The organism is Streptomyces sp. ISL-1, assembly GCF_018614585.1.
GTDB lineage: Bacteria > Actinomycetota > Actinomycetes > Streptomycetales > Streptomycetaceae > Streptomyces > Streptomyces maoxianensis.
Window position 1 is genome coordinate 84852 of sequence record NZ_JAGGOI010000012.1, and the last position, 54579, is coordinate 139430.

A 54579-nucleotide genomic window follows, 5' to 3' on the forward strand; every position below is an offset into this window, starting at 1 on the left:
GTCGGCCCGGGCCGCGTCGGCCGAGGCGGGGTCTACACCTCGGGTCGGGAGCTCGGGGACGGGCGGTCCCCCTTGCACAGCGCCCAGATCACGAATACGCCGATCGCGATGTTGATGAGTGCCCAGAGCGGCAGGTACGGCAGCCAGAGGAAGTTGACGATGATGATGAGGCCCGCCATCGCCACACCCACTGGGCGGGCCCAGCCCGCGTTCTTGAGGATGCCCACGCCGGTGACGGCCGCGATCACGCCGATGATCAGGTGGATCCAGCCCCAGGCGGTCAGGTTCCACTCGAAGACGTATCTGCCGATGACCGCGTAGACGTCACCCGACGCTATGCCTCCGATGCCGTTGAGGATGCCGAGGATGCCGTCCACGAGTAGCAGGACTCCGGCGAACATGGTGCTGCCGGCCGCCCATGCGCTGCCGGCACCGGGAGCGGGTGCGGGGGACTGGGTGGTGCCGGAAGAGGTCGATGCCTGTGACATGAGAGCTCCTTGGTCGGGATCAATCCGAGCCTGGGCGGGGGCCCGCCGCACGACCACGCGGGCGCGTCCATTCGGGTGAATTCCTGATACTCGCGTGACGGGTCGGGTACAGAGGCAGTGCGAACGCGCCGGCGGCGTTGACCCCCGAGACGGCGAGCACCAGCAGCGCGGCCGCGATGGCGAGACTCATCAACAGGCCCATCGCGCCGGAGAGTCCGTCCGGTGTACGGGCGAGCGGCGCGACTCCGGCGCCGGCGATCGCACATGCGAGGAGAGCGCACAGCATGGGGTCGAGGCCGGTCAGCAGGCCCACAGCGATCCCCAGCAGAGCCACGTGCATCATCGCGAAGCGCACGGGCATGATGTCGAGCCCGACGATCACCACACCGATGACCGGAAGCCCGACGGCGGCCAGCAGCAGGGCGATGCCGGCTCGTTGCACGGGTAGGAGTTGCAGCAGTTCGCCGAGACCGGCGGCGAGGTCGGCGGCGAGAGTCATCCGGCCTCCCGCAGCCGCCCGGCGGCCATTTCGAGCACCCGCTCACAGCGTTCGGCCAGCGCCCGGTCGTGGGTCACCACGACGAGGGTGGCGGGCAGCGACAGCAGTACGTCGGCCGCCTCTTCCTGACCGGCGAAGTCGAGCGCGGCGGTGGGCTCGTCGGCCAGCAGCACACCGGCCCCGGCGGCGACCGATCCAACGGCCCGCGCCAGATACATACGCTGCAACTGCCCGCCGGACAGGGTGTGCAGCGGCCGCCGGACCAACTGTCCCACGCCCAGCTTCTCCGCGGCCTCCGCCGCCTCCACGGGAGCTCCGCTGCTCGCCAGCAACTCCCCCGCCTGCAGCGGGAACCGCCCCGCCGCGGGCTTCTGCGGAATCCACGCACACGCCCGCCGCCGCCAGGCCCACTCGGCGGCGGTACGCGCCTGCCGCCCGCCGACCAGGATCTCGCCGTCCGCCGTGCGGTGCAGGCCGAGCAGGGCCCGCAGCAGCGTGGTCTTGCCGGATCCATTGGTGCCGGTCAGCGCCACGCGCTCACCGGCAGCGACATCGAGATCGACGCCGAGTACGGCATCCACGCGGCCGTGCCGACAGCCGACACGGCGCATCCGGACGTCCAGCCCGCCCATTCCACCTCCCAGGTCACGGGAGAGGAGTCGGACGACGGGGCCGGTCGGTTCCCGCGCTTTGCCTCGCGTTCGCGGGCCGGGCCGCCCAGGTCGGCCTCGGCCTCGTTGCAGCCGGGCACATTGGCGGCGCCGACGAAGCCGGTGGCCGGCTTGTCCACGAAGACGCCCCGCGACCGGAGGCCGCCGGTGCACCAAGGCCAACGCGCGCCGGGTCATACCCCGGCCCGCGCCACCAGCGCCGCCGCCCGCACCGTACTGCTGTCCCCGAACCGGGGGCCGAACTCGGCCCGCTCGCGCAGCGCCCGGCTGCGGCGGGTCCTCGACGCGGTGCGGCCCCGGCGCCACCGGACCCATGGCACGTCCCACCGCGTACGAGGTGTCCATACCGTAAGGGGGTATGTACGCAAGGCGAACCCCGGAGACCCCCGACGCCGTTCGGAAGAACAGCGCCAGGGCGGGGAACCGCGAGCGCAGCGCTCCGACCACGTCCGGTCAGGTCCGGCAGGTCCGGCCCGGGGTCGGCCGGGGTCGGCCGGCGATCACTGGCGGCGTACCCGGGGCGGGGCGATCATCGGGACATGAGCCCCACAATGCATCTCGCCCAGCAACCCGAGGCCGACGACCTGCTCGGCCGCAGTCCGCTCGCCGCCATCGTCGGCATGCTGCTCGACCAGCAGGTCCCCATGGAGTGGGCGTTCACCGGCCCGTACACCATCGCCCAGCGCATGGGCACCGACGATCTCGACGCCGCCCAGATCGCCGCGTACGACCCCGACGCCTTCGCCGAGCTGCTGCGGCAGAAGCCCGCCGTCCACCGCTATCCGGGGAGCATGGCCAAACGGGTGCAGCAGCTGTGCCAGTACCTGGTCGACCACTACGACGGCGACGCGAGCGCCGTCTGGCGCGATGTGGAGACCGGGGAGGAACTGCTGGAACGGCTGAAGGCGCTGCCCGGATTCGGCGAGCAGAAGGCGAAGATCTTCCTGGCCCTTCTGGGCAAGCAGTTCGGGGTGCGACCCACGGGCTGGCGCGAGGCGGCCGGGGGGTACGGCGAGGACGGCGCGCACCGCTCGGTCGCGGACATCACCGGACCCGAGTCGCTGGCCGAGGTTCGCGCGTACAAGCAGCAGAAGAGGAGCGCCGCCAAGGCGGCCAAGGACTCCTGACGACCCGCGGCACTCGCTCGGCGTGTTGAAGTGGATGGATCACGTCCTGGTGTCAATGCGATGAAATGCGCCGTGAGTTGAGGCACAACTGTTCACAGAACCCGCAGAGATCGCTAACTTCCCCTCAACCTCGTACACACCGGGAAGGATCTCTGTGAAGGCAACCCATCGCAGAGCCGTGGCCACCATGGCCGCCGCCGCACTCGCGACCCCGCTCCTGCTGGCATCCGCCTCCCCATCCGCCGCGCACCGCCACAACCCTGGCGAGCAGGCGGCGAAGGACGCGTCGAAGCTGGCCAGGAAGCTGGTCGACAGGTCGTCCGCCACGGACGCCTACAAGCACCTGCAGAAGTTCCAGCAGATAGCCGACACGACGGACGGCCACCGGGCCGCCGGCACGCTCGGGCACGACGCCTCCGCCGCGTACGTCTACCAGCAGCTGAAGAAGTCCGGCTACGACGTCTCGTACCACCAGTTCGACTTCATCTACACCGAGACCCAGGCCGAGAAGCTCTCGGTGCTCACGCCCACGCCTCGGGACGTCGAGATCAGGGCGATGACGTACACCAAGTCCACGCCGGTGGGCGGCATCAAGGCTGATCTGGCCGCGGTGCCCGAGGACGCGACGACCGGCTGTGAGGCCGCCGACTACGCGTCGGGGACCTTCACCGGCAAGGTCGCGCTGATCAAGCGCGGCGGCTGCACCTTCGGCGAGAAGCAGGCAGCCGCGGCAGCGGCGGGCGCGGCCGGCGCGGTCATCTACAACAACACCGACGGCGCGCTCTCCGGCACCCTCGGCGACCCGGCCACCGGCAAGATCCCGACCGGCGGCATCACCAAGGCGGAGGGCGACAAGCTCGTCGCCGACCTCGCCACGGGCCCGGTGAACATCTCCTTCGAGATCCGCCAGCTGCAGCAGAAGCGCGTCACCAACAACGTCATCGCGGAGACCCGCGGCGGCAACGCGGCCAACACCGTGATGCTCGGCGCGCACCTCGACTCGGTGACCGCGGGCCCCGGCATCAACGACAACGGCTCTGGCTCGGCCGGACTCCTCGAAGTCGCCCAGGAACTCGCCAAGTCCAAGTCGAAGCCCGCCAACAAGGTCCGCTTCGCCTGGTGGTCGGCGGAGGAGAACGGCCTGCTCGGCTCGGAGGCGTACGTCGCGCAGCTGAGCTCGCTCGGCAAGAAGGAGATCAAGCTCTACCTGAACTTCGACATGATCGCCTCGCCGAACTACGGACTCTTCGTCTACGACGGCGACGACTCGGACAAGGTGGGGGCGGGCCCCGGCCCGGTCGGCTCGGCCCAACTCGAGCGCGACATCAATGAGTTCCTCGACAAGCAGGGCAAGCCGCACGAGGGCACGGACTTCACGGGCCGCTCCGACTACGGCCCGTTCATCGAGGTCGGCATCCCCTCCGGCGGCACCTTCACGGGCGCGGAGGGCATCAAGACGGCGAAGCAGGCGGAGAGGTTCGGCGGTACGGCGGGCGTGGCGTACGACTCCTGCTACCACGCCAAGTGCGACACGATCAGCAACATCGACATGACGGCGTTCGCAGTCAACATCGGCGTCATCGCCAATGCGGTGGGTACGTACGCCCATGACCTGAGCTCGCTGCGCAAGCCGGTGGTCACGGTCCCGACGGACGGCGACGCGGGCAGCGGCGGCGGCCTGCACGACGGCCACGACCACGATGTGACCGAGTAACCGGAGCTCCACCCCCCTCGCATCAGCGTCCCCCGGGCCTCGTCCGGGGGACCCCCGAGTGGCTGAAAGTCAGCCCATCCGGTGATTGAGGACACTCCCCCTACGCCCCTGCGGGCGTAGGGGGAGTGCGCGTTCAGCCGGACCGCAGGGTGCGAGTCTGTCCGTTTTCTGCGCGGTCAGAGCCTGCTCAGTGACGCTCATGACAGCCCTCGGTACCGGGTTTGCGGGATTTTGTTCAGCATTACACCGACGCCACGTGGCTGCGCCGGGAGCCGCTTGCCCGGTAGGCTTTCCGTGTGATCTTCAAGCGCATCGGTAACGGGCGGCCGTATCCCGACCACGGCCGGGAAAGCACCCGGCAGTGGGCGGATGTCGCGCCGCGCCCGGTCCGCCTCGATCAGCTCGTGACCACCAAGGGCCAGCTCGATCTCGAAACGCTGCTCGCCGAGGACTCCACGTTCTACGGCGACCTCTTCGCGCATGTCGTGAAGTGGCAGGGCGACCTCTATCTCGAGGACGGTCTGCACCGCGCCGTACGCGCCGCGCTGCAACAGCGTCAGGTGCTGCACGCCCGCGTTCTCGAGCTGGGCTGAGCCCGGCCGCCACGGTCGCCGACTGATCCTTTCGGGCCCTTTCGGAACCGTACGGACGCACTCGGTTGATCATTTAGTAGGCATCGGCACCAGGCCGCACTACGCTGCGCCCATGAGCATGCTCACTCCCCCCGGCATGGGCGGAAAGTACCGCATCACGGGCGACAAGTACCCCCGAATGCGACGCCCGCGCAACCGCGGCAGGATCGTTGTGGCAGCAATTGCCGCGGTGGTCGCCCTCAGCCTGGCCGGGTGGGGAACGCTGCAGCTCATCGACGTCTTCACCGGCGACGGCGAGAAGACGTCCGCGGCCGTGCGCAAGACGGACTGCAAGCCCTCACCGAAGCAGTCCGCCGCGTCCGTACTGCCCGTGGCCCTCAAGCCGGGCCAGATCACGGTGAACGTCTACAACGCGACCCCCCGCGGCGGCCTCGCCAAGGCGGCCGCCGACGAGCTGAAGAAGCGCGGCTTCACCATCGGCAAGGTGGGCAATGCCCCGGCGGAGTACGACAAGAAGATCCCCGGCTCCGGGATGCTGCTGGGCGCGCCGGCGGCCACCAACGGCCCCTTCTCGGTGCTCGGCACCCAGCTGAAGGGCGCCACGACCAAGATCGACGCCCGCACGACCGATGACGTCGACCTGCTCCTCGGCACGGCCTTCAAGGCCCTGGACACGAAGAAGGACGCCGACACGGCCCTGGCCACCCTGGCCAACCCCGCGCCCGCGCCCTCCAGGAAATGCTGAACTAGTCGGCCATGCCGTACATCCGGTCGCCCGCGTCGCCGAGCCCCGGCACGATGTAGCCCTGGTCGTTGAGCCGCTCGTCGACCGAGGCTGTGACGACCGTGACCGGGGCGCCCGCCAGCTCGCGCTCCATCACCTCGACGCCCTCCGGCGCCGTCAGCAGCACCACAGCGGTCACATCGTCCGCGCCGCGCTTGATCAGCTCCCGGATCGCCGCCACGAGCGTGCCGCCGGTGGCCAGCATCGGGTCCAGGACGTACACCTGGCGGCCCGAGAGGTCCTCCGGCATGCGGGTGGCGTACGTCGACGCCTCGAGGGTCTCCTCGTTGCGGATCATCCCGAGGAAGCCCACCTCGGCGGTCGGCAGCAGCCGCACCATGCCGTCGAGCATGCCCAGGCCCGCCCGCAGGATCGGCACGACCAGCGGGCGCGGGTGCGAGAGCTTCACGCCCGTGGTCCTGGTGACCGGGGTCTCGATGTCCACCTGCTCGGTGCGCACATCCCTGGTGGCCTCGTACGCGAGCAGGGTGACCAGCTCGTCGGCGAGCCGCCGGAAGGTCGGGGAGTCGGTGCGCTTGTCGCGCAGTGTGGTGAGTTTGTGCGCCACCAACGGGTGGTCGACGACATGGATCCGCATGGCGCCCACAGTAGCCGGGGTCGCATCAAGCGAGGGTCCGGAGGGAAGGTGGTGAGAGTACCCCCAGGCCGCAGGCCGAGGGGGAGTACGGAGCCAGCCGTGGGGTGGTGTGTGGCCGATGCGGGAGCCAGATCCTGAGCAGTACGACATGGAAACCGAGAGCGACGCGGAGCGCAGGCGGCGACGCGCCCAGTTCCTCCGCGAACTCGGCGAGGCCAAAGAACTGCGCGACCGCGTCCAGCCACGGCGGGCCCGAGCGGCCCGGATGCGCTGGCAGATGCGCATGCGGACCTTCCGCTGGTAACCGGTTCTGGTGAGAACTGATGGCCGACGCAACGACGGAAGACCTCTCGCATCGGCCTGGTTTCTGCCACGATTCCGAGTGGGCGGGGCACAGAGCATTTGCGCCGCCGGTCGTCACACCTCTGATCAGTGGGAGAGTCACGGTGTACTTCGCCGCACTGCTCGCGCGCACTCAAGACGGGTGGGAAGCGAGCGACACAGAGCTCGACGATGTGGAGACCCTGTCGGATCTGACCGACCTGGCCCGCGAGGCCTCGGTGGACGAGGACACGGTGCTCGTCTACATCGAGCAGGAAGACGCTTGGTTCGGGATCGTGCGGGTCGAGGGCGAGGAGGATCCTCGTATCTTCGTCTCGGACGCGGCCGCGGCCGCACGTTCCTCGTACGGAGAAATCCTCACCAATGAACTGCTCGGCGGGGAGGATGACGACCCGGCCGACGATCTCGACACGCTGGACCTCGACGGCACGGAGGACGGAGAGCCGGACGAGGACGACGAGGAGGGCGAGGCCGCCCCGGTCGGCGAGCTGGTGCCCGCCGGACCGGTCGGCGACCGCTACATCCTCACGGACCTGGGACTGTCGGAGAAGGAGCTGCTGGTGCTGGACACGGACGCCCTGGCGGAGATCGCTGACTCGCTGGGCGCGGCCGAGGTGCTGGAGACCGTCCGCTAGTGGCTCCGGCTCCCCCACCCCCTCCCGCAGGCGATCCGGTACGTGATCCGTGGGAGGCGCCGATGCGTCTCGCCCTGGCGGAGGCGGAGCGCGCGGGGCTGTCCGGCGATGTGCCGGTCGGCGCCGTCGTGCTGGCCAGGGACGGCACGCTGCTCGCCGCCGGGCACAACGAACGCGAGGCGACCGGCGATCCGACGGCGCACGCCGAGGTGCTGGCGATCCGCAGGGCCGCCGCCGCCCTCGGCGACTGGCGGCTGAGCGGCTGCACGCTCGTCGTGACGCTGGAGCCGTGCACGATGTGCGCGGGCGCGATCGTGCAGTCCCGGGTGGACCGGGTGGTCTACGGCGCACGCGACGAGAAGGCGGGCGCGGCCGGCTCGCTCTGGGACGTCATACGGGACCGCCGGCTGAACCACCGGCCCGAGGTGATCCTCGGCGTGCTGGAGCAGGAGTGCGCCATGCGACTGACGGACTTCTTCCGCGAGCGCTGACCGACGGGTCCCCGATACGGATTTCAGAGCACGGCCCACCTTGGGCTAAGCTCTCTCCCGGTAGCGTGTCCGAGCGGCCGAAGGAGCTCGCCTCGAAAGCGAGTGTGGCGCAAGTCACCGAGGGTTCAAATCCCTCCGCTACCGCTCTTGTCGAAGGGATCCCGGTGCATCGCACCGGGATCCCTTCGTCTTTGGCCCGTGCCGCCCGCCAGCCCGTGCCGCCCGCCAGCCCGTGCGGCCCGCCAGTAAGGGCCGCTGCCTCGCCCGTTAGACTCACGCGACGCGCGGCCAGGGGCTGCAGAGGCCACAGCGATCGCAGGGGAGGCAGGGGCTCATGGTGCAAACGAAGAAGATAGCTCTCTACGTCGTCGTCGTCTTCGTGCTGTACACGATCATCACCTCCCCGGCCAAGGCCGCCGACCTGGTCCAGATAGGGTTCGAGGGCATTTCGAGCGCCGCGCAGAGCGTCGGAGAGTTCATGACCGAGCTCGTCAACTAGGAGTCCCCTTGATCCGCCATCTGGTCCTCCTCAAGCTCAACGAGGGCGTCGAGCGCGACGAGCCGCGCGTCCTCGCCGGTGCGCAGGCCTTCCGGGACCTGGATGGCGTGGTACCCGAGCTGGAGTTCTGGGAGTGCGGGTGGAACATCACCGACCGGCCGATCGCCTATGACTTCGCCATCAACTCCGCCGTCGCCGACCGCGAAGCGCTGAACCGGTACATCGAGCATCCGGCCCATCAGGCGGCCGCCGGACGGTGGCGCGAGTTCGCCACGTGGGTGATCGCCGACTACGAGTTCTGAGCCCCTGTCTTTCCTGGCCCCTCGCCACTCTGGCGAGGGGTTCTTTGAGGTTTAAATCCCAACTTACCGTCAACACGGCGTTATCAGGTGCTTGCACACAGTGGACATGTCTTGTGATGCTATGACCGCTTTTGACCGATGAGTTGACCGTAGTTGACCGCAAAGGGGTCGCGTGACAGTGCCGGCCAGTACTGCGCCTCAGGTGCCACCCCAGAACGAGCGGCCCGACGACCCCCCGGCCACCGCCGGGAAGCCCCAGAGCAGGGGCGCGGACACCCGGGCGCTGACCCAGGTGCTCTTCGGCGAGCTCAAGGGACTCGAACCGGGCACCCCGGAGCACACCCGGGTCCGCGGGGCGCTGATCGAGGCGAACCTGCCGCTGGTGCGGTACGCCGCGGCCCGCTTCCGCAGCCGCAATGAGCCGATGGAGGACGTCGTCCAGGTCGGCACGATCGGGCTCATCAACGCCATCGACCGCTTCGACCCGGACCGCGGGGTGCAGTTCCCGACCTTCGCGATGCCCACCGTGGTCGGCGAGATCAAGCGGTACTTCCGCGACAACGTGCGGACCGTGCATGTGCCACGCCGGCTGCACGAGCTGTGGGTGCAGGTGAACGGCGCGACCGAGGATCTGACGACGGCTCACGGCCGTACACCCACGACCGCCGAGATCGCCGAGCGGCTGAAGATCGGCGAGGACGAGGTACTGGCCTGCATCGAGGCCGGGCGCTCGTACCACGCGACCTCGCTGGAGGCCGCCCAGGAGGGCGACGGGCTGCCCGGGCTGCTCGACCGGCTCGGCTACGAGGATCCCGCGCTGGCCGGCGTCGAGCACCGCGATCTCGTACGCCATCTCCTCGTACAACTGCCCGAGCGGGAGCAGCGGATCCTGATGCTGCGCTACTACAGCAATCTGACGCAGTCGCAGATCAGCCAGGAACTGGGCGTCTCCCAGATGCATGTGTCCAGACTGCTTGCCAGAAGCTTTGCCCGGCTGCGATCCGCAAACAGGATCGAGGCGTAGCTGAAACGGGTAGACCAGATCAAGACCCTGCTCGGACACCCAAAAGCCGCACACCCCACGTTTCCTGCACAGATTCACCCGCCAGTTGTCGACATGTCACTACAGCGTGTTGCCGACATGTGACATTCTGCCGGAAGCGCGTTTGCCGCAGCCTCGCCTCCGGTATTCAGGTGGAGGCTGCGTTCCTCCGATGGTCGTGGCCATCGCGACCGTCCGCGACCTCAAGGGGGTGGCATGTCCTCAGAACAGGGCAGCTCCAAGGTGCTCACGCTCACGAAGAGCGTTCCCGCACCCGTCGTGCCTGACAGCTCGGAAGCCATCGACACCCGCACCCTGTCCCGCTCCCTGTTCCTGCGGCTGCGCACGCTGGACGCCGAGAGCGCAGCGGGCGCGGACAGCACCCCGGAGCGCACCTATGTGCGCGACACCCTCATCGAGCTCAATCTCCCCCTCGTGCGGTACGCCGCGGCTCGCTTCCGCAGCCGCAACGAACCGATGGAGGACATCGTCCAGGTCGGCACCATCGGCCTGATCAAGGCGATCGACCGGTTCGACTGCGAACGGGGCGTGGAATTCCCTACGTTCGCGATGCCGACGGTCGTCGGCGAGATCAAGCGCTTCTTCCGCGACACCTCGTGGTCGGTGCGGGTGCCGCGCCGGCTCCAGGAGCTGCGGCTCGCGCTGACCAAGGCGAGCGACGAGCTGGCGCAGAAGCTGGACCGCTCCCCGACCGTTCCCGAACTGGCCGCGGTGCTCGGAGTGTCGGAGGAGGACGTGGTCGACGGCCTCGCCGTCGGCAACGCGTACACCGCCTCCTCGCTGGACTCGCCCTCGCCCGAGGACGACGGCGGCGAAGGCTCGCTGGCGGACCGGCTCGGGTACGAGGACTCGGCGCTCGAGGGCGTGGAGTACCGCGAGTCGCTCAAGCCCCTGCTGGCCAAACTCCCGCCCCGTGAGCGGCAGATCATCATGCTGCGCTTCTTCGCGAACATGACCCAGTCGCAGATCGGCGAGGAGGTCGGCATCTCGCAGATGCATGTCTCGCGGCTGCTGACCCGTACGCTCGCGCAGCTGCGCGAAGGCCTGATCGCCGACTGAACCCGGCTGAACCCCCATCTTCGCGGGTTCCTTATTGACGGTGCGTCAGACAGACTGACGCGATGCGACGACGTCATGGAGCAGCTCTCGCAGCGGTCGCGCTCTGCCTCGGCGGGGCGCTGACCGCCTGCGGGAGCGGTGGCGGCGACGGTTATGTGGCGGTCGGCGCCGCCGGGTCCGGGCCCGACGAGGCGCCCACCGCCGCCGTGCCGCCGAAGGGCAAAGTCGTACTGGTGCCGCTGGACGGCGCCGTGCCGTCCGGTGACTCGGAGGGGAAGACGCCGGAGGAGAAGCCGGGGAAGCCGGGCGGTCAGGAGCTGCCCGCCGTCCCGGGCGGCGGCACGGATGGTGCCAGGGGCGGCGCCGCAAGCCCGGACGGTAGCGGCAGCAGCCCGGGCGGAGCCTTGGGCGGTACGGGAAGTACGGGCGGCTCCGGCGGAGCAGGTGGCTCGGGCCCTCCCGCCACCCCCACCCCGCCCGGTACACCGCCGAAGCCGACCCCGACCCCGGCGGGACCCGCCGTACTCACGCTCGGCGAACCGGTCCGCTCAGCCCTGGACAAGCGCTGGTGCGAGAAGGTGACGGTTCAGTTCCGCAACACCGGCGGCTCACCGGTGAACTCGGGCACTGTCACCTTCGCGACGCACATCATCGGCGCACTCGGGATCGACTGGGCGACCGTCGAGTCGGCTCAGCCGCTGCCCGCGCCGATCGCCGCGGGAGCGTTGAGAAAACAGGCGTACACCGTGTGCGTGGACGCCTGGCGGGTGCCGCTGGGCATGCATATCGAGACCCAGAGCGTCACCGCCGTATGGAAATGACCCAACGGACGGTGACCGGGCAGAAGGTGACTCGGCCGGAGTGATCAGCCGAGCGCGAGCCAGGCCACCACGCCGAGGATCACGACGGCCGCGATGACGCCGACGATCAGCCCGACGCGCGAGGACGACTGTGAAGGAGCCGCCGCCTGGCGGCTATGCGGCGCGCCCTCGTCGACGAAGGCGCGGAACATCTGGGTGCTGCCCGCCGGGTCGTAGTTGCCCTCGGGGCCCTGACCTTGGGGAGCGTGGGGGTTGTGTGCCATGGGGCAGGACACTAGCGAACCCAGGTGGCCGGCCCAACCCCGGGCGGGTAGCAGATATCTCCCCGTGCGGGCCATGACCGGCGGCATGCGAAGCCTTTGGTGTTCCTTTACTACTGCAAGCCCGTTTTCGTTTGCCTGTAGCAACCATCGGCTTCTATGGTTGCCCTAAGCAACAAGATAGCGGGAGGGTACTGCGCCATGGCCGCACACAGTCAGTACGCGGAGCTGGCCCGCCAGCTCAGCGCCATCGGCGCCGTGAAGCGCGGCATCGCGCGGATCCTGCCCTTCGAGTGCCCGTCCGGCACGGCCACCGTGCTCTCCCTGCTGGACCGGCACGGCGGGATGCGGATGAGCCGGCTCGCCGAACTTCTCGCCGTCGACATGTCGGTGACCAGCCGGCATGTCGCCCACGCCGCCGAACGCGGCTGGATCGAACGGTCCCCCGACCCGGGCGACAAGCGCTCCCGCATCCTGCGGCTGACCCCCGCGGGCCTGGACATGCTCGACCAGCTCGCCCAGCGAACCACCGACATGTTCGCCCGCCACCTCCAGGACTGGTCCGACGACGAGGTCGGACAGCTCATCGCGATGCTCACCAGGCTGCGCGAGTCCTTCGGCGACTGCCGGGCCCACGCCCCCCGTAGACCCGCATGACACGACGTAAGACAAGGAACTCAATGGCTACGACCACACCAGCCGGTGTGCGGGGCGGCCACGCCAAGCACGGAGGGCCCTCCTCCGCCGACGGCGCGCCGATGACCCACCGGCAGATCATGGAGGCGTTGTCCGGGCTGCTGCTCGGCATGTTCGTCGCCATCCTGTCGTCCACGATCGTCTCCAACGCCCTGCCGGAGATCATCACCGACCTCGGCGGCGGCCAGAGCGCCTACACCTGGGTGGTTGTGGCCTCGCTCCTCGCGATGACCGCGACCACCCCGCTGTGGGGCAAGCTCGCCGACCTCTTCTCCAAGAAGCTGCTGGTCCAGATAGCCCTGGTGATCTATGTCCTGGGCTCGGTGGTCGCCGGGCTCTCGCAGAGCGCCGCCATGCTGATCGCCTGCCGCGTCGTCCAGGGCATCGGCGTCGGCGGTCTCTCCGCCCTCGCGCAGATCGTGATGGCCGCGATGATCGCCCCGCGCGAGCGCGGCCGCTACAGCGGCTACCTCGGCGCGACCTTCGCCGTCGCCACCGTCGGCGGCCCGCTGCTCGGCGGCGTCATCACCGACACCGAGTGGCTCGGCTGGCGCTGGTGCTTCTACGTCGGCGTGCCCTTCGCGATGATCGCGCTGATCGTGCTGCAGAAGACCCTGAAGCTGCCGGTGGTGAAGAGGCAGGTCAAGGTCGACTGGGCGGGCGCGTTCTTCATCAGCGCCGCGGTCTCGCTACTGCTGGTCTGGGTGACCTTCGCCGGTGACAAGTACGACTGGATCTCCTGGCAGACGTACGCCATGGTCGGCGGCTCGGTCTTCATCGGCGCGCTCTTCCTGCTCGTGGAGTCGAAGGCGAGCGAGCCGATCATCCCGCTGCGGCTGTTCCGCAACCGCACCATCACGCTGGCCTCGCTGGCGTCGCTCTTCGTCGGCGTCGCGATGTTCGCGGGCACGGTCTTCTTCAGCCAGTACTTCCAGCTGGCGCGCGACAAGTCGCCGACGATGTCCGGGGTCATGACCATTCCGATGATCGGCGGGCTGTTCGTCTCGTCGACCGTCTCGGGCCAGATCATCACCAAGACGGGCCGCTGGAAGGCGTGGCTGGTCAGCGGCGGCGTGCTGCTGACGGCGGGCCTCGGTCTCCTCGGCACCATTCGGTACGACACCGAGTACTGGCACATCGCGGTCTTCATGGCCGTCATGGGTCTCGGCCTCGGCATGATGATGCAGAACCTGGTGCTGTGCACGCAGAACCAGGTCGCTCCACAAGACCTCGGCTCGGCCAGTTCGGTCGTCACCTTCTTCCGTTCGCTGGGCGGCGCGGTCGGCGTCTCCGCGCTGGGCGCGGTCATGTCCAACCGGGTCACGCACTACGTCAAGGACGGGCTCGCCGAACTCGGCCCGCGGGGCGCGGCGCTGGGCCACGGCGGCACGGGCAGCGGGGGCATCCCCGACCTGGACAAGCTGCCGGCTCCGATCCGTACCGTGATGGAGAGCGCGTACGGGCACGGGGTCGGCGACATCTTCCTGTACTCGGCGCCGTTCGCGCTGCTGGCCTTCCTGGTGACGCTGTTCATCAAGGAGGTCGCGCTGAAGAGCAGCAAGGCGCCGGAGACGTCGGAGAACTCGCCGGCTCCGGCCGCCGTCGAGAACATGGCGGCCGTCGAAGCGGCTGTCCTCCCCGCCGGGGTCGGCACGCCGGTACGCGGTGTGGTGCGCGGATTCGAGGGCGCGGCGGTGCCCGGGGCCGCGGTCACCCTGATCTCGCCGGCCGGGCGGCAGCTCGGCCGCTCGGTCGCCCAGCCGGACGGCAGTTACGCACTGGACGCGCCCGGCACGGGTTCGTATGTGCTGATCGCCTCCGCCGACGGCTTCCAGCCTCAGGCGTCCACAGTGGTCGTCGGCGACGAACCGCTGGAGTACGACATCCTCCTCGTCGGCACCAGCGGACTCACCGGGACCGTGCGTGCCGCTGATGGCGGGTCTCCGGTCGAGGGCGCGATGGTGATCGTCACAGATGTCCGCGGCGACGTGCTGGCCGCCGGGAAGAGCGCGGAGCAGGGCGAGTTCGCCTTCGGCGAGCTGGTGCCCGGGTCGGTCACCGTCGCGGTGAACGCCGTCGGCCACCGGCCGCTGGCGCTGCCGGTGGAGATCGGCGGTCAGGGCGTGACCCGAATCGAGGTCGCCTTGCGGGCGGGCGCCCTGGTCCAGGGTGTCGTGCGGTCAGGCACAAGCCACCGTCCGCTGTCCGACGCCCGGGTGACCCTGGTGAACACCGCGGGGAACGTGGTCGCCACCGCGACGACCGGGGACGACGGGGCGTACACCTTCGCCGACCTGGACGCGGGAGAGTACACGGTCATCGCGACCGGGTACCCGCCGGTGGCGGGCGCGCTGACCGTGGCCGGCCGGGGGGTCGACGGCCACGACATCGAACTCGGCCACCCCGGCGAGTAGTTGAGCACTCGGAGCCGCCTGTGATCGCAGGCGGCTCCGGGCCGGGGCTGCGGGCAGGGAACGGCTTGGCGCCCCCCGAGTCTTTCGGCAAGGAGAAAACGGGATGGGACTTCGCGCACAGGTACGGACGCGGGACGGCTGGGCAGTCCGGCACGCGGTCGTGACCGTGACCGACATGAGCGGCGCGCAGGTGCTGCGGGTGACGGCCGACGGGGACGGTGCGGTGAGCACGGGCACCGACCTGGCCCCCGGGCCGTACACGGTGATAGTGACAGCAATGGGTTACGCGCCCGCCGCGGCCACCGCGCTGGTGACGGCGAGCGGCCGCGCCGAGGTCGGCACGGTGGTCCTGGCCCGCCAGGGCGGCTCGGAACTGCCACCGCCCGGCACGTGGTCGCTGGACCCGGCACACTCCTCGGTGGGCGCCGTCGCGCAACACCTGGGGATCTCCAGCGTGTACGGCCGCTTCACGGACTTCGGCGGCCGCATCGACATCGCGCCGGACCTTTCACGGTCCCGCGTCGACGCGGTGATCCGGGCGGCGTCCGTCGACACGGGCAACGGCCTGCGCGACAAGCACCTGAAGTCGCCGGACTTCCTGGACGTGGAGCGGTACCCCGAGATCACCTACCGCAGCCACGGCCTGACCCCGTCGGGCCCGGACCGCTGGACGGTCCACGGCTCGCTCTCCCTGCACGGCGTCGTACGCGACGTCGACCTGGAACTCGCCTACCTGGGCACCGGGCCGGACCCCTGGGGCGGGGTGCGGGCCGCTTTCCGCGCGACCACCGAGCTGCGTCGCGAGGACTTCGCGATGCACTACAACCAGGTGGTGCAGGCGGGCATCTCGGCGATCGGCACGACGCTGAGGGTGGAGCTGGCCGTCCAGGCGGTCCAGGGTGAGGCCCTGCCGACGGCCTGAGGATTAGGCTGCCGCACATGGCACCCAACATCGCCACCAACACCACGGTGGACCTGGACGAGTTGCTGGAGTTCGTACGCCCCAGGCACCGGGCGATCCTACTGACGACCCGCGCGGACGGCACCCCGCAGGGCTCCCCGCTGACCTGCGGGGTCGACGACTCGGGCCGGATCGTGATCTCCACATACCCGGAACGCGCGAAGACCCGGAACGCGCAGCGGAACCCGCAGGTCAGCGTGATTGTCCTGTCTGACGACTGGGATGGGCCGTGGGTCCAGGTGGACGGCACGGCGGAGGTGATCGACTCGCCGGAGTCGGTAGAGCCGCTGGTGGAGTACTTCCGGAACATCGCGGGGGAGCATCCGGACTGGGACGAGTACCGCGAGGCGATGGTGAAGCAGGAGAAGTCGATCATCCGGGTGACGCCGACGAGGTGGGGGCCGATCGCGAAGGGGGGGTTCCCGGCGAGACTGAGCGAAGGCTGACGCGGGGGCCTGACGGCTCCGGACGCGGGCTTGCGGCTCCGCGCGGGGGTGCCTCGGCCTCCCGCGCGGAGGGATACCCGGGGCGCGGGCCGGGACTCATCCCCCACCCCGCCCTCCCCCTACGGCGTGGCGACCGTGGGAGGTACCCCCATCCCGAAGCTGGAGGCAAGCCCCCACCCTGCGAGGGAAAAAGGACGTGGGGGCTGACGCCCCCACACCCCCGACGCTCCGGCGGCTCCGCCGCGGAGCCAGCAAAGCCTGGTGGCCCCGCACGCGGCAGCTTCGCACCACCCAGAACGTGCGGGCCAGGTCACCCCGGCGGCTGCGCCCCCGAGAGGAACTGACGGAATGCGATGACCCGCGGAAACGTGGCTCGAAATGTGCGGAGATCCCAAGTTGAAACGTGAAGGTCCCCGGTAAGCATTTCAGTTGGCCGGTTGAGCATCACTGTTGGCCATGTCGTCTGACCTGGACGAATGCCTCATCACCGTAATGGCGCCGAGCGTCGCGGTCGCTGACAGGTCGGCAGCGGCCCGGCAGCTGCTCCTAAGGGCGTGATCGCACTCGCGTTCAGTCCTGGCGCGGCCGGCCGGCCGCGGCCGCCTCTTTCCTGACCCGAGCTCGGTCAAGGGCCCACGCGCTCAGGCCCACCAGTACGGCCGCCCCGGCCGCGTAGACCGGCAGCCACTGGGTCGTAGTGGCTGAAAGGCAGTCGGAAACGGCGGCTTTGCTCTGGGTTTCCTGCGCGTGAGTCATGGCGACACCGTCGCGCCCAGCCAGGTTGGCCAGTGCGGCCTCCGCGTGGATGCCCTCGTACTTGCCCAGCTCAGGACACGCGCTGCGGGTGCCTGGCATCGGGAACAGCCACGCCCAGCGCTGCAGCGCCGGGGCCAAGGTGATCGCTACGCACAGGCCGACGACCAGCGAGTACGCAGTCAGATTCCGCATGTACGCAGATAGGGCGCCAGGCATCCATGTCGGCAGTCGGTAAAAGGTGAAGATCAGCGCAAGAAGCGTCACCCCGACGTATGTGGCGAACCATTGCCAGGAACCCTGCGCGAGCGCGGCTGTGAGAACGGCGGCGAGCGCAATGCCGATGACCCCCGGCTGACTGCCGGCGGTTGCCGATTTCCCGGCTCCTTGAAGACTGGGGTCGTCCACGGTCTCTCCCGCATGGCTCGGAGGCCTCCAGCATCCGGTCACCTCGTGCCGTCGGCCCGGCACCATGCCGACCGGCTCGGAAATCCCGCTCGGTTGGCCGGGGCCGCAAGCCGGGCGCTGCCGCCGAGGGACTGACGAAGCCCGCGGCGCTCTCTCACCCGCCACGACTGGGAACTGGCCCACATCACTCCGGGCGCTGCGCCGCGGGGCCCACGAAAGCGGGAGCCAGCAACCCGCACCTACCCCTCGGGGTGACGGGGTCTGTGGCCTGCCGCCGGGGAGGGGCCGTGCAGGGTCGTCCCCGCAGGGGATCGGCGGCCGGACCCAGTGACCAATACGAACCCCGTTTCGCCGCCGACCCCGAGGAGTCGAGCCCGGAGGGGCCCCGGAACCCGCACCCCACGCCACCGGGCAACCCCCGGGCCCGCACCGCGGACCGCCCGCATCCCGCGGCCGACCTCAGCCCCCGGGCCCGCACCCCACGCGACCCGCACCGCACAGCACCGGGCAACCCCCGGGCCCGCAAGCCGCGCCGCGGACCCCCGACCCTACGCGCGAGCAACCATCGCTTCGATGCCTGCCACCAGCAGCTCCAGCGCAAAGCCGAAGTCCCGCTCCCGCATGTCCTCCACCGTGTCCCCGCCCCGTGCCTCCATCAGTTCCGACGCGTTCGCGAAGCTCTCCCTGAACTCCGGCTGCTCGCTGATCGTCCCCATCGCCTGACGGAAGTACTCGTCCTGGCTCATCCCCGCCGTCGCGCACCGCTGGATGAAGTGCCCCTCGATCGTTCCGAACCCGTACACGAACTGGAAGACCGCCGACAGCCCGCCCATCTGCCCGTGCGGCGGCAGCCCGGTGTTCCGCATCACCTGCTGCACCGCCAGCGAGAACGCCATCGAGTGCGGCCCGATGTTCAGGAACGTACCGATCAGCGCCGACACCCACGGGTGGCGCACCAGCAACGCCCGGTAGCCCGTGGCCAGTTCGCGCAACTGGTCGCGCCAGTCCGTCTCGGTGCTCAGGTCCGGCAGCGGGAGGGTTCCGAAGACCGCGTCGAGGGCGAGCTCCAGCAGGTCGTCCTTGGTGTCGACGTACCAGTAGACGGACATCGCGGTGACGTTCAACTCCGCGGCCAGGCGGCGCATCGAGAACTTGGCCGCGCCCTCCGAGTCCAGCAGCCGGACCGTCGCCTCGATGATCTTGTCGCGGTCCAGACCGGCCGGCTGCCCCGACTTACGGCCCCGGCCCCGGTCCCGATCGCGGCCCGACTTGACGTCCAGCCACACACTCGTCCGCGCGGGACCCTTCGCGCGGTCGGCCGCACTCACCATCGCGCACCCTCCTCGATTGGCCCCCGCCCCGATGCTATGCCGCTGTCCTGGGTGATTCTGCCCGGTCCGCCCGCCGCAGCAGCATCGCGGCCAGCAGGCCACCGGCCAGCACCGCCACCGCCCCGACCAGCTGACTCGCCTCGAGGCCGGAGGCGAAGGCGTCCGAGATCCGCTCCCGCTCACCGGCGTCGCCCGCGGCCGCCAGCGCCGCGGGGAGCGAGGCCGCGCCCGCCGCCGTCGGCAGGAGCGCGGCGAAGCGGGAGTTCAGCACGGCGCCGAGGACGGCCACGCCCAGCCCGTTGCCGAACTCGGCGAGCGTGCCGTTGATGCCCGCGCCCACCCCCGCCTTCGCAGGCGGAATCGCGCTCATGATCGCGACTGCCATCGCCGGCATCGAGAGCGCGACACCCGCGCCCATCACGACAAGACCGAGCAGCATGCCGGCGTACGCATCGCCGCCGAGCAGCGCGATCGTGGCAAGGCCCGTCGCCACCAGCGCCATTCCGGTGGCGATCGTCCCCGGCGTGCCGAGCTTCGGCAGCAGTCGCGCGCCCACGCCGGTCAGGTTCAGGGCGATGACGGTCAGCGCGAGGGGCGCCGTCCGCAGCCCCGCGTCCAGCGGCCCGTACCCGAGGACGAATTGAAGGTGCTGGGTGAGCAGGAAGAGCGAGCCGCCCATGCCGAAGGCGACGAGGATCGCGCCCGCGACCGCCCCGATGAAGCGCTGGTTGCGGAAGAATTGCATGTCCAGCATGGGGTACGGGATACGCAACTCCCAGAGCACGAAGACCCCGAGGACCAGGACGCCGGCCGCCGCCGCGACCAGGACCTGCGTGGAGGTCCAGCCGTGCTCGGGCCCGGAGATGATCGCGTACACGACCGCGGTCATGCCGATCGTGGAGAGCAGCGCGCCGAGCAGGTCCGGGCGGTCGCCCTGCGGGTTCTTGGACTCCGGTACGAGCGCGACGACCGCGAACAGGCCGATCGCCGCCACCGGGATATTGATCAGGAAGATCGCGCCCCACCAGAAGTGGTCGAGCATGACCCCGCCGATCAGCGGACCGGCCGCGAAGCCGAGGGAGTTGACGGTGGACCAGAGGCCGATGGCCCTGACCCGTTCGGCGTCGTCGAAGATCTGCACGACGACCGCGAGGGTCGTGGTCATCAGCAGCGCGCCGCCGACGCCCATGCCCGCGCGGGCGGCGATCAGCTGGGTCGTGGACTGGGCGAGCCCGGCGGCGAGCGAGCCGGCGCCGAACAGCGCGAGACCGACGATCAGCATCTTCTTGCGGCCGTAGCGGTCGGAGGCGTTGCCCGCGGTCAGCAGCAGTCCCGACTGGACCAGCGAATACGCGTTGATCATCCACTGGATGTCGGCGGTGGATGCATCGAGTTCGTTGGTGAGGGAGGGGATCGCGACGCTGAGGACGGTGTTGTCGAGCAGCACGGTGAGCTGGGCGAGACAGATCACGCCGAGGATCAGCCAGCGCTGCGGATGGCCCGAGGAGCCCGTCCCGAACGGGTTGGTCTCGGCGGTCGTCGCCGTCATGCACGCTCCTTGTACGGTGTACGAGACTTGGTCTCGTACACCGTACAAGGGGTCCTCGTACGCCGTATAGGACTATTTTTCGTCGGTCAGGTCGTAGAGGGTCGTGCCGTCAACGGTGACCTTGGTGAAGGTGGACTCGACCCAGGAGGTGATCCCGGAGCCGGAGTTGCCGCCCGGCCCGCCGCCCTGACCACCACTCGCGATGAAATAGTGGATCTTCCCGTCCGCGGCGTACTGCTTGAACTCCGCGAGGGTCGGCGACGGGTCACTGCCGTTGAAGCCGCCGATCGCCATCACCGGCTTCTCGGTGGCGAGCTGGTAACTGGCCGCGTTCTGGGAGCCGATGGCCGCTGCTGCCCAGGTGTAGTCGTCGGCATTCTGCTTGAGCGTGGCCTTCACCTTGGCGTTGACGTTCGCGCCGTTGAGGAGACCGCCCATGCCGCCGCCCATGCCGCGCTCGCCCGTCTGGAGGCCACCCGGGAGCCCGCCGGGCAGCTGGCCCTGGCCCTGGCCCTGGCTCTGGCGGCCGCCGGTCGGGGGCTGGCCCATGCCACCGCCGGGACCGCCCTGTTGGTTCTGGCCCTGACCCTGGCCGGGCAGCTGCATCCGGCCGCCGAGCCCGTCGTCACCACCGCCCGGGCCACCACCGCCCGGGCCGCCACCGCCCGGACCACCGCGGCCTCCCGCCACCGCCGGACCCGCCGTCACGATCGAGCCCGCGTGCCCCTCGCTCACCGTCGTCAGGGAGTACGCGACCGGCCCCGCCAGCGACGCCGCGAGCCCCAACGCCGCGGCGCCGAGCACCAGTCGACGGCCGAGCCGCCCCGCAAGCACCAGCCCGGCCGCGGCCGCCAGACCAGCGATCAGCACCGTCCACCGCAGCCACGGCAGATAGTCCGTGCTCCGGCCAAGGAGGACATACGACCAGTACGCCGTCACCGCGACCGTGCCGCCGAGCGCCGCCGACGCCAGGACCGAACGCCGCTCCTCCCACAGCACCGTGGCACCCATGCCGACGAGCGCGGCGATGTACGGCGCCAGCGCCACCGTGTAGTACTCGTGGAAGATCCCGGCCATGAAGCTGAAGATCCCCGCGGTCATCAGCAGCGAGCTGCCCCAGACCAGGAACGCCGCCCGCGCACTGTCGTTCCGGTTGGCGCGCCGGGTGACGAGCAGTCCGGCGACGAGCAGCAGCAGTGCGGCAGGCAGCAGCCAGGAGATCTGGCCGCCGATGTTCCCGCTGAACATCCGGTCGATGCCGCTCTCGCCCCAGCCGCCACCGCCACGGGCCCCGCCACCGCCGCCTCCGACACTGCCGGTCTCATCGCCGTTGATCCGGCCGAGGCCGTTGTAGCCGAAGGTCAGCTCCAGGAAACTGTTGTTCTGCGAGCCGCCGACGTACGGACGCGAGGAGGCGGGCCACAGCTCGACGATCGCCACCCACCAGCCGCCCGCGACGACCATCGCAAGCCCTGCGAGGGCGAGTTGGCCGAGCCGCCGCCGCAGCGTCGTCGGTGCGCACACCGCGTACATCAGCGTCAGCGGCGGCAGGATCAAGAACGCCTGGAGCGTCTTCGTCAGGAACGCGAAGCCGACCGCGACACCCGCCCAGACCAGCCACTTCGTCCGCGCGCCTTCGAGGGCTCGCAGCACGCAGTACACCGTCACCGTCATCAGCAGCGCGAGCAGCGCGTCCGGGTTGTTGAAGCGGAACATCAGCGCGGCGACGGGCGTCACCGCGAGCACCGCGCCCGCGATCAGCCCGGCGGCGGGCGTGAAGCGCCGGCGTACGGCCCCGTACAGCACGCCCACCGTGGCGAGACCCATCAGCACCTCGGGCAGCAGGATCTGCCAGGAGCCGAGCCCGAAGAGCCGTACGGACAGGGCCATCGGCCACAGCGCGGCCGGGGGCTTGTCGACGGTGATGGAGTTCGCGGCGTCGGACGAGCCGAAGAAGAAGGCCTTCCAGCTCTCGCTGCCGGCCTGGGCCGCCGCGGAGTAGAAGGAGTTGGCGTAGCCGGACGCGCTCAGGTTGCAGAGGTAGAGGAGCGCGGTGGCGACAAGGAGAGCGAGGAAGGCGGGGCGCACCCAGCGGGCGTCCTCGTCCCGGCCGCGCCACCAGCGCGCGAACGGCGAGGCGGAGCGCCCTCGTCCGTGCCCCCCGAGCGGCTCCGCCCGCACGGTCGGGGCCACAGTGACGGCGTCCACGCCGGCAGCGCCGCCCGGCTGCATCCCCTGGTATCGGTCGTGTTGCGTGGTCATCGTCGATTCCTCGTCATCGTGATCGTTGCGTCGTCGAGAGGCATGGCGTGCGGCGGCGCGGTCGTGTCCCCGCGAGGTGCAGCGAGTGCGCCCGGCGCATCCGGCACAGGCACGTCACCGAGCCGGTCGGGGAAGACCCACGTCCGCAAGAGCAGGAACCGCAGCACGGTCGCCGCCAGGTTGGCGGCGATCAGAACCGCAAGTTCCGTGCCGTGGGACGGGTTTCCGGCGGCCGCGTCCAGGGCCGCCAGCGAGCCGCTGGTCAGGGCGAGACCGATGCCGAACACGACCAGGCCCTGGGCCTGATGGCGTACGGCGCGGTCCCGGCCGCGCACCCCGAAGGTGAGCCGCCGGTTCGCCGCCGTGTTCGCGACGGCGGACAGCAACAGCGCTCCCGCGTTGGCGACTTGAGGCCCGGCCCCCGCCCGGAAGACCGAGTACAACAGCAGGTACAGCAGGGTCGAGAGCGCGCCGACCACACAGAAGCCGACCAGCTGCCGGGCAAGTCCGCCCGGCACTCCGGTCAGCTGCCGGTCGCGCGGATCGTCCCCGAAGGGCCGCGCCAGCCGGTCCAGCGGCAACGCGCCGACCGCCAGCGCCCGCCCCACCCGCCACACCCCCTTGAGGTCCTCGGCCGCCGTGCTCACGATGTGCACCGTCGAGTCCGGGTCGTCGACCCAGTCCACCGGCACCTCGTGGATACGCAGCCCGGCGCGCTCGGCCAGCACCAGCAGCTCGGTGTCGAAGAACCATCCGGTGTCCTCGACCATCGGCAGCAGCCGCTCGGCGACCTCCCGCCGTATCGCCTTGAATCCGCACTGCGCGTCGGAGAACCGCGCCGCCAGCGACGACTTGAGAATCAGGTTGTAGGCGCGCGAGATGAACTCCCGCTTCGGGCCGCGCACCACCCGCGAGGAGCGCGCGAGCCGGGACCCGATCGCGAGATCCGAGTGCCCTGAGATCAGCGGCGCGACCAGCGGCAGCAGGGCGTTGAGGTCGGTGGACAGATCCACGTCCATATAGGCGAGGACGGGCGCGTCGGAGTGCGACCACACGGTGCGCAGCGCACTGCCCCGGCCCTTCCGCTCCAGCCGGTAGGCCCGTACCTCGGCGATCGAGCGTTCGAGCCGGGCAGCCACCTCGGGCGTGCTGTCGGTGCTCGCGTTGTCCGCGACGGTGATCCGGAAGCGGTACGGGAAGGTCCGTGCGAGGTGGTCGTGCAGCCGGCGCACACACCGCTCGAGGTCGTCCTCCTCGTTGAAGACCGGGATCACCACGTCGAGTACGGGCAGGTCGGCCGAGTCGGCGAGCAGATGCTCCCGGGCCGGCAGAGTCCCCCATGGGGTGTCGGTTCGCATGGAACGACACTCGGCGGGCGCCCTGTCACAGCTGTGTGATGTGCCTGTGCCGCGTCTGTGAGTCGTATGCGGCAGCCAGGGCCGGAAGGTCGGCTGGCAGGTGTACGCCGACAACCGTGCGCCCGGGCTCGGACCGCACGCCCACCGTGCCGCGGTGCGCGGCCACCACCGCCTGCACGATCGCAAGGCCCAGGCCGGTGGACCCGGCGTGCCGGGACCTTGAGGCGTCGCCGCGCGCGAACCGTTCGAAGACGTGCGGGAGCAGCTGGGGCGGGATGCCGGGCCCGTCGTCCTCCACCTCCAGCACGACCGTCTGGCCCGCCCCGGGGATCTCGGCGCACCGAACCCGGGCGGTGACGGTCGTGCCGGGCGGTGTGTGGGTACGGGCGTTCCCCAGCAGATTGACCAGTACCTGATGGAGCCGGGCGCCGTCGCCCCGTACCGTCGCGGGCTCGACCGGCAGCTCGAGCAGCCACTTGTGGTCCTGGCCCGCAGCCCGTGCGTCGCTGACCGCGTCCACGACCAGCGGTGAGAGATCGGTGCTCTCCTGCGAGAGCGGACGTCCGGCGTCGAGACGTGCGAGCAGCAGCAGATCCTCCACCAGGCCCGTCATCCGGGTCGCCTCGGCCTCGATCCGCCCCAGCGCATGCCGGGTGTCCGTGCCGACGGGCTCCCCGCCGCGCCGGGTGAGTTCGGCGTAGCCGCGTATCGAAGCCAGCGGTGTACGCAGCTCATGACTGGCGTCCGCGACGAACTGCCGTACCCGCGTCTCGCTCTCCTGCCGCGCGTGCAGCGCGGAGTGCACATGGTCGAGCATCCGGTTGAGCGCCCCGCCGACCTGCCCGACCTCGGTCCGCGGATCGGCCTCGGCGTCCGGGACCCGCTCGTGCAGGGACACCTCGCCGCTGTGCAGCGGCAGTTCGGAGACGCGCGTCGCGGTCGCGGCGACCCGCCGCAGCGGCCGCAGCGCAACCCCGACCAGGACCGTGCCCGCGATCCCGGCGGCGATGAGACCGGCGCCCGCGACGCATACCTCGACGACGATCAGCGTGCTCAGGGCGTCCTCGACCTCGCCCGACGGGATCCCCACGAGAACGTCGAGCCCGGCCTCGGTGCTGACGGACACCGCCCGGTAGCCGCCCAGGCCCGGCAGCTCGACGCTGTGCACCTTCCTGTCCCGTGCCACCGCGGCGAGCTTGTCGTTCTGCGCCTCGGTGAGCGGCACTGAGCTGTCCCGGCGCTGCCCGCCCGTGGTGTTCTCGACGGTCCTCCTGGACTCGGTCACCTCACCGCTGTCGGCGACCACGGCGCCGACGGTGCCGAAGGGCTGACCGCCACCGCCGAGGAACTCCAGCGGCTGGTCCATCCGTTCGAGGCCGCCCAGTCCCGGCAGTCCCCTGGGCGGATCGGCCCGTACCGCGATGCCGCGCAGTTGGTCGTCGAGCTTCCCGTACATATAGCTGTCGAACGCGATCGTCGTGACCGCGCCGATCACCGCCGCCACCACCGCGATCAGCATCACCGCGCAGAGGACGAGCCGGGTCCGCAGCGACCAGCGGCGGGTTCTACTCACCGGCCTTGATCAGATAACCGGCCCCACGCCGCGTGTGGATCATCGGCGTGCGCCCCGCGTCGATCTTCTTCCGCAGATACGAGACATACAGCTCGACGACGTTGGCCTGCCCGCCGAAGTCGTACGACCACACCCGGTCCAGGATCTGCGCCTTGCTGAGCACCCGCCGCGGATTGCGCATCAAAAAGCGCAGCAGCTCGAACTCGGTCGCCGTCAGATGGATCGACTCCCCGCTCCGGCTCACCTCGTGGCTGTCCTCGTCGAGCGTCAAGTCCCCGACCGTCAGCAGGGATTCGCTGCGTGCGGTCGCCGTCCCCGACCGCCGGATCAGCCCGCGCAGCCTGGCCACGACCTCCTCCAGCGAGAAGGGCTTGGTGACATAGTCGTCGCCGCCCGCCGTCAGCCCGGCGATCCGGTCCTCGACCGCGTCCCTGGCGGTCAGGAACAGCACCGGCACCTGGGGCAGTTCGCGCCGCAGCCGCCCCAGCACCGCGAGCCCGTCCATGTCGGGCAGCATCACATCGAGCACCACCGCGTCCGGCCGGAAGTCGCGCGCCGAGCGCACCGCGCCCGCGCCGTCCCCGGCGCTGCGCACCGTCCAGCCCTCGTAGCGCAGGGCCATCGACAGCAGTTCGCTCAGCGCCGCCTCGTCGTCCACGACGAGCACCCGGACGGGGCTGCCGTCCGGCCTGAGCATTTCGGTACGCCCCTGGGGCGAGGTCGTGGTCATGCTCGTCACCCTGCGACCCGGCCGTGAGAGGGCCCTTGCCCTTCCCTGTGAATTCCCTGAGAAACCCCTAGGAGCAGGAGGGGGTGGGAGCGGCGGGCAGGTCGAAGAGCCGCGCTCCGTTGTCGTGGCAGACTGCCCGCAGCCAGTCGTCCCCGAGTCCGAGCCGTTCGAGCACCTGAAGCTGATGGGCGTACGGATACGGGATGTTGGGGAAATCGGTCCCGAGCAGGATCCGGTCCGTCAGCTCCAGCAGCCGTGCCTTCTCCCTCTCGGGGAAGGGCGCGAAGCGTTCGCTGAAGTCCGTGAAGGCCATCGTCGTGTCGAGGTGGACCTGCCCGTACCGCTCCGCGAGATCCAGGAAGTCGGCGTACTCCGGCATCCCCATGTGCGCCACGACCAGCCGCAGCCGCGGATGCCGCGCGAGCAGTCGCCCCACCGGCTCGGGGCCTGTGTGCTTGCCGGGAACCGGCCCGGACCCGCAGTGCATCACCACCGGGACCCCGGCGTCGGCGAGCAGCCCCCAGACGGGATCGAGGAGCGCGTCATTGGGGTCGTACGCCCCGACCTGGAGGTGCGCCTTGAATATCCGGGCCCCGCTCTCGACGGCTTCGCGCACGTACCGCGCTACTCCCTCCTCGGGGAAGAGGGTCGCGGTCTGCAGGCAGTCGGGTGTGCGCCGGGCGAAGTCCGCGGCCCAGCCGCACAGCCACTCGGCCATGCCCGCCTTGTGCGGGTAGAGCATGGCGGTGAAGGCGCGGACCCCGAAGTCGCGCAGCAGCGCGACCCGTTGCTCCTCCTCGTGCCGGTAGTTGATCGGCCACTCCATGCCGGTCAGCGGACCCACCGCGTCGAAGTAGGCCCACACCTTCTTCAGGACCTGCTCCGGCATGAAGTGGGTGTGTACGTCGACGAGCCCGGGCAGTCCGAGCCGCGTCCAGAACGCCCTCACGTCCGCAGCCTCGCCCGCGGCCTCGTTCCCCTCACTCACGCTCAAAGCCATTACTCCGCTCGATCCGGGTGAACGCCTCAGTGCAGTAGGGCGGTTCCTGTGCCGTGACAGGCCTGCTGCGTTCGATGCTCATGGCACCTACCTTCCGTGTCCGGTCAGGGAGGTGTCCACCCCCATTTCCGTAAGGGATCCAAACGGGATCCAACACGTGACCATCCCGCTCAGAAGAGTCCGTCCTGCACCGAGCCGGGCGCCGAGCCCATGTCGGCCAGCGGCACCGTGACCTCCGCCCCCGGGTCGGACCCGACGAGCGCCCACCCTGTCATCAGCCGGGTATCGAGTACGACGAGCCCGTCCCCCGCGGTCCGCAGATGCAGATCGGGCCCGGCTGCCGCCACCAGCCGCCCGGCGACCACCCCGCCGTCCACCAGCTCGCGGACCACCCCGGTCGCGGCCGGCAGCCCGGCAAGCCCGAACACCCCGGCATGGTCGACCGCCTCGAAACCGATGCGCTCCAGCGACTCGGCCCACCCGGCAAGCCCGACCGCACGCCGGTGCAGCTCCTCGACCTCCGCGGCCCGCTCGGCCGCCTTTGGCAGCGCGGCCCGGACCGCCCGTTTGTCCGCGTACAAAATCCGGTCCGGCACCCCCAGCGCACTGCGCAGCAGCTCCTCGGTCCGCCGCGCCGCCATCAGCGGCCCGCGCCCGAGCCAGCTGAAGACCACAGCGCCCTGCTCAAGCAGCCGCGCGGGCCCGCGCTCCTCCGCGGTGATCCCGACCTTGACCATCCCCGGCCCGAACCAGGCCAGATACACGCGGTACGCCCGCGGGTCGTCGGCCATGGTGTCGGCGGCCACCGAGTGCGCCCGGTCCAGCCGCGCGCACTCCGCACACCGCGCCTGCGTCGCCCGCCCGCTCACGACGGCCGCCGGCGGACAGGGATTCCCGCGCGCCCCGACACACCGTCGCTGCCCCTCCGCCCGGAACCCCAGATCTTTCCCGGGGGCCAGTGGACTGACCCGCCCGCCTTCCCACGCGAGTACGGCCGTCCGCGCCCCGCGCGGCCAGCTGAGCCCGGCGCACCGCCACGCCATACACACCTCCGCCCGACTACGCCGGACGCTACCCGAGCCCTCGGCACAGGCACTCGACGAGGCGAGCCGCGATGGTCCCGTCGGGGTCGAGGCGGGGATTGAAGATCGTCACATCGAGGCCGACGGCGCGCTCGTCACCCAGCGCCGTCCGCAGCACGCTCTCCAGCTCGGCCCAGCTCAGCCCACCGGGCAGGCGATAGTCGACAGCCGGCATGAGCGCGTCGTCCAGCACGTCGACGTCGAGGTGCACCCAGTACTCGCCGAGCCGCCCGACGGCCTGCCGCGCCGCCGCGGCTGCCCCCAACGCACGCACCCCGTCGAGGTCGACGGCATGCAGCCGCTGCGGCAGCGGCTGCATGCCGGCCGCCGCGGACTCCTCGGAGTCCCGGAACCCGAAGGCGACGACGTCCTCGTCCCGTACGAGTGGCCCGAGGCCCTCGATATCGGCCAACACCCGCGGCCCGCGCCCGGTCGCCAGGGCGAGCTCCATCGACGCCACTTCACCGGTCGGCTCCGCGGCCGGCTGGTAGAAGTCGGTATGACCGTCGAGGAACAGCAAGCCGTACCGCCCCCGCCGGCGCAGCGCGAGGAGATTGCCGAGCAGGATGCTGCAGTCCCCGCCGAGGACGACGGGGAAGAGGCCTCGATCGATGACCCCGCCAACGGCGTCCGCCAGCCGTACGGAGTAATCCGCGATGCCACCCGGATTGAGCACCCCGGACTCCGGGTCCCGCGCCGGGTCGTACGCCGGCGCCTCAACCCGCCCCGCCCGTACAGCCCCAAGCCGATCCCCGAGCCCGGCCCCGAGGAGAGCCGCGGCCAGCCCCTCGACCCCGGACGGCCGCAGCCCGAGGACGGACGGCGCTTCGATGATCGCCGGCTCTCGCACCCCGAACCCCTTCGTCGGACGCACGCTCAGGTCGCTGTCGATGATGGGCGGTCAACGCGCGGCGCGCGACCGGGACGCAGGACGGGGTTGAGGGGGCTCGACAGGCTCGACAGGGGTTACGGACAACGCGAGAGGCCCCCGGATTTCTCCGGGGGCCTCTCAGCTGTGTGCACTCGGCAGGATTCGAACCTGCGACCTTCTGATCCGTAGCTCTAGCCGGATCGGTCAGCGACGGCCATTCCCCGCTGCACGGCCCTGGAGGAGCGCTGCCGGACGGGGACGGTTGCTGCGGTTGCGGTACTTCGCTGCTGTAGAACAGGATCCCGGCGGGGGTGACTATGGAACGGCATCTGTTGGTGCGGCTGCTGGCCGGTGGCGACGAGGCATCCGTGGCAGCCCTGGCTGCCCTCCGTGGCGGCGCTACCTATGTTGTGTGGGATGGGACTTGGCCCGCCGAGTTTCATGCCCGGACTTATGCGCGCCGACTTCGGCACACGCGGCGGAAGGGCATCGAGACTTTGGGACTGGAACGAGCGGTGCAACTCCTCGGCCAGCATGACCAGCCGGTGCGCCTTGGACAGGTCACAGCTGCCGATAGGGCATGGATCTTCATGCTCTTCCTCACCGAAGACGGCGGCGCGCTGGTGGCCTGCACTGGCGTACGGCGGGCGGGCGGGTAATCACCGCTATCTGGCACGGTTGTGGCACGAGCCTCAGCCGACGACAGTCAGCCACGATGGCGGGTGCGTCGACCGATCAGGCGCGCGTGTGTCTCGCTGTACCCCCACCGGCCTCCGCCACGCTACCGGCTTGTGTCGTCGGCCGGACGCCACGGCTGTCCCGTGACGGGAGTGCCAGAGCGCCGTGCCTCGGAGCTCTCAGCTTGGGAATCTGCGATCATTCGCGGCCAGTTCAGGCGCTTACCTGGGCGAACGGTGACGTGCGCGGTTAAAGATCAAACTGAGGCGGTGGGGAGGGGCTGTTCGGTCCAGATGGACTTGCCGGTGCGGGTGTGGCGGGTGCCCCAGCGCTGGCAGAGTGCGGAGACGAGCTGGAGGCCGCGGCCGCCCTCGTCGGTGGCGGAGGTGTGGCGGATGTGCGGCGTGGTCAGGCTGGCGTCGGAGACCTCGCAGATCAGTGCGCGGCTGCGGAGCATGCGCAGCCGGATGGGGCCGCAGGCGTGCCGGATGACGTTCCCGACCAGCTCGCTGACCAGGAGTTCGGTGGTCATGATCAGGTCCTCATCAACCAGGTCCCAGTCGGCGAGCTGGGCGCGGACCAGGTCGCGGGCCTGGCCCGCCGCCACCGGGTCCTCCGGCAACGGCCACTCGGCGACGTTCTCCGCGTCCAGCGGGTGGGTGCGGGCCAGCAGCAGGGCGGCGTCGTCCATCAGCGCGCCGTGGGCGGGGAGAAGAGCGGAGGTGAGGGTGGCGCAGAGGGCGTCCAGGTCGGATGCGTCCGCCGGTGAGGTCGGCATGGCGTTCACGGACTGAAAGAGGAGCTCGGCGAGGTGGCTCATGCCGGTGGTGACATCCCTGTCCTTGCTCTCGACCAGGCCGTCGCTGTAGAGGGCGAGCAGGCTACCGGCGGGCAGTAGGGTCTCGAGGGTTTCGAAGGGGGGAGCGGCCACCCCCAGTGGCGGGTCCGGAGCCATGGACAGGAAGGTGACGGTGCCGTCGGGGTGGGCCACCGCAGGGGGCGGCTGACCGGCGCTGGCGTACGACAGACGCCGGCTCACCGGGTCGTAGATGCCGTACAGGCAGGTTGCGAAGGCATCGTTGCCCAGCTCGCCGACAATGTCGTTGAGGTGGCCGAGGATTTCGTCGGGCGGCAGCTCCAGCTCCGAGAGGGTGCGGACGGCCGTGCGGAGCCTGCCCATGGTGGCGGCCTCGGCCATGCCGTGGCCCATGACGTCGCCGATCACGAGCGCTACCCGGGCCGCGGAGAGCGGGATCACGTCGTACCAGTCGCCGCCGACGTCGGCTCCCTGCTGGGCCGGCTGGTAGCGCGCCGCCGTCGTCACCTCGGGCAGATCGGGCAGTGCCTGCGGCAGCAGGCTGCGCTGGAGGGTACGGGCCCGCGTCGTCGCCTCGTCGTAGAGCCCGGCCCGCTCCAGGGCCTGCGCGATCAGTCCGCTGAGCGCGGTCAGCAGCGTTCGTTCGTCATCGTCCAGCACCCGCGGTCGGCCGAAGCAGATCACCGCCGCGCCGATCCCGCGCCCCGATACCGCCAGCGGCAGAAAGGCCCACGCCTGCTTGCCGCCCTCCCGGATCAGGATCTCGGTCCCCGGGTAACGCTTCAGGATCTCCTCCGGGGAGGATATGTAGAGGGGGGTGCGGGTGCGCAGGGCGTCCGCCACTGGGTTCGTGGTGTCCGTCACTGTCCACTGCCCGTCCAGCAGTCGGGTGAAGCGCTCCGAATATCCCCGGGAGCCGACCACTGTCAGCCGGTCGCCGACCACGCCGAGCATGATGAGTCCGGTGGCCCCGAGGGGTGTCATCACGCCGTCGGCCACCGCCGCCATCACATCCTGGGCCGTGACAGCCTCGGCCAGCTCCCGTGTAATCCGCTGCACCAGGGCTGCCCGCTCCGCGGCCGCCCGCTCCGCGGCGGCCCGCTCGACCTCCCGCAGATGCCGCTCGGTGGTGTCGGTTATGTAGAGCGTGAGGCCTTCTGGCACCGGCAGCAGCCGCAGGTGGTACCAGGACGTCCCGTCCGGCCACGGTACGTCGAATCCGGCCGGCTGGCCCTCGGCCGCCGTGGCCCGGCACCGTTGCTCCAGCCCCGGTATGGCACGTACCGCTGGAATGTTCCAGAGCAGGGCTCCGGCCACTTCTCCCGCGGCACCGAAGAGCCGCTCGGCGGCCTGATTGAGAAATCCGATGCGCCAGTCCGTGTCCAGGGAGACGAAGCCGTCGCTCATGTGCCGCAGCGCCCGCCCCACCGACTCGGCGGCGGCGTGCGTTTCGCTGCTGTCCCGCAGGGTGCCGATCACCTTCACCGGTGCGCCCTCTTCGTCCGTGATCGTCCGGGCACGGGCCTCGATCCAGAGGTATGTGCCGTCCTGGCGCCGGATCCGGTACTCGTTCTGGAAGCCGCCGCGGAGGTGGATGCCCGTGTCGAAGCCGGCTACCGCCCGCGGCAGGTCGTCCGGGTGGATCAGCGCTGCCCACGCCTCGATGCCGCCGGTCATCACCTCCGGGGCGATGCCGGCCAGCACCTCTTCGACGGGCCGGTCGGAGGTCAGCTCACCGGTGCACAGATCCCAGGTGTACGTGATGGAGGGCGCCACTTCCGCGTTCCACGGGGCGGCCTCCTCCCGCGGTCCTGGCCCGTTCTCCAGGGCGCGCAGCAGGGTGGGGGACGGATTGAGGATCCCGGACGACTTGAGCCTCCCGGACATCCAGGCCGCCACCTCGTTCAGAAACGCGCGCTCCGCTGGGCCGGGCTCGGCGCCCGGGGAGAAGAGAACGGAGAGCGCACCGCGTCGCCGGCCACCGCCCGGAATGGGGACGGCCAGGTGACCGATGCCGGCGGGGAGTCGGGAAGGCCACAGGGCGGCGGGGTCCCGGCCTGGCACCGGGTCAGGCGGGGCCAGGTCGGGCTGCCAGGTGATGGTGTCGTTGCGGGCGGCCCTGCTGGGCGGCGCCGTGCCCCGTACCGGGATGATCAGCCAGGGCCGGGTCATCGACTCCGGCAGGCCACTGTCGGCGACCATGTAGAGGATGCCGCTCATGCCGCCGCCCGGGAGATGCACCATGCCGCCCAGGCCGTGCACCTCGGCCACCGCCTGTTGGAGCGCGGTCAGCAGCACTTCGACATCGCGCCCGTCCTCGTCCACGGCGTCGAGCAACCGCATCCGCATGCGGTGTCGCTCCAAGGGCCGTACGGTCTGTATGGTCCGCAGGCCCTGCGGTTGGTGCAGCGGATGGGGGACGTGGGGTATGGACGGGCCGGTGTTGTCCGCTTCGCCGCCTCTGGTATTCACCACTGCCGACTGTCGCCTCCGCTCACCGCTTGGGTACCCGCTGGGCCGCATGTGATCGGATGTGGACCTGCAGCGATCTACATCCGCCCATTTCATACTAATCGGAATAACTTAGGCGATTTCATCCGTCATGGGGAGCCTTTCGTATCCGATCAACCGTATGCGGCGTTAGCTCACCCTTCGTTACCGCTGAGGCCTTATCCCCTGGCTTGGCGCGGCGGCGTTACCGGCAGTTCGTCAAACCCGGCAGTAGAGATCAAGGCCGTGTCCCGTAGTGACCGCGTCGATCAGGGCTTGGAGCGGCACGCATGTGGCACGGCGCCTGAAACGGCGAAGGGCCAGCCTTGGGAGGGAAACCCTCCTGAGCTGGCCCTTTATTCTGTGCCCCCGGCAGGATTCGAACCTGCGACACCCGCTTTAGGAGTTCGATCGGACTGTCTCCATGGCCTCAACTGCCAATGCGGCTGCCTCGAACCGTGCGGTCCTGCCGGTGTCCGCTGCCGTTGATGTCAGCCGTGGATGTCACCACACCGGCGACTGCGTCACTTGCGACGCTTACGGGCCTTCGCCTTCTCCTCTGCCTCCTTGCGCTTCTTGATGGTGTATGTGGACCAGTCGCCGCGGTGGAGATTGCACCTTGATGCGTTCTCCATGGCAAGTCGCTGGCACCTCGTGCCCTTCTGCGTCAGCGCTCCACACCTGGACTGTGTACGAGCCACGATCCCCACCCCCCTGGCCTCGGCTGTCGTGCGGACTGGTCCGGGGACACCGGGCGTAAGCCGTCGGCGGAAGGGCGCACTGCTGCGCGAACCGGTGCACGCTGGGCCAAGAAGGTGGCTCGGCGGGCGCACGCTTTCCAACTGTCCGCATGACCGTACGGGGGCGTCCGTGGGGGTTCACGCGGCAGGTCAGACGCGGTCCGCGTGTTACCTCGACCGTGATCCACACGACCCGCGCTCCCGGAGGATCCGCGTCCAGGCTTCGCGCTGGTACGCAGCGGCTGGGCGTAGAGCAGGTGGCCGCGCTCCGCCCTGTGGGCCGTGGACGCCGAGCACACGTCGCCCGAGCTCGAGCTGACCCTCGCCCTCGCCCTGCTCCCCCTGGCCCTGCTCATCCCCGCCGCGCTCACGGTGATGGTCATGGCATGCGTACGGGCCTTCCGGGTCCGCAGCCGCATCCCCGTCTGAGACCGCGCCCTTGCCGGCCACCCGGCCGCGAGGCCTGGGCGTCACTTACGCCCAGTGCCTCACGGCCATGCTCACCCGTGCCCGGCTCCCGGAAGGATCTGTCTACGGCTCGAGCAACTCCGCCTGGAGCTGCGGGGCTACGATGGGGGAATCGCCCCCCTGAGACTGGGTGACCGAGACAGCGGTGAATCCGGTGTTCTGGGCGGCGGCGAGGTCGATCACGTCAGTGGCGTTCAGCTCAACAATCGTGGACACCTCCTGCGACATTGCTGCGGCCCCGCCATTAACCGTGGTGTCCTGAGCGTCAAAGGCGACGAGGACCCCGTTGACCCGGATGCGTAGGTTGCGAGTCCCCCCCGCAGTCGTGGTGTAGAGCCAGGCCAGCCTTGCCTTGAGGAGGTAGCGCCCGGGAGTGTTGACCACCAGGCTGTCGGACGCGTCATCGAACATCGCGTCCGTGTCGTAGGCAGCGCCATCGAAGAAGATCTTAGTAATGGCGTTGTTCGGGATGTCCTGGTTACTTGAGGCGAAGACACTTGCGCCGACATCAACGACGGGTGCGTCAGCTCCCGTCGCACCGGTCGCACCGGTCGCACCCGTCGCACCCGTCGCACCCGTCGCACCCGTCGCACCGGTCGCACCCGTCGGTCCGGTCGGGCCATCGGCACCATCCGCGCCGGTGGGGCCTGTCGGTCCGGTCGCGCCATCGGCACCATCCGCGCCGGTCGGACCCGTCGGTCCGGTCGCGCCATCGGCACCATCCGCGCCGGTCGGACCCGTCGGTCCGGTCGCACCCGTGGGTCCCGTCGGGCCGGTCGCGCCCTTCGGGCCCTTCTTGCAGTTGTCCTCGTCGGCGCGGTGCGACCCGTCTTTGCACTTGTCGTCTCCACCGCCCGGGCCGCTCGTCGCACTCACGCGTTCGTTCATGCTGGGAGCCGCGGCCGCGACCGGACTGACCACCCCGGCCGCCAGGACCAGCGCGAGCGAGACAATCGTGCCGCCGGCCCTCCACTTGGCTCGACGGGGCAGAGGTCCCAGCGGGGAACCTGTCCTGTTGTCAGGACTCATGTACGTGCTCCTCGTTCGATCGGTTGGGGACTCCTTGTCCGAACCCAAGGGCGAGCCTGACCCGTGGCAACCCGATCGATCGTCACGCCTGTTCGACACACGGCGATTATCAGCAAATCGGAGTAACCGGCATATCTGGATGAGGGCCTTCCATCCGCTGATTCGTACTCGGGAGCGCGCGGCAATTGGGGCAGGTTCAGAGCCGCCCGGCGCACGCATCCCAGCCAGCGCACGGGAGAGTTTCAAATCTGCGAGCGTCGGCCTCGAAAGCTACGGCGATTGCGCCGACGCCTGACACAAGGTCGGTGTAGCGGCTTTGGGCGGGAGCTGCCATGGGGCGAGAGATCATGGCCCCTTACGCTGGCCGCGAATCGGGCTGGCTCCTCGACTTCCCGCAATTGCCCGATCGGGGCCATGATCTTGGAGGCTCGCCCCATGGTGGCTGCGTAAAGCCGTGGAACCGACCGCCCCAGCCCCCGCCGTTCTCTGAGGGTTGGCGTCCGCGCTCGGTGCGCCGCCGCCCGGCCGTGGGCAGCCGGGCGAAGACAGAGGCAAGCCCGCGGCCGGGGGCCGCGGCGCGCGCCGCGCTTGCGCGGCGCCTTGAACCCGTAGAGAAGGTTTCTACTCAGTCAGTTCGAGCAGTACCGGGCACGAGTCGACTCGTGAAGCCTTGGGAGCACAGACGCTCGTATGCTGCGATAACGCCCTCTGGGACTTCCTGACTGATCATGAAACCTTGTTCGGGATAGATCAGGAGCCGCTGAGGGGCCCCGCTGCATGTCGATCACCAAGCGGGCGTCGCCGATCGAGTCGGCGTACTCGTTGAGGGTCATGGGCGCGGAAGCTCACGAACTCGACTGCTGGCCACAGCTTGCGGGCCGTGGCGTAGGCCCGACGCTCCTCGTACGGCTTGCTGACGAGCAGCCCGGACGACACCTCGACACCGCTCTCTTCCAGCAGCGAGCGTGAGAAGAGGATGTTCTCGCCGGTGTTGCGTGCGTGGGGCTCCACTAGGACGGCCGAAGCAGGAGCCCCCAGTTCGAGGGCGCGCTCCCGGTAATGCACGGCCTCGCCGCGGGGCATTCGCTCACGCGTGGTTCGGCTCGTGGCCCCCGTGAACACAATCAGGGGCATCATGCCGCGTCGGTACAGGTCGACCGTGGCGTCAGCGACTCCGAGGTCATGACTGCCCAGGCCGATGGCAACGGAGCACGGACGGGGATCGTGACCCATCAGCTGGTAGTCCCAGAGCAGTTGGGTGTCTTCCCACCCCTCTTGGGTCGGGATCACTGGTCGTCCTTCGGCTTCTGTGCCGAGTCCGGCACCTTGAAGTCCCATTCCCACGCGAAGCGCGACGCGGCGTGGACGCCGATGGCGAACTCGACCACAGCGCCGTCAGCCGTGTAGGTCGTCCGGTGAAGTTCCATCACCGGCTCTCCGGCGGGCAACTGAAGGAGCTTCACTTCCTCGGCCGTGGGGACGCGCGAAGAGCGCTTCCTTCATGTGGTCGATCTCGTATCCCGCGTCGTAGAGCACCCGGTATCCACCGTCTCTGCCGGCGGGTCCCGGCGTCGGGTCCACCAGACGCGTTCCCTCGACGTGGTCCGGCCGGTAGTAGCTCATCATGCCCAAGCAGCCTGGGAACCTACTGGTGCGCTGCAACAACCGCCGGGCCACCCGCTGCCCGGCCTGCGCCGAGACCTACCGCCGCGACACCTACCAACTGATCACTGCAGGACTCCGCGGCGGCAAAGGCATTCCCGACCCCGTCGCCACCCACCCTCGGGTCTTCGCCACCTTCACCGCCCCCAGCTTCGGCCCCGTCCACAACCGCCCCGCCTCCGGCCGCTGCCGCTGCGGCACCCCGCGTTCCTCGCGTACTGGCTCGACTCGATCGTGAAGCCCAACCTCGCCCCGCTGTCGTACGTCTCGTACGAGGGGTACGTCTGGCTCTGCATCGCCCCGTACCTCGGCGCGAAGCGGCTGGACAAGCTCACGGTCCGGGATGTGCGCGAGTGGCTGACGAAGCTGGCGACCGTCTGCCAGTGCTGCGCCCAGGAGAAGGACGCCAAGAGCGTGCCCAACCGCCGCAAATGCTGCACCGTCGGAGACTGCTGGGAGTCGTACCCGTCCCGCCGGGTGATCCAAGGTTCCCGCGACGCTCTGCGGGCCGCTCTCACCCATTCGGTCGCCGAGGAGGAGATCAGCAAGAACGTCGCCTCACTCGTGAAGGTGCCCAAGCCGCGCCGCCGCCGGATCAAGCCGTGGTCCGTCGCCGAGGCGGGCCAGTTCCTCACCGATGCGGCCGCCCGCGATGACCACCTCTTCGCGGCCTGGGTGCTCGTGCTCTGCCTCGGGCTGCGCCGCGGTGAAGTGCTGGGCCTGACGTGGAAGTCCGTCGACTTCGAGACCGGCGAACTGTACGTCCACCATCAGATCCAGCGCGCGGGGCGTCAGATCCTCCACCGCGAGACCAAGACCGAGGACTCCGACGACTTCCTGCCGCTGTCGGCACTCTGCCTCAAGGCCCTACGGATGCGCCGCGCCCAGCAGCTCGGCGACCGGAAAGCCGCAGGCAAGCTGTGGCAGGACGCTCACGGCTTGGTCTTCACGACGAAGCACGGTACGCCGATCGAGCCGGGGAACCTGACCCGGATGTTCGCCCTGCGGCTCGCCGTGCAGGCCTTCGGGTGATCCCGCTTCGGAACACTCGGCACACCTGCAGTTCGCTCCTGGTCGCCCTCAAGGTCCACCCGAAGGTGGCGCAGCGCATCCTGCGGCACTCCCAGATCGCCATGACGATGGAGGTCTACGCCGAAGCGAGCGAGGAAGCAGTACGCGCCGCGATCGGCAAGCTGTCCGAGGCGATGGGCGGCACCGGCTGACGCGGTTGCTGTACTTCACTGCTGTACGCGCAACGCAAGAGGCCCCCCGGAATTCTCCGGGGGGCCTCTCAGCTGTGTGCACTCGGCAGGATTCGAACCTGCAACCTTCTGATCCGTAGGATCGGGCACCCCCGTGGTGGCGGCCAATGTGGCCTGCTGGCTCGCGTGTGGGGGTGGTCGGCTGGCAGGCGTTGTGTGCCGTCGTTGCCGTCAGCGCTGCCGTCAACCGCGGCACGGTCAGACAGCCTGTGCCAGGGCACGCTCAGCCGATGCTCTGAGCGTGACTCCAGAGCTCTTCGGCGTGGTCGGCAAACCGGGCGAACATGCCGCTTGACCCGTGGCGACGCAGGTGCAGCATTGGTGAGTCGTGACCGACGAGTCTTGCCAGGTGCGGCGTGACCAGGGCCTCGTCATCGAACCGGAACACCGACAGGCTGACGTGGCTGACGGCGTCCTCCGCGCTGCTGTAACGCGCCTCCACACCCTCGATGGGGCCCAGCCGATCTAGGTGCTCCAGGGTGATCCTGATGCGCGTGGAGACCGTCAGCGCTACGTCCTCGATGGCTTCCCGCTGGCTGGTCACCTCCCCCCTCGGGTCACCCAGCAGGAACCGGACCCTGCACCCCTGCCCGGCCTTGCGCTTCAGCATCTCCGCGAATTGAGGAACCTGCGTCCAGAAGAAGTAGTTCGTATAGCCCGACAGGAAGATCTCATCTGTCGCGGCCTCGACGAGCTCGCCCCAGACCGTCGAGGGACAAGCGGACCGGTAGGGGTACGACTGGACAAGTTCGCGATCGTCGCCGGTCTTGATCCGGTCTTTCACTGCCTGGGGCCACAGCATCTCTTCATTTACTCCCAACGCCCGAGAGGCGTCCGCACGGTTTCTTGCGTGCGGCGTCAGCTCCTCATCCGCGAGCCATCGCTCTACAGTCTTGCCACTGACCCCAGCACGTACCGCCAGTTGCCGCGGGGACATGCCCGCCGCTGACATAGCCGATCGTAGAGCAACGTTCAAGACTTCTCCTGGGACGTTTGGGCGTTCTTCAGACGCTACTGCCGAACGTCTCAACTGTCCGTAGTTTGGGGGCAGATACGTCCTTGATGGGGCGGCACGATGCCAGCATGGCCAAGACGGAGACAGGCCCCGAAACCACCCAGAGTGGCCCAGCCATGACGGAGTGGTTCCGCGTGGGCGACGTCGTAAGTGACGGCATCCGATGCCAGGTTGGCGAAGTGAATGCCATCGATGGTGACGAACTGGAGATCGTCCGGCCTTCGGGGCTGACGTGGTGGGCGTCGAAGTATCACTGTCGTCAGGCCAGTCGGCGGGAGCGCGAGACTCTGGAGACGAACCGAACGCTGAGGCTCAAGGCCCTGTCGGCACGCACGTCGCGGCCTGCTTCGAGCGCGGAGGCCCAACGGTGAGGCACTTATACGACACCGCCGCCCGCTTCACAGGCGTACTGCTGATCATCACCATCAGTTGCTCGGTCGGTTTCGTGCTCGGCGCGGCACTGGCGAGCCCGAGTTAGGGAGGTAGCTAGATGCAATGTCCAAACTGCGGGGCGTCTACCCAGCAGGGACCGACGGGAGGCTGGCTGTGCGGCAACTGCGGATGGCAAAGCGGCGTGGCTCCGGGGCCGGTAGCCTGCGCAGCATGGCCCAGCTTCCGGAACCCGCACCGACCGAGATTACGGAAACTGAGTGCCGCCATTGCGGCACTCGAATCGCCGGTCTTGATGGCCGGTACGCGTGCCCCCTTTGCGGCTGGGTGAACAGTCACAGTGAGGGCCATCGCCCGCTGCCCCCGGCGAGCGATGACCCGGACGGCCCAGCCAACAGGTAGCGCGCAGGTAGCGCCTCTCCCTCTGGCCCCCGCCGGGAGAGTGAGCGCTGAGCACAGAAAGTGGCCCCCCGCGGCGTTGGCAGCGGGGGGCCGCCTTGGGCTGGAGACACTGGACCTGGAGCGAGCTGTTCAGCTGCTTCGCCAGCATGACCAACCTGTTCGCCTCGGCCGTGTCGACTCTTCTGATGGCTCCTGGGTCTTCATGCTCTTCCTCCCCGAAGACGGCCAGGCGCTCGTCGCTTGTACTGGTGTAAGGCAGCAGAAGTGACCACTGCTTTGTAAGCCTGGCGCCGATCGCAGGCCGGTCTTGGCTGGTCAACACGCGTACAACAGCGCTGGGCCTGTCGGCGCTTGCCTGCACCGCCTCACACCCCAATTGACCGTGACTGACCGCTCGATCTGGCACGGATCTGGCACGCGCGGCGCCACTGCCCAGGGACTCACGATACGGCTGACCGCCGCTGGGCTGCCCATCGATACGAACTCTCGGCTGGGGGCTCATTGAGGTCTGGTGGGCTGGTCAGTCGGTCACCGAGGGGCGTTGGCGGTCAGCTGCGGTCGCGGTGGTTGCTGTACTCCGCTGCTGTACTGCAACGGCAATCACATGGCACCGGTCCTCAGGCGGCCCCTGGCCGACGACGCTTCGGCGTCATACTGTCTTGCGCAATGCCTAGTCAGCTGGGCTCTGTGGTCTGAGCGGAGGGGGAACGGGGATGCCGCTGGAGTTCGGACTGTGGCGTGTGGACGACAAGCCCGTGCGAGTCGCTACGCGGCCGATGCCTTTGGAGTCTCGGCTGGAGGAGCTCATTGAGGCCGATCCCGGCATCCTGGGACATCCGTTGCTGCTGATCGGCCGGCAGGTGCTCACGCAGTACGGCAAGGTCGTTGATCTCCTGGGCATGGATGCTGAAGGGAGCCTGCACGTTCTGGAGCTCAAGCGAGATCGCACGCCTCGTGAGGTGGTGGCTCAGGTTCTCGACTACGGTTCCTGGGTCCAGGAGCTCACCAACGAGCAGATCCGCGACATCTACACCTCCTACGCCCGCGGCAGAGGGCTGGCGGAGGAGTTGGATGAGGCGTTTGCTCTGCGGTTCGGCGGCACTCCGCCGGAAGCCCTCAATTCGACTCACGCTCTCACCATTGTCGCGAGTGAGATCGATGCGGCGACGGAGCGGATCGTCACCTACCTGGCTTCTGGGTTCCAGGTTCCGGTCAACGTGCTCTTCTTTCGCTACTTCGAGGACGAGGGGCGCTCCTACCTGGCCCGAACCTGGTTGATGGACGAGGCCGAGGCCGTGGTGCCGTCGGCTGGAGCGAAGGGACGCGGGAAGCAGGAGCCGTGGAACGGGACGGATTGGTATGTGTCGTTCGGCGATGAGCCCAGCGGCCGGAACTGGGAGGACGCTCTTCGCTACGGTTTCGTGTCGGCCGGCGGCGGGGAGTGGTTCTCTCGGACGATCCGGTCCTTGCCACTCGGGGCGCGGGTGTTCACTCACATCCCCAAAGTGGGCTACGTGGGCGTCGGCACGGTCTCCGGCGAACCCCAACCGTTCGAGGACGCCGCCCTCAGCCTCGACGGTGACAGCCGGCGGATGACTGATCTCTCCCTGACGGGCACCTACCGACGCGCCGGGGACGGAACAGACAGGGATGGGGAGGATCCTCGTGAGTGGATCGTCCCGGTTACCTGGGAGCGTGCTGTGCAACGCAAAGAGGCATTGTGGCGCACGGGGTTCTTCGCCAACCAGAACTCCGCCTGCAAGCTCCGCGCCCGCTTCACGATTGAAGAGGTCTCCCGCCACTTCGGCATCGATCAAGGCTTCCCTGACGCCTGACACGAAGCAGCGGCGTAGCCCCGATGCCAGCGGCCCGCGGTCTAGCCGAATAGAAGTTGGCAGCGGACGTAACCCGCTGGCGTGGAGAGTGTTTCGTGCACACGGCTCCGGAGGCCCTTTGTGTCCCGGACGTAACCGCAGGTCAGACAGATAGTCCGTTGGCGCGGTCCACGCGTCCACGAAGAGGCCGCAACAGGGGCGACCTGCCTCGAGCTAGCGTCGAGGCGCACTGGCCTGCATCCATGACAGTTGAGCTGAATGCAGACAGGGGTCCGCAATTGGGGCTGCACGAACCTGTCGGTCCGTCACTCCATCGAGCTACCTTGGTCAATTAGTGCCAACGAGCCTTGGTCCATCACTACCGTGACGCCAGGAAGCGCCAGAGGTAGTTGTTTGAGGTGCCGACGGGGGGTGTAAGTGCGACTTTGCTTGCCGTTAGGCCAAGCGGATCAAGTCGGACAATTTACTCACTCATGTCTTGTTGGCTCTGGGGGCGGGGGGTACAGTCATAAGTGAACTGAGGCGGGCAGACTGTGTTGAGTGCGGGCGCATAGTGTACGAACGCGGGCGTTTGCACATGATTGAAGCGGCGAGAGTGTCGGATGGGACCTACCCTTGCGATGATTTCCTTCGCGGCCTCGAAGGGTCGAAGAGGAAGAAGGACAGGGAACGCCTGGCGGTGATCCTTATCGTTCTCGAAGACTACGCTTACCGTCGCGAGCTCATATTTCCGAGGGAGATCAACAACCTCAAGGACGGCATTAGAGAGTTGAAGCCCGATAAGGTTCGACTTCCATTCTTTGACGTACCTGGGAGCAAGGTCGGCGCCATAAGGCTGACGCACGGATTTGTCAAAGGAACGCAAAAGGCGCCGCGAGGTGAGATTCTCAAGGCTCTGTGGGTCAGAAGGGAGGACCTTGCATCATGAAAACACTGTATGACCGCTTTGCGAGTAGTGGCGACGGGTCTCAACTCTTGGCTGCCGCCAGACTCAGGCGGGAGATGCTTCGAGTGCTACACAAAGCCTTGGAAGCATGCGGGCTGACGCAGAGCGAGTTGGCGGAGCGGCTTCGAGTTCGCAAGTCCGCGGTAAGCCAAGCCTTGCGAGGTGACGGAAACCTGCGTGTGAACACTATCGCGAGCTATCTGAGCGCGATGGGGTACGAACTCGACGTTCGGCTCGTTGAGGCAGGTGAGCCCCGAAAGGCAGTCCTGGAGGGGCGTGAGGTGCACCCCTCATTTACACAAGACTGGATTCCGGTGGACGATAGTCGGTCAGAGCATTTGCGCGGGGAAAACATCGAGGTTCATTTCGCGCAGTCCCACTTCACTGTCACGCTTGTCGAAATGCATCGGACTTCTGCGGAGCCTTTGAGGAACGTTCTCTATGACTTCGAGGGCACTGCTCAGTCTACGGAACCTGTGTTCGCGGAGTCTCGCGAGTTTCACCCCATCCGAACCGGGGCAGCTTCGTGAGCGATTCGAAATTTGATTTCAACGAGCTGCGAAGGTTCGTCTCCCGTGTAGACCTTCGTGGGATCATCGCCCAAGAATGTCACGCTGTCAGGCATTCCGGTGCAGCGCCTGAACGGGTCACCGTTTCACTTGACACTGAAGTTTCAGCGAATAGAGACTCGGTTGACTATCGTTTCACCTTGAGTTGCGAGGCCTTTGATGAGGCTGACGACGCTGTAGCAGACCTTTCCGTCGTGCTGCTGGCGAGCTTCACGGTCTCGGAGGGGCCTGAGGTCCCTGAAGTTATCCATCATGCCTTCGGGGCGAATGTTGCCGTGATGACGGCCTACCCATACCTGCGTCAACACGTGCACGATTTGGCGAACCGTATTGGCCTAGTGAACTTCACTCTGGGGCTGATGAAACTCTCAGACAAATCTCAAGGATTCTCGATCGTAGCCACTGGCGACAGCGCCCACTGAGTCACCACCAGCGCAACTCAGGTGGCACTGCGACCGCTTTGGGGGCGCGCAGTGGCCGGCTGTGGGACTTGAACCTGAGGCCTCATCTCTATGGAGTTGATCCCAGGTGGGTTGCTGAGACAAATGGTGGCGTGTGCTCTGCCGACGTCAGCCGTCGAGGTGCGAGATCGGCATTGCGCGTGACTGGTAGTTCGAGTCTTGACTTGGGGGCCTTGACACCGCCCTATAGCTCTAGTCTTTTGAGTGCAGGGTCGAGGTGGTCCTCAGCCTCTTGCTCGAGCGCCTCGACATCCAGGCGAAGGTCCCGGACGGCCTCGGGCTCTTCGGGGAGATTTTCTCTGCGCAGGTAGGCGCCTATGCATTCGCTCGCGTCACTTACGGCATGCCAGACCGGGTGTCCCGGCCTTCCTCCGAGAACCTGCCAGTACCACATGATCTGCGTCGCCCCGCCTAGTCGAGCGCGCAGCTCCGCCGAGGCGAGCACAAAGACATGAGTGTCAACCGTGTGGATGAGGCGTTGCAGTTCTTCATGCCTGTCAGGCTCCTCGCTGCTCGACAGCTCGCCCTTCAAGTGATGGATCGAGATCAAAGCCTGCCTGATCTCACGACTTGCCTCTTCTTGTCGGGCCTCCAGCCGTTCCTTCTCAAGATCTCGGCGGTTCTGCCGGTTGGTCCACAGCGTTGTCCAGGTGCTACCACCAAGCCCCAGGACAACCCCAATTAGTCCGATCACGGCCTCTTGCATGGTTTCGCCCTCCGTGAACTGGATGCAGTCCTACCAAGCTGCTCATGCTGCCAGATGGGCACCCACGGGCCCCTGACTGGTCGTCATTGTCCAGTGTTGGCCACTGTCGCTCGGCCTCGGACGCTGCCCGGCCGAGGAGCCGAACCGCCTCGGGTATCCCGCGCGCCGCGCCCTCTTGCCATCCTGAACCCCCCTGGGAGGGGAAGCTGTGGCAGCAGAACGACGGTCACGTCGTAGGCGGGACGGAGCCTCCTGGCCGGTGTGCGACCGGGCGCGGTGGAAGCGGGGCGCAGTCTGGTTCGCCAGATCGTCCACCCTTGACCTCAGCGGTTGTCGACTCCGTCGACGGTGAGCGAATCCGATGCCGTGTAGAGGAACAAGCGGTATGCGACGCCAGCCTCAGCCTCCTTGGTCAGAGCGTCGTCCAACTCATCGGAAAATCGGTCCTCCCCCAGCGCGGGCTTCGACAGGGCCTGAATCACGGCATTTTCGAACGCGTGGAGACGGTCGCTCAGATCGATGGCGGCGTCAATCACACGCTCAGGTCCCTCTATGACGACCTGGGCATGCAGGTGGGCGCGGGCGGCTGATTGGTTGAGAGCAGCCTTGAGGTGGCGTTCGACCTCGCCGATGGCGGTGCCCTGCTCTTCTGGTGTTGCCTCTGGTGCGGCAACGTCTTGGAAGGACGAAAGTGCGCTCTGCAGTTCCTCGTACTGCTCGCGACATCCTTCGGAGTAGGCAACAAAGATCGACTTGCGTGGTTCGCGAAGACCCCGCGCCGTCTCGACCTCTAACTGCAAGCGCGATTGAGACCGGGCGATGAGGGCAACGATGATGCCTGCCCCTCCGGTACCGATGGCCCCGACCAGGGCGCCGAGTATGGCTGCGAGTCCTGCGTCCATGGACAGAGTCTGGTGACTCCGCGCGGAGTGCGTCTGGTCTTTCGGCGTTCTCGCGGGGCCGGTATGCAGCAGCCGAGGACGCGGCAGACTGCCGCCATGTGGATAGCAATGGCAGTGATGATACTGATCTTCGTGTTCGCGTCGGCCTCCGCGATTGTCCAAGCTCGTAAGGGCCAGTGGTGGACGGCTGGCGCAGTCTTTCTTCCCTCCCTCGGCATGGTGGTGCTGCTGCTTGGTGGCGTGGAGCGGCAGAGCACGTCGCTCTTCTGGCTGGGGAGCCTGTTCGTAGTGGCCGGCTTCGGCGCGGAGGCCATGGCCTACTGGAGAACTCGAACGCGTGGGAGGGAGCAGGTGGGCCAGTGAAGGGGCGACGTGTCGAAGTCGGTGGAGTCTCAAATGGCCAAGTCAAGAGACCGTCACCATCGCCTACGAGAGCATGACTGTCTAGTTAACACGCGCCGAGCGCCATCAGGGCGGCGACTCGTTCCACACCTCGGGGCCGCCGCCCCGCCACTCGATCAGGTCCGGATTATCGATCGCCGTGTCCGCCTCGGGCAGCTCCGCGCGGCGCAAGAACTCCAGTAGGTCAAATAGGTTGTACGCAGTGCCCACGGACTCATCGCGGATCGTCACCCGCCTGCCGCCGTCCGGCGACAACGGGTGAACGACGACAGGCGCTCCATCCATAACCCCAGCGTCCATCCGGACCCGCCCGGACGCATCCGGACAGGCCGGAGGTCGTTCTCGCCTGCCGATTGCGGAGTCCTATTGGGCAAGTGCGTGAGGTCGGTGGAACGGCTTTGGCCGGTGTCCTGCCCGGTTTGGGGTCGGGCATGATCAGGGGGCCGTACGCTTGCCGGCTACTCGGGCAGGCTTCACCCCTGCCCGCAATGTGTCCGAGTGGCCCCCTGATCTTGCTCGACGCGGGACCCGAATCGGGGAGTGTGGGTAAAGCCGTGGAGCCGACCGTCCCCACCCCCGGCCTGGTTCTTTTCGCCCCCTTGTGGGCGCGGGCGGGCGACGACGTGCGGCCCCGGTGGCGTAGACATGGAGGGGCAAGCGCGGCGGCGACCGGCCGGCGCGCCGCGCCCTCGGCGCGGCACCTCTGAATCTCTGATCAGACTGCTACCGCAGTTCAGGAGGCCGGGAAAGCAGACGCTCGAAGCGTCAACTGTGGTGTTCTCCCAAGCGTCAGCCTCCCCCGGGCATGGTGTCGTTGGCGTCTTCTGGGGCCACTCGGGTGCATGGGGGGCATGGGGCAAAGCCGTGCGCGTGTGGCAGGACTGCCGTGCCGAGACTGGATTGGCAATGCCCAACACTCACCGACCGAACGCCCCTCGGGCAGCGAGCGCAGCGAGCCTTGACCTTGTAAAGAAAATTTGCGGGACCTACACGGTGAGCACTGCGGCGGACTCTGCACCCATGCTGCGGGCCGTGGCCAACCACTGTGCTGCGCTGGCGACTTCGAAACGATCCGACGGTGCCGTGATCGTGGTGACCTCCAGCGGCCGGCCATGACTGTCCACCATCGTCCGGCGGATATCGAGGACGGGAGTGCCGCTGGACACGTCCAGGTCGCCTGGCTCATCGCCGTAGGGCATGCGTGCGGTCACGGCCGTGCTGAAGCTGATCGGTCCATGCCGGTCCGCCAGCCGCTCGAAAGGAGTCCACCGCACCCCGGTTCCTTCCTCAGGCTCCTGGTCGTCGTCGAGGTCGGACTGCTCGTAGTCACCCTGATGCGCTTTGACGGCGTACGGGTCGTCAGGTTCCCCAGCCTTCTCCCAAAGGTCCGCGGGCTCCTCTGGCTTCGGCTCAGACATCAGGCCGACGAGATGGGCAGGGATGGCCGACGTGACGGCGATCGTCTGGTGCAGCGTGCGATGCCTCCAGTACTGGAAGCGGTGGAGAATCCACGCTCCGGTACGGATGTTGAGCGCTTCCGCATCGCTCCTGCTCGCCTTGGTGATCACGGCTTCGCGCGCTTCGATCCCGGACCTGCGCAGCGCCACCGCCTCGCCGTGCTCCCCCCGCAGCCACCCCTGCTTCGACGGGTCGTAGTCCTCGGCGAGCAGATCGGCCACGTCCTCGCCGTTGATCAGGATCACGCGCCGCTCAGGACGTGCCCTGACGAACGTGCCCCGGCCATGGGCTACGTGCAACAGACCTTCCCCGACGAGGACGTTGATCGCTCGGCGCACTGTGGGCCGGGATACGTCGTAGCGCTCGGCGAGTTGGCTCTCTCCCGGTAGAGGGCTCCCCGGCGGATACACCTCGTCGGCCACGTCGGAGCGCAGTGCGTCCGCGATCAGACGCCATGCGGGCTGGTTCCGCTCTTCCTCTGTCATCACACGCTCTCCAGGTTGACGGTACGAGACGACCTACAACAGGTAGCACGTCTCGTGCTAGTGTGTCCATGTGCAACAAGACGTAGTACGTGTTGACTTAGGGAGCCGCCCGGCAGATGTGAGCCCGGCGGAGTGGAGAGAGCTGGCCCGGTTCTTCGAGCGAATGACCGCGCCGGACTACAAGGAGTGGGAGGAGGGGGTACGGCGTATCCAAGGGTGCGCACACCCGGTTCACCTGAGCGGGAACGTCCGCCTGGTCGATTTGGCCACCGGTGAGGTCGTGCACGAGCTAGGGGACGATGGCCAGCAGCGGTTGATGGTGCCGTGTGGCAACCGGCGTAAGGAGTGGTGCGCCCCCTGTTCCCGGCTCTATCAGTGGGACACCTGGCACCTGGTGAAGGCGGGCCTCGTCGGCGGCAAGGGAGTCGCGGAGTCGGTCTCTGGACACCCGCGGGCCTTCGTGACTCTCACCGCCCCGTCGTTCGGTCCGGTGCACACCGTTTCGCCGGATCGGCCTTGTCACCCTCGGCGCGGAGACACCACATGTGATCACGGCTATCCGCTGGCCTGTTGGGCTCGGCACGACTCAGGTGACCCGCTCGTGGGACAACCTCTGTGCGGGGGCTGTTACGACTACCCGGGCGCAGTGCTCTGGAATGCGCACGCGGGTCCGTTGTGGCATCGGTTCACCGATGTCATGCGACGCCAGGAGTTACCACGTGCTGCCAGTCTCACCTGCGCCGAGTTCACCCGGCGCATACGGGTCTCCTTCGTCAAGGTGGCGGAGTACCAGCAGCGAGGACTGATCCACTTCCACGGTGTGGTTCGCCTCGACCCGGCCGACGACGCGGTTCCGCTGCCCACTTGGGCGAACTTCGACCTGATCGATGACGGGGTGCGCCACTCGGCTCCGCTGGTACGGCTCGCCACCGTTGAGGGCTCCCTGGGGCAGTGGGAACTCAGCCTCGGCACGCAGACGGATGTGCAGCCCATCCCGAGCGTCGTCCCACCCGACGGGGAGAGCAACGGCCGGAGCACTGACCACGTGGCTGCGTATATCGCCAAGTACGTGACCAAAGCGGCGGAGTGCACGGGGACTGTGGATCGGCCCCTGTACTGCAAGCGCTGCAAGGGGTCGGGCCTTGCCGGATTCTGCGCCCGCTGCAAGGGCTCGGGGCTGCGCATGGACCTCGGCACCCTGCGCATGCCTCCACACGCACGGGCCATGGTCGGCACCGCCTGGCGACTCGGCGGACTACCCGAATATCGCGCCCTGAATTTGCGTCGCTGGGCACATCAATTCGGCTACGGCGGCCACTTCTCCACAAAGAGCCGTCGGTACAGCACCACCATGACGGCTCTCCGGCAGACACGCGCGGACTTCCGCAGCGAACAGACACGGCAAAGGCTCGGAATTTCCGGCGAACTCGTCTCGGTCAGCAACCTGGTTTTCGCAGGGATCGGCTACGCGAGCGAGACGGAAGAGTCGATCGCAAAGAGGATTCGGGATGACATCGCTGAAAACCGGTCCATCGCCCGCGAGGAAATCGCCGCTTTGGAAGTCGAGGACGAATGGTGGGGTGAATGACCGAACTTGGACGCACGCCACCACCCGTACTGCTCACTGTCGACCAGGTGGCCGCTCACCTCCAGGTCAGCCGCTGGACGGTCTACAACCTGATCCGCTCGCGGGAGCTGGCCTCCGTGACGATCGGCCGGTGCCGGCGGATCACTGAAAGCGCACTGCACGACTACATCACCCGTCTGTCAGACCTGGAGAGTGCGTAATGGCGAGGAAGAACGCGAACGGCGAGGGCACCATCTACCAGCGGAAGGACGGTAGGTGGGAAGGAACGGCGTACGTGCTCACCTCGGACGGCACGTACAAGCGGCGCAGCGTCTACGGCAAGACGTGGGACAACGCGCACGAGAAACTGACTCGCCTCAAGGCCGATTCGCAGAGCGGCGTTCCGGTGTCGGTCATGAAACAGACTGTCGCCGAATATCTGGCGTACTGGCTGGAGCACGTGTCGAAACCGAAGGTGCGCCGGGTGACTTGGGTCAATTACGAATCGCTGGTGCGGAATTACATCGTGCCGGGCATCGGCAAGAAGAAGGTCGCCCGTCTCGCCGCCCGCGACATCCGCGCGTTCCTCGGCCTGGTCGCACGCACCTGCCAGTGCTGCGCGCTGGAGAAGGACAAGAAGCGGCCTGAGCGCAAGCGGCGGTGCTGTGCCGTCGGAGAGTGCTGCGAGAAGTACCCATCGGATCGCACGGTCCGTTTCCTGCTGGTGCTCCTGCGGTCGGCGCTCCAGCACGCCGTACGGGAGGACGAGCTGCCGCGCAACGTCGCTCGGAACGTCGAGCTGAGCACAGGGACACGACGGGAGATCGAACCGTTGACGGTGACAGAGGGGCGCAAGCTCTTAGCGACGGCGCGCGGAGACAGGCTCTGGGCGGTGTACGAGCTGGCCGTACGGCTGGGCCTGCGGCGGGGCGAAGTGCTCGGCCTTCGCTGGAAGGACGTGGACCTTCATGACGGAGTGATCCACATTCGGCAGAGTCTCCAGCGGGTCAGCGGTGAGCTGGTGCGGGCAGCCACGAAGACAGCTCGCTCCACGCGCCGTGTGCCGCTGCCCGCCGAGTGCGTGACCGCGCTGCGTGCTCGCCGCGCTCAACAGCACGCTGACCGCCTGGCACGCGGGGACCAGTGGACGACGACCGATCTGGTCTTCACGACTCGCAACGGAACACCGATAGAGCCGCGCAACCTGAACCGCGCCTTCGAGGTCGTGAGTCGACGCGCCGGCATCCGTCAGGTGCGTTTCCACGATCTTCGGCACACCTGTGCCTCGCTGCTGCACGAGCAAGGGGCCGACGCTAGGACGATCATGGAAGTCCTCGGGCACAGCTCGATCCGCGTGACCATGGACGTCTACACGTTCGTCCGGCTGGACACCCAGCGGGCCGCATTCGACCGTGTCAGTGATGCGCTGGCAGGCATTGACGGCAACCGGCCGGACGGCGATGACGGCACGGCTGGAGTAATCGCCGCGATCTAGCAGCGGTTGCCGTCAACCATCGCCGTCAACGCAAAAGCCAGAGGCCCTGTCGATCTCTCGACAGGGCCTCTGGCCTCTTGTGCACTCGGCAGGATTCGAACCTGCAACCTTCTGATCCGTAGTCAGATGCTCTATCCGTTAAGCTACGAGTGCTCGGCGTTCCGGGCTTTTGTGCCTGGTCGGCGTTGCGGGAACAACATTACATGACCCGCGCCGCCAGGTGAAATCCGTTAACCACACTCCGCCTGACCTGCGAAAACGTCGCCAAAACAACCGAAGCCCCCGCCGTCGGCGGGGGCTTCGGTGATCAACTGGCGGAGGCGGAGGGATTTGAACCCTCGATGGGCTTTAAGACCCAAACCGCATTAGCAGTGCGGCGCCATAGACCGGACTAGGCGACGCCTCCTGACCCACCCACGCGGGCGCGAGTGGTGCGTGCAGATGATGACACAGCCCAGCGGGGTGCCACCAATCGCTGCCCACGGTACTAGGCACGCGGGCCGCAGAGCAAAGTCCGCGACTCGGGGCCCGGCAGGGGTCCCCCGGGGAACACACTTCCGGTTGCGCAACGCCGCGGCTCAAGGAGCGTTAGAGATGCCGGGGGCCCTCGCGGCCCCTGAAGGACTCGTGATCTCTTCAGCTCCAGGAGCCCCCATGCTGCGCCGCATCGTCCTCACCGCAACCGCGTCCGTCGCCGCGCTGGTCGCCGCCGTTCCTGCCGCCGGGGCCTCGCCCCTGCCCCTGGCCCTTCCGCTGTCCCTGCCCTTTCCGCTGCCGCTGCCGGCGGCGGCAGCGCCGACGTCGCAGGCCACGGACAGGCTGACCATGACCGTCTCCGAGACCGGGGCGCGGACGGACGGGCTGTACGAGCTGGAGTGCGGGCCCGCGGGCGGGACCCACCCCTCCGCGCAGGCCGCCTGTGACCGGCTGGACCAGCTGGCGCAGGACGGAAAGGACCCGTTCGCTCCAGTGCCCGAGGACCAGATGTGCACCCAGCAGATGGGCGGGCCCCAAACCGCGCACATCACCGGCACCTGGCAGGGGCAGAGCGTGGACGCCGTCTTCAGCCGGACCGACGGCTGCGAAATCTCACGCTGGCAGACCATGGAGCCCGTACTGCCGAACACCAGGTCATAGGCCCAAGGGGTACGGCATGTGCACACAACCTTGGTGAGAGCTCCCCCTCATCCGCCGCCCCTCGCACATCCCCTGCCTTTAGACTCCCTCCAGTGACAGGCTGAGGCCCGAGGGGCAAGATGGGACCGGCCGTCCGCACCATGCAGTAGGTCAGGGAGGAACCGTCGTCGTGAGCAGCAGGCCATCCCGAGGCGCTGCTCGCCTTGCAGCCATACTCGACGCCCTTCCGGACGGGCTCGTGCTCGTCAATTGCAACGGCACGGTCGTCAACGCCAACACCATCGCCCTCGAACTCTTCGAGACGCCCGGCACCGCCCTCGTCGGGCGCGGGCTGCTCGATCTGCTGCCCACCTTCGACTCCCGGCTGATCCCGGGCTCCATGCGACGGCCCGAAGCGGCGGACGAGCGGGGGCGCACCAAGCCGACCCGGATGGTCGCGCGGCGTACGGACGGCAGCGAGTTCCCGGTCGAGGTGACCAGCGCGAGCCTGGAGGACGGGCGCGAGGCGTACGACTCGTACACCAGCTACACCGGCGACGAGCTGCTGATGCTCGTCGTACGGGATCTCTCGGGCACCGTCGACACGGAAGCGGAGCTGGCGCGTTCGCAGCGGCAGACCGAGATGATCCTGCGGGCCGCGTCCGAGGGTGTCGTCGGGACGGACACCGACGGGCGGGTCGTGCTGGTCAATCCGGCCGCCGCGCAGATCCTGGGGTTCCGGGCGAGCGACCTGGGCGGCCAGGAGCTGCATCCGCTGATCCTGCACTCGCGCGCCGACGGCGAGCCCTTCCCGTACGAGGAGTCGCCGCTCGCGGACACCCTCAAGTCCGGCCGCAAGCACCGGGTGCGCGGACAGGTGCTGTGGGCCAAGAACGGCTCGAAGGTGGCCGTCGATCTGACGACCGCGCCGGTACGGGACGGGGAGCAGCTCGTCGGGGCGGTGATGACCTTCACCGACCGCCGTCCTTACGAGGAGCTGGCGGAGCAGCACACCTCGGAGCTCACCCGAACGACCGAGCGGCTCACGGCGGAACTGGCCGAGACCACCGAGCGGCTCGCGGGTGAGCTGGCGGACAAGTCGGAGCGGTACTCCGCCGAGATCGAGGCGCTCGCGGAACGGCATGAGGAACTGGCTGCCCGGCACGCCCAGCTGACCGCCGTCCTCGGCGAGTCGCTGCGAGGGCCGCTGGAGGAACTCCGCGCCGAGCTGGGGACGCTGGCGGCCGACCCGGCGGGCCAGCTGTGGCCCGAGGCGAACCAGATCCTGCACCATCTCGCCGCCGGATATGCCCGGATGACGACGCTTGTCGACAATGTGCTGGGCTTCCAGCGACTCGGCGCCGGCGCGGAGGGGCTGAACAAGGCGAACGCACTGCTCGACGCGGTCGTGGCCGCGGGCGTCGAGGGCGCGATCGAGCTGATCGGTCCGGGGCGGGCGCAGTTCGCGGTGCACGCGCCGCCGATAGAGGCGGAGGTGGATGCCGGGCGGCTGGCGACGGCGCTCGCGCATCTGGTCGCCGACGTGGCCGGGGTCGACTCGACCGGCAAGGCCCGGGTCGTTCCGGGCGGCGGGTATGTGGACTCGACGGTCGTGGTGGCGGCGGCGCAGCGCGGTGATGTCGTACGGATCGAGGTGCGGGGGCCGTTCGCCGGGGGAGACCCGGTGCACGAGCCGATCGTGCGCGGGATCGTACGGGCGCACGGCGGGGTGCTGCAGACGCACGAGGTGCCGGGGATGAGCGGCAGCGCGTACGTCCTGGAGGTGCCGCTCGGCGACGGCTCGGGGACCGTGACGGCACCGGCTCCGGTTCCGCAGCAGGCCGGTGAGCTCGCGCTGCCGGAACAGCAGACGGGCACGCCCGGCGGGCGCGGGCGGCGGCGAGCGCGGCGGGCCTCCACGGATGCCTTCCTGGACAGCCCGGTGGCCATGGAGGACCCGGTGGCCGCCCAGCCGACAGGGCGGCGCCGGGCGCAGGGGCAGGAGCCGCAGCAGGAACTGATCCCGGCCCAGGATTCGGGCGAAGGGAGTGGTCCCGCAAACGGCACAAACGGAGCAAACGGCGGGACCGGTCGGCGGCGCGGGCGGCCGAGCCCCGCCGAGGAAGCCGTCGCGGTCGCCGCGGGCGGCGTCCGGCCCAGCGAGGGCTCGGTGGTGACGGCCGCGGAGGGCGCGGCGTCGTCCCGGCGCGCGTCGCTCGGCCAGACGGTGCCGCCGCAGGGCGTGCCCGTCGAACCACATGGAACAGGTCCATCGGGGCGGCGCGCGCGGCGCGGCGCGGAGGG

53 protein-coding genes, 3 tRNA genes and 5 pseudogenes are annotated in these 54579 nt (G+C 68.7%); 32 read left to right on the forward strand and 29 right to left on the reverse strand.

Annotated elements, in window-relative coordinates:
• Positions 1-32: 32 nt before the first annotated feature.
• The 5 genes and pseudogenes from J7E87_RS10725 to J7E87_RS10745 all read right to left on the reverse strand — a co-directional run bounded on the left by J7E87_RS10725 (position 33) and on the right by J7E87_RS10745 (position 1978).
• On the reverse strand, positions 33-488 hold the full coding sequence (locus tag J7E87_RS10725; RefSeq protein ID WP_215092447.1) for a hypothetical protein: 456 nt from the start codon (positions 486-488) through the stop codon (positions 33-35).
• Between the two features lie 115 nt (positions 489-603).
• Positions 604-987 (reverse strand): annotated as a pseudogene (locus J7E87_RS10730) (metal ABC transporter permease); the annotation flags it as partial.
• Positions 984-1619 (reverse strand): ATP-binding cassette domain-containing protein, encoded by a 636-nt coding sequence (locus J7E87_RS10735; RefSeq protein ID WP_215092449.1) that lies wholly within the window; start codon positions 1617-1619, stop codon positions 984-986. The pseudogene J7E87_RS10730 and the gene J7E87_RS10735, both read right to left, overlap by 4 nt.
• Complete coding sequence (locus J7E87_RS10740; RefSeq protein WP_215092451.1) at positions 1511-1777, reverse strand: hypothetical protein; 267 nt, start codon at positions 1775-1777, stop codon at positions 1511-1513. The genes J7E87_RS10735 and J7E87_RS10740 overlap by 109 nt, the downstream gene beginning before the upstream one ends.
• A 54-nt stretch (positions 1778-1831) precedes the next feature.
• Positions 1832-1978, reverse strand: coding sequence for a hypothetical protein (locus J7E87_RS10745; protein WP_215092452.1), 147 nt, complete (start codon positions 1976-1978; stop codon positions 1832-1834).
• Between the two features lie 219 nt (positions 1979-2197).
• Between J7E87_RS10745 and J7E87_RS10750 the strand changes: the two genes are divergently transcribed.
• The 4 genes from J7E87_RS10750 (at position 2198) to J7E87_RS10765 (ending at position 5837) form a co-directional block, all read left to right on the forward strand.
• Complete coding sequence (locus tag J7E87_RS10750) at positions 2198-2785, forward strand: HhH-GPD-type base excision DNA repair protein (protein WP_215092454.1); 588 nt, start codon at positions 2198-2200, stop codon at positions 2783-2785.
• Positions 2786-2972: 187 nt separating this feature from the next.
• The gene (locus tag J7E87_RS10755) at positions 2973-4499 is read left to right on the forward strand and encodes a M28 family metallopeptidase (RefSeq protein ID WP_251017263.1); all 1527 of its coding nucleotides are present in this window, start codon (positions 2973-2975) and stop codon (positions 4497-4499) included.
• 296 nt (positions 4500-4795) lie between these two features.
• A complete protein-coding gene (locus tag J7E87_RS10760; protein ID WP_003955420.1) occupies positions 4796-5092 on the forward strand; it encodes a type II toxin-antitoxin system VapB family antitoxin in 297 nt (98 codons plus the stop codon).
• Positions 5093-5204: 112 nt separating this feature from the next.
• Positions 5205-5837 (forward strand): LytR C-terminal domain-containing protein, encoded by a 633-nt coding sequence (locus J7E87_RS10765; protein ID WP_215092456.1) that lies wholly within the window; start codon positions 5205-5207, stop codon positions 5835-5837.
• Between the two features lies 1 nt (position 5838).
• On the opposite strand, the gene upp is transcribed toward J7E87_RS10765, so the two are convergent.
• Positions 5839-6474: a uracil phosphoribosyltransferase gene (upp, locus tag J7E87_RS10770; protein ID WP_215092464.1), complete on the reverse strand. Its 636-nt coding sequence runs from the start codon at positions 6472-6474 to the stop codon at positions 5839-5841.
• A 118-nt stretch (positions 6475-6592) separates the two neighbouring features.
• On the opposite strand from upp, the gene J7E87_RS10775 reads away from it, so the two are divergent.
• From J7E87_RS10775 to J7E87_RS10815, 9 genes are all read left to right on the forward strand, one after another.
• Positions 6593-6778, forward strand: coding sequence for a hypothetical protein (locus J7E87_RS10775; RefSeq protein WP_215092465.1), 186 nt, complete (start codon positions 6593-6595; stop codon positions 6776-6778).
• A 142-nt stretch (positions 6779-6920) separates the two neighbouring features.
• A complete protein-coding gene (locus J7E87_RS10780; protein WP_215092467.1) occupies positions 6921-7451 on the forward strand; it encodes a hypothetical protein in 531 nt (176 codons plus the stop codon).
• A gap of 62 nt (positions 7452-7513) precedes the next feature.
• Complete coding sequence (gene tadA / locus J7E87_RS10785) at positions 7514-7942, forward strand: tRNA adenosine(34) deaminase TadA (protein WP_215092469.1); 429 nt, start codon at positions 7514-7516, stop codon at positions 7940-7942.
• A 59-nt stretch (positions 7943-8001) separates the two neighbouring features.
• Positions 8002-8086: transfer RNA gene (locus tag J7E87_RS10790), tRNA-Ser, on the forward strand.
• A 190-nt stretch (positions 8087-8276) separates the two neighbouring features.
• Positions 8277-8441: a hypothetical protein gene (locus tag J7E87_RS10795; RefSeq protein ID WP_215092471.1), complete on the forward strand. Its 165-nt coding sequence runs from the start codon at positions 8277-8279 to the stop codon at positions 8439-8441.
• An 8-nt stretch (positions 8442-8449) separates the two neighbouring features.
• Positions 8450-8743, forward strand: a complete 294-nt coding sequence (locus J7E87_RS10800; RefSeq protein WP_215092473.1) for a Dabb family protein — start codon at positions 8450-8452, stop codon at positions 8741-8743.
• Positions 8744-8921: 178 nt separating this feature from the next.
• Positions 8922-9767, forward strand: coding sequence for an RNA polymerase sigma factor SigF (locus J7E87_RS10805; RefSeq protein WP_215092475.1), 846 nt, complete (start codon positions 8922-8924; stop codon positions 9765-9767).
• Between the two features lie 234 nt (positions 9768-10001).
• Positions 10002-10865 (forward strand): RNA polymerase sigma factor SigF, encoded by an 864-nt coding sequence (locus J7E87_RS10810; protein ID WP_215092477.1) that lies wholly within the window; start codon positions 10002-10004, stop codon positions 10863-10865.
• A 62-nt stretch (positions 10866-10927) separates the two neighbouring features.
• On the forward strand, positions 10928-11686 hold the full coding sequence (locus J7E87_RS10815) for a hypothetical protein (RefSeq protein WP_215092479.1): 759 nt from the start codon (positions 10928-10930) through the stop codon (positions 11684-11686).
• Positions 11687-11730: 44 nt separating this feature from the next.
• On the opposite strand, the gene J7E87_RS10820 is transcribed toward J7E87_RS10815, so the two are convergent.
• Positions 11731-11949, reverse strand: coding sequence for a hypothetical protein (locus tag J7E87_RS10820; RefSeq protein WP_215092481.1), 219 nt, complete (start codon positions 11947-11949; stop codon positions 11731-11733).
• Between the two features lie 198 nt (positions 11950-12147).
• Between J7E87_RS10820 and J7E87_RS10825 the strand changes: the two genes are divergently transcribed.
• From J7E87_RS10825 to J7E87_RS10840, 4 genes are all read left to right on the forward strand, one after another.
• Positions 12148-12603 (forward strand): MarR family winged helix-turn-helix transcriptional regulator, encoded by a 456-nt coding sequence (locus J7E87_RS10825; protein WP_215092483.1) that lies wholly within the window; start codon positions 12148-12150, stop codon positions 12601-12603.
• 23 nt (positions 12604-12626) lie between these two features.
• Positions 12627-15056: an MFS transporter gene (locus J7E87_RS10830; RefSeq protein ID WP_215092485.1), complete on the forward strand. Its 2430-nt coding sequence runs from the start codon at positions 12627-12629 to the stop codon at positions 15054-15056.
• A gap of 103 nt (positions 15057-15159) precedes the next feature.
• A complete protein-coding gene (locus J7E87_RS10835; RefSeq protein WP_215092487.1) occupies positions 15160-15978 on the forward strand; it encodes a YceI family protein in 819 nt (272 codons plus the stop codon).
• Positions 15979-15995: 17 nt separating this feature from the next.
• Positions 15996-16463 (forward strand): PPOX class F420-dependent oxidoreductase, encoded by a 468-nt coding sequence (locus tag J7E87_RS10840; RefSeq protein ID WP_215092489.1) that lies wholly within the window; start codon positions 15996-15998, stop codon positions 16461-16463.
• Between the two features lie 570 nt (positions 16464-17033).
• On the opposite strand, the gene J7E87_RS10845 is transcribed toward J7E87_RS10840, so the two are convergent.
• From J7E87_RS10845 to J7E87_RS10890, 10 genes are all read right to left on the reverse strand, one after another.
• Complete coding sequence (locus J7E87_RS10845) at positions 17034-17624, reverse strand: hypothetical protein (protein ID WP_215092491.1); 591 nt, start codon at positions 17622-17624, stop codon at positions 17034-17036.
• Positions 17625-18172: 548 nt separating this feature from the next.
• Complete coding sequence (locus J7E87_RS10850) at positions 18173-18955, reverse strand: TetR/AcrR family transcriptional regulator (RefSeq protein WP_215092493.1); 783 nt, start codon at positions 18953-18955, stop codon at positions 18173-18175.
• A gap of 34 nt (positions 18956-18989) precedes the next feature.
• Positions 18990-20504, reverse strand: a complete 1515-nt coding sequence (locus tag J7E87_RS10855; protein ID WP_215092496.1) for an MFS transporter — start codon at positions 20502-20504, stop codon at positions 18990-18992.
• A 72-nt stretch (positions 20505-20576) separates the two neighbouring features.
• The gene (locus J7E87_RS10860) at positions 20577-22766 is read right to left on the reverse strand and encodes a glycosyltransferase family 39 protein (protein WP_215092498.1); all 2190 of its coding nucleotides are present in this window, start codon (positions 22764-22766) and stop codon (positions 20577-20579) included.
• Positions 22763-24124, reverse strand: a complete 1362-nt coding sequence (locus J7E87_RS10865; RefSeq protein ID WP_251017240.1) for a bifunctional glycosyltransferase family 2/GtrA family protein — start codon at positions 24122-24124, stop codon at positions 22763-22765. The genes J7E87_RS10860 and J7E87_RS10865 overlap by 4 nt, the downstream gene beginning before the upstream one ends.
• 25 nt (positions 24125-24149) lie before the next feature.
• Positions 24150-25643: a cell wall metabolism sensor histidine kinase WalK gene (locus tag J7E87_RS10870; protein ID WP_215092558.1), complete on the reverse strand. Its 1494-nt coding sequence runs from the start codon at positions 25641-25643 to the stop codon at positions 24150-24152.
• A 46-nt stretch (positions 25644-25689) separates the two neighbouring features.
• A complete protein-coding gene (locus J7E87_RS10875; RefSeq protein WP_285427318.1) occupies positions 25690-26427 on the reverse strand; it encodes a response regulator transcription factor in 738 nt (245 codons plus the stop codon).
• Between the two features lie 67 nt (positions 26428-26494).
• Positions 26495-27427, reverse strand: coding sequence for an amidohydrolase family protein (locus J7E87_RS10880; RefSeq protein WP_215092500.1), 933 nt, complete (start codon positions 27425-27427; stop codon positions 26495-26497).
• 170 nt (positions 27428-27597) lie between these two features.
• Positions 27598-28470, reverse strand: a complete 873-nt coding sequence (locus J7E87_RS10885; protein ID WP_215092502.1) for a DUF2797 domain-containing protein — start codon at positions 28468-28470, stop codon at positions 27598-27600.
• A gap of 28 nt (positions 28471-28498) precedes the next feature.
• Positions 28499-29359 (reverse strand): arginase family protein, encoded by an 861-nt coding sequence (locus tag J7E87_RS10890; RefSeq protein ID WP_215092504.1) that lies wholly within the window; start codon positions 29357-29359, stop codon positions 28499-28501.
• 338 nt (positions 29360-29697) lie between these two features.
• On the opposite strand from J7E87_RS10890, the gene J7E87_RS10895 reads away from it, so the two are divergent.
• Positions 29698-30039 carry a hypothetical protein gene (locus tag J7E87_RS10895; RefSeq protein ID WP_215092506.1) on the forward strand — a complete coding sequence of 114 codons (342 nt, stop codon included), beginning with the start codon at positions 29698-29700 and terminating at the stop codon, positions 30037-30039.
• A gap of 275 nt (positions 30040-30314) precedes the next feature.
• On the opposite strand, the gene J7E87_RS10900 is transcribed toward J7E87_RS10895, so the two are convergent.
• Together J7E87_RS10900 and J7E87_RS36420 are read right to left on the reverse strand one after the other, a co-directional pair.
• A complete protein-coding gene (locus tag J7E87_RS10900) occupies positions 30315-33224 on the reverse strand; it encodes a SpoIIE family protein phosphatase (protein ID WP_251017242.1) in 2910 nt (969 codons plus the stop codon).
• A 665-nt stretch (positions 33225-33889) separates the two neighbouring features.
• Positions 33890-34198 carry an HGGxSTG domain-containing protein gene (locus tag J7E87_RS36420; protein ID WP_374195159.1) on the reverse strand — a complete coding sequence of 103 codons (309 nt, stop codon included), beginning with the start codon at positions 34196-34198 and terminating at the stop codon, positions 33890-33892.
• 189 nt (positions 34199-34387) lie between these two features.
• Between J7E87_RS36420 and J7E87_RS10905 the strand changes: the two genes are divergently transcribed.
• Positions 34388-34534: a hypothetical protein gene (locus tag J7E87_RS10905; RefSeq protein WP_215092508.1), complete on the forward strand. Its 147-nt coding sequence runs from the start codon at positions 34388-34390 to the stop codon at positions 34532-34534.
• A gap of 102 nt (positions 34535-34636) precedes the next feature.
• Here the strand turns inward: J7E87_RS10905 and J7E87_RS10910 are convergent, their stop codons facing one another.
• The 3 genes and pseudogenes from J7E87_RS10910 to J7E87_RS10920 form a co-directional block, all read right to left on the reverse strand.
• Positions 34637-35602 carry a collagen-like protein gene (locus J7E87_RS10910; RefSeq protein ID WP_215092510.1) on the reverse strand — a complete coding sequence of 322 codons (966 nt, stop codon included), beginning with the start codon at positions 35600-35602 and terminating at the stop codon, positions 34637-34639.
• Positions 35603-36227: 625 nt separating this feature from the next.
• Positions 36228-36835: pseudogene (locus tag J7E87_RS10915) on the reverse strand (YdcF family protein).
• Between the two features lie 53 nt (positions 36836-36888).
• Positions 36889-37228, reverse strand: a pseudogene (locus J7E87_RS10920) (UTRA domain-containing protein); the annotation flags it as partial.
• 13 nt (positions 37229-37241) lie between these two features.
• Here J7E87_RS10920 and J7E87_RS10925 point away from each other — a divergent pair.
• A pseudogene (locus tag J7E87_RS10925) lies at positions 37242-37466 on the forward strand (replication initiator); the annotation flags it as partial.
• Positions 37466-38487 (forward strand): annotated as a pseudogene (xerC, locus tag J7E87_RS10930) (tyrosine recombinase XerC); the annotation flags it as partial. The pseudogenes J7E87_RS10925 and xerC (J7E87_RS10930), both read left to right, overlap by 1 nt.
• 262 nt (positions 38488-38749) lie before the next feature.
• On the opposite strand, the gene J7E87_RS10935 reads toward xerC (J7E87_RS10930), so the two are convergent.
• On the reverse strand, positions 38750-39328 hold the full coding sequence (locus tag J7E87_RS10935) for an XRE family transcriptional regulator (protein WP_251017243.1): 579 nt from the start codon (positions 39326-39328) through the stop codon (positions 38750-38752).
• Between the two features lie 281 nt (positions 39329-39609).
• Here J7E87_RS10935 and J7E87_RS10940 point away from each other — a divergent pair, with 281 nt between their 5' ends.
• The 5 genes from J7E87_RS10940 (at position 39610) to J7E87_RS10960 (ending at position 44105) form a co-directional block, all read left to right on the forward strand.
• Complete coding sequence (locus tag J7E87_RS10940; protein WP_215092512.1) at positions 39610-39912, forward strand: hypothetical protein; 303 nt, start codon at positions 39610-39612, stop codon at positions 39910-39912.
• A gap of 1134 nt (positions 39913-41046) precedes the next feature.
• Positions 41047-42168 carry an endonuclease NucS domain-containing protein gene (locus J7E87_RS10945; RefSeq protein ID WP_215092514.1) on the forward strand — a complete coding sequence of 374 codons (1122 nt, stop codon included), beginning with the start codon at positions 41047-41049 and terminating at the stop codon, positions 42166-42168.
• 577 nt (positions 42169-42745) lie between these two features.
• Entirely contained in the window at positions 42746-43096 is a 351-nt protein-coding gene (locus J7E87_RS10950; RefSeq protein WP_215092515.1) for a type II toxin-antitoxin system RelE/ParE family toxin, read from the forward strand.
• Positions 43097-43170: 74 nt separating this feature from the next.
• Positions 43171-43644 (forward strand): helix-turn-helix domain-containing protein, encoded by a 474-nt coding sequence (locus J7E87_RS36425; protein WP_374195160.1) that lies wholly within the window; start codon positions 43171-43173, stop codon positions 43642-43644.
• Complete coding sequence (locus tag J7E87_RS10960) at positions 43641-44105, forward strand: hypothetical protein (RefSeq protein ID WP_215092519.1); 465 nt, start codon at positions 43641-43643, stop codon at positions 44103-44105. The genes J7E87_RS36425 and J7E87_RS10960 overlap by 4 nt, the downstream gene beginning before the upstream one ends.
• 223 nt (positions 44106-44328) lie before the next feature.
• Here J7E87_RS10960 and J7E87_RS10965 read toward each other — a convergent pair whose 3' ends face one another.
• Complete coding sequence (locus tag J7E87_RS10965; protein ID WP_215092521.1) at positions 44329-44850, reverse strand: hypothetical protein; 522 nt, start codon at positions 44848-44850, stop codon at positions 44329-44331.
• A gap of 323 nt (positions 44851-45173) precedes the next feature.
• Positions 45174-45752: a hypothetical protein gene (locus tag J7E87_RS10970; RefSeq protein WP_215092522.1), complete on the reverse strand. Its 579-nt coding sequence runs from the start codon at positions 45750-45752 to the stop codon at positions 45174-45176.
• Between the two features lie 108 nt (positions 45753-45860).
• Here J7E87_RS10970 and J7E87_RS10975 point away from each other — a divergent pair, with 108 nt between their 5' ends.
• Positions 45861-46115, forward strand: a complete 255-nt coding sequence (locus tag J7E87_RS10975; protein ID WP_215092525.1) for a hypothetical protein — start codon at positions 45861-45863, stop codon at positions 46113-46115.
• A 105-nt stretch (positions 46116-46220) separates the two neighbouring features.
• On the opposite strand, the gene J7E87_RS10980 is transcribed toward J7E87_RS10975, so the two are convergent.
• Positions 46221-46439, reverse strand: coding sequence for a hypothetical protein (locus tag J7E87_RS10980; RefSeq protein WP_215092527.1), 219 nt, complete (start codon positions 46437-46439; stop codon positions 46221-46223).
• Between the two features lie 701 nt (positions 46440-47140).
• Entirely contained in the window at positions 47141-48097 is a 957-nt protein-coding gene (locus tag J7E87_RS10985) for a GntR family transcriptional regulator (RefSeq protein WP_215092529.1), read from the reverse strand.
• Between the two features lie 163 nt (positions 48098-48260).
• On the opposite strand from J7E87_RS10985, the gene J7E87_RS10990 reads away from it, so the two are divergent.
• From J7E87_RS10990 to xerC (J7E87_RS11000), 3 genes are read left to right on the forward strand one after another with little or no spacing between them, the layout of a single operon-like run.
• Complete coding sequence (locus J7E87_RS10990; RefSeq protein WP_308312898.1) at positions 48261-49685, forward strand: replication initiator; 1425 nt, start codon at positions 48261-48263, stop codon at positions 49683-49685.
• The gene (locus tag J7E87_RS10995) at positions 49682-49885 is read left to right on the forward strand and encodes a helix-turn-helix domain-containing protein (RefSeq protein ID WP_215092532.1); all 204 of its coding nucleotides are present in this window, start codon (positions 49682-49684) and stop codon (positions 49883-49885) included. The genes J7E87_RS10990 and J7E87_RS10995 overlap by 4 nt, the downstream gene beginning before the upstream one ends.
• On the forward strand, positions 49885-51159 hold the full coding sequence (gene xerC / locus J7E87_RS11000; protein ID WP_215092534.1) for a tyrosine recombinase XerC: 1275 nt from the start codon (positions 49885-49887) through the stop codon (positions 51157-51159). The genes J7E87_RS10995 and xerC (J7E87_RS11000) overlap by 1 nt, the downstream gene beginning before the upstream one ends.
• An 80-nt stretch (positions 51160-51239) precedes the next feature.
• On the opposite strand, the gene J7E87_RS11005 is transcribed toward xerC (J7E87_RS11000), so the two are convergent.
• Positions 51240-51312, reverse strand: a tRNA-Arg gene (locus tag J7E87_RS11005).
• A gap of 159 nt (positions 51313-51471) precedes the next feature.
• Positions 51472-51565, reverse strand: a tRNA-Ser gene (locus J7E87_RS11010).
• 248 nt (positions 51566-51813) lie between these two features.
• On the opposite strand from J7E87_RS11010, the gene J7E87_RS11015 reads away from it, so the two are divergent.
• Together J7E87_RS11015 and J7E87_RS11020 are read left to right on the forward strand one after the other, a co-directional pair.
• Positions 51814-52296, forward strand: a complete 483-nt coding sequence (locus J7E87_RS11015; RefSeq protein WP_215092536.1) for an SSI family serine proteinase inhibitor — start codon at positions 51814-51816, stop codon at positions 52294-52296.
• 169 nt (positions 52297-52465) lie between these two features.
• Positions 52466-54579, forward strand: a 2114-nt coding sequence (locus J7E87_RS11020) for a PAS domain-containing protein (protein ID WP_215092538.1), incomplete at its 3' end; no start/stop codon positions are given.

Coding starts and splice junctions, on each gene's coding strand:
- J7E87_RS10995 (WP_215092532.1), top strand. CDS start 49,682: ATGACCGAACTTGGACGCACGCCACCACCCGTACTGCTCACTGTCGAC.
- J7E87_RS10965 (WP_215092521.1), bottom strand. CDS start 44,850: ATGCAAGAGGCCGTGATCGGACTAATTGGGGTTGTCCTGGGGCTTGGT.
- J7E87_RS10985 (WP_215092529.1), bottom strand. CDS start 48,097: ATGACAGAGGAAGAGCGGAACCAGCCCGCATGGCGTCTGATCGCGGAC.
- J7E87_RS10880 (WP_215092500.1), bottom strand. CDS start 27,427: ATGGCTTTGAGCGTGAGTGAGGGGAACGAGGCCGCGGGCGAGGCTGCG.
- J7E87_RS10820 (WP_215092481.1), bottom strand. CDS start 11,949: ATGGCACACAACCCCCACGCTCCCCAAGGTCAGGGCCCCGAGGGCAAC.
- J7E87_RS10980 (WP_215092527.1), bottom strand. CDS start 46,439: ATGGATGGAGCGCCTGTCGTCGTTCACCCGTTGTCGCCGGACGGCGGC.
- J7E87_RS10935 (WP_251017243.1), bottom strand. CDS start 39,328: ATGCTGTGGCCCCAGGCAGTGAAAGACCGGATCAAGACCGGCGACGAT.
- J7E87_RS10970 (WP_215092522.1), bottom strand. CDS start 45,752: ATGGACGCAGGACTCGCAGCCATACTCGGCGCCCTGGTCGGGGCCATC.
- J7E87_RS10750 (WP_215092454.1), top strand. CDS start 2,198: ATGAGCCCCACAATGCATCTCGCCCAGCAACCCGAGGCCGACGACCTG.
- J7E87_RS10975 (WP_215092525.1), top strand. CDS start 45,861: ATGGCAGTGATGATACTGATCTTCGTGTTCGCGTCGGCCTCCGCGATT.
- J7E87_RS10885 (WP_215092502.1), bottom strand. CDS start 28,470: ATGGCGTGGCGGTGCGCCGGGCTCAGCTGGCCGCGCGGGGCGCGGACG.
- J7E87_RS10990 (WP_308312898.1), top strand. CDS start 48,261: ATGACCGCGCCGGACTACAAGGAGTGGGAGGAGGGGGTACGGCGTATC.
- J7E87_RS10835 (WP_215092487.1), top strand. CDS start 15,160: ATGGGACTTCGCGCACAGGTACGGACGCGGGACGGCTGGGCAGTCCGG.
- J7E87_RS10735 (WP_215092449.1), bottom strand. CDS start 1,619: ATGGGCGGGCTGGACGTCCGGATGCGCCGTGTCGGCTGTCGGCACGGC.
- tadA (WP_215092469.1), top strand. CDS start 7,514: ATGCGTCTCGCCCTGGCGGAGGCGGAGCGCGCGGGGCTGTCCGGCGAT.
- J7E87_RS10865 (WP_251017240.1), bottom strand. CDS start 24,124: ATGCGAACCGACACCCCATGGGGGACTCTGCCGGCCCGGGAGCATCTG.
- J7E87_RS10855 (WP_215092496.1), bottom strand. CDS start 20,504: ATGACGGCGACGACCGCCGAGACCAACCCGTTCGGGACGGGCTCCTCG.
- J7E87_RS10945 (WP_215092514.1), top strand. CDS start 41,047: ATGCCGCTGGAGTTCGGACTGTGGCGTGTGGACGACAAGCCCGTGCGA.
- J7E87_RS10900 (WP_251017242.1), bottom strand. CDS start 33,224: ATGCGGATGCGGTTGCTCGACGCCGTGGACGAGGACGGGCGCGATGTC.
- J7E87_RS10775 (WP_215092465.1), top strand. CDS start 6,593: ATGCGGGAGCCAGATCCTGAGCAGTACGACATGGAAACCGAGAGCGAC.
- xerC (WP_215092534.1), top strand. CDS start 49,885: ATGGCGAGGAAGAACGCGAACGGCGAGGGCACCATCTACCAGCGGAAG.
- J7E87_RS10765 (WP_215092456.1), top strand. CDS start 5,205: ATGAGCATGCTCACTCCCCCCGGCATGGGCGGAAAGTACCGCATCACG.
- J7E87_RS11015 (WP_215092536.1), top strand. CDS start 51,814: ATGCTGCGCCGCATCGTCCTCACCGCAACCGCGTCCGTCGCCGCGCTG.
- J7E87_RS10795 (WP_215092471.1), top strand. CDS start 8,277: ATGGTGCAAACGAAGAAGATAGCTCTCTACGTCGTCGTCGTCTTCGTG.
- J7E87_RS10825 (WP_215092483.1), top strand. CDS start 12,148: ATGGCCGCACACAGTCAGTACGCGGAGCTGGCCCGCCAGCTCAGCGCC.
- J7E87_RS10755 (WP_251017263.1), top strand. CDS start 2,973: ATGGCCGCCGCCGCACTCGCGACCCCGCTCCTGCTGGCATCCGCCTCC.
- J7E87_RS10895 (WP_215092506.1), top strand. CDS start 29,698: ATGGAACGGCATCTGTTGGTGCGGCTGCTGGCCGGTGGCGACGAGGCA.
- J7E87_RS10725 (WP_215092447.1), bottom strand. CDS start 488: ATGTCACAGGCATCGACCTCTTCCGGCACCACCCAGTCCCCCGCACCC.
- J7E87_RS10860 (WP_215092498.1), bottom strand. CDS start 22,766: ATGACCACGCAACACGACCGATACCAGGGGATGCAGCCGGGCGGCGCT.
- J7E87_RS10815 (WP_215092479.1), top strand. CDS start 10,928: ATGCGACGACGTCATGGAGCAGCTCTCGCAGCGGTCGCGCTCTGCCTC.
- J7E87_RS10875 (WP_285427318.1), bottom strand. CDS start 26,427: ATGACCACGACCTCGCCCCAGGGGCGTACCGAAATGCTCAGGCCGGAC.
- J7E87_RS10950 (WP_215092515.1), top strand. CDS start 42,746: ATGATTGAAGCGGCGAGAGTGTCGGATGGGACCTACCCTTGCGATGAT.
- J7E87_RS10910 (WP_215092510.1), bottom strand. CDS start 35,602: ATGAGTCCTGACAACAGGACAGGTTCCCCGCTGGGACCTCTGCCCCGT.
- J7E87_RS10870 (WP_215092558.1), bottom strand. CDS start 25,643: ATGCTGATCGCGGTGGTGGCGGCGGTGATCGGCGCGGTCACGACGATC.
- upp (WP_215092464.1), bottom strand. CDS start 6,474: ATGCGGATCCATGTCGTCGACCACCCGTTGGTGGCGCACAAACTCACC.
- J7E87_RS10830 (WP_215092485.1), top strand. CDS start 12,627: ATGGCTACGACCACACCAGCCGGTGTGCGGGGCGGCCACGCCAAGCAC.
- J7E87_RS10850 (WP_215092493.1), bottom strand. CDS start 18,955: ATGGTGAGTGCGGCCGACCGCGCGAAGGGTCCCGCGCGGACGAGTGTG.
- J7E87_RS36425 (WP_374195160.1), top strand. CDS start 43,171: ATGCTTCGAGTGCTACACAAAGCCTTGGAAGCATGCGGGCTGACGCAG.
- J7E87_RS10940 (WP_215092512.1), top strand. CDS start 39,610: ATGGCCAAGACGGAGACAGGCCCCGAAACCACCCAGAGTGGCCCAGCC.
- J7E87_RS10810 (WP_215092477.1), top strand. CDS start 10,002: ATGTCCTCAGAACAGGGCAGCTCCAAGGTGCTCACGCTCACGAAGAGC.
- J7E87_RS10840 (WP_215092489.1), top strand. CDS start 15,996: ATGGCACCCAACATCGCCACCAACACCACGGTGGACCTGGACGAGTTG.